At 39.8% G+C, this 57,671-nt stretch carries 36 protein-coding genes and 1 pseudogene (1 of these 37 running past the window's edge); 11 read left to right on the forward strand and 26 right to left on the reverse strand.

Annotated features, from left to right (window positions below; all coding sequences use genetic code 11):
• Positions 1-43: 43 nt before the first annotated feature.
• The 6 genes from DSM106972_RS44990 to DSM106972_RS45015 all read right to left on the reverse strand — a co-directional run bounded on the left by DSM106972_RS44990 (position 44) and on the right by DSM106972_RS45015 (position 6,676).
• Complete coding sequence (locus DSM106972_RS44990) at positions 44-1,552, reverse strand: RAMP superfamily CRISPR-associated protein (protein ID WP_127086807.1); 1,509 nt, start codon at positions 1,550-1,552, stop codon at positions 44-46.
• Positions 1,553-1,554: 2 nt separating this feature from the next.
• A complete protein-coding gene (locus DSM106972_RS44995; protein WP_127086808.1) occupies positions 1,555-2,244 on the reverse strand; it encodes an RAMP superfamily CRISPR-associated protein in 690 nt (229 codons plus the stop codon).
• Positions 2,244-3,872, reverse strand: coding sequence for a Cas10/Cmr2 second palm domain-containing protein (locus tag DSM106972_RS45000; RefSeq protein WP_233787054.1), 1,629 nt, complete (start codon positions 3,870-3,872; stop codon positions 2,244-2,246). The genes DSM106972_RS44995 and DSM106972_RS45000 overlap by 1 nt, the downstream gene beginning before the upstream one ends.
• 8 nt (positions 3,873-3,880) lie before the next feature.
• Positions 3,881-5,173: a Card1-like endonuclease domain-containing protein gene (locus DSM106972_RS45005; RefSeq protein ID WP_127086809.1), complete on the reverse strand. Its 1,293-nt coding sequence runs from the start codon at positions 5,171-5,173 to the stop codon at positions 3,881-3,883.
• Positions 5,174-5,408: 235 nt separating this feature from the next.
• Positions 5,409-6,326: a CRISPR-associated protein Csx3 gene (locus tag DSM106972_RS45010; protein ID WP_127086810.1), complete on the reverse strand. Its 918-nt coding sequence runs from the start codon at positions 6,324-6,326 to the stop codon at positions 5,409-5,411.
• Between the two features lie 44 nt (positions 6,327-6,370).
• Positions 6,371-6,676: a CRISPR-associated protein Csx3 gene (locus DSM106972_RS45015; RefSeq protein WP_127086811.1), complete on the reverse strand. Its 306-nt coding sequence runs from the start codon at positions 6,674-6,676 to the stop codon at positions 6,371-6,373.
• Between the two features lie 100 nt (positions 6,677-6,776).
• Between DSM106972_RS45015 and DSM106972_RS45020 the strand changes: the two genes are divergently transcribed.
• Positions 6,777-8,231, forward strand: a complete 1,455-nt coding sequence (locus DSM106972_RS45020) for a TIGR03985 family CRISPR-associated protein (RefSeq protein WP_325052278.1) — start codon at positions 6,777-6,779, stop codon at positions 8,229-8,231.
• Between the two features lie 340 nt (positions 8,232-8,571).
• Here the strand turns inward: DSM106972_RS45020 and DSM106972_RS45025 are convergent, their stop codons facing one another.
• The 3 genes and pseudogenes from DSM106972_RS45025 to aspS all read right to left on the reverse strand — a co-directional run bounded on the left by DSM106972_RS45025 (position 8,572) and on the right by aspS (position 11,381).
• Entirely contained in the window at positions 8,572-8,907 is a 336-nt protein-coding gene (locus DSM106972_RS45025; RefSeq protein ID WP_127086813.1) for a XisI protein, read from the reverse strand.
• Positions 8,895-9,312 (reverse strand): annotated as a pseudogene (locus DSM106972_RS45030) (element excision factor XisH family protein). The gene DSM106972_RS45025 and the pseudogene DSM106972_RS45030 overlap by 13 nt, the downstream one beginning before the upstream one ends.
• A gap of 281 nt (positions 9,313-9,593) precedes the next feature.
• Positions 9,594-11,381 (reverse strand): aspartate--tRNA ligase, encoded by a 1,788-nt coding sequence (aspS, locus tag DSM106972_RS45035; protein ID WP_127086814.1) that lies wholly within the window; start codon positions 11,379-11,381, stop codon positions 9,594-9,596.
• A 178-nt stretch (positions 11,382-11,559) separates the two neighbouring features.
• Here aspS and DSM106972_RS45040 point away from each other — a divergent pair, with 178 nt between their 5' ends.
• The 3 genes from DSM106972_RS45040 to DSM106972_RS45050 all read left to right on the forward strand — a co-directional run bounded on the left by DSM106972_RS45040 (position 11,560) and on the right by DSM106972_RS45050 (position 15,644).
• Entirely contained in the window at positions 11,560-12,312 is a 753-nt protein-coding gene (locus tag DSM106972_RS45040; RefSeq protein ID WP_127086815.1) for a hypothetical protein, read from the forward strand.
• A gap of 20 nt (positions 12,313-12,332) precedes the next feature.
• Positions 12,333-14,411: a S9 family peptidase gene (locus DSM106972_RS45045; RefSeq protein ID WP_127086816.1), complete on the forward strand. Its 2,079-nt coding sequence runs from the start codon at positions 12,333-12,335 to the stop codon at positions 14,409-14,411.
• A gap of 429 nt (positions 14,412-14,840) precedes the next feature.
• Entirely contained in the window at positions 14,841-15,644 is an 804-nt protein-coding gene (locus DSM106972_RS45050) for a hypothetical protein (protein WP_127086817.1), read from the forward strand.
• 36 nt (positions 15,645-15,680) lie between these two features.
• Here DSM106972_RS45050 and DSM106972_RS45055 read toward each other — a convergent pair whose 3' ends face one another.
• The 15 genes from DSM106972_RS45055 to DSM106972_RS45120 form a co-directional block, all read right to left on the reverse strand.
• Positions 15,681-16,580, reverse strand: coding sequence for a S66 peptidase family protein (locus DSM106972_RS45055; RefSeq protein WP_127086818.1), 900 nt, complete (start codon positions 16,578-16,580; stop codon positions 15,681-15,683).
• Positions 16,581-16,602: 22 nt separating this feature from the next.
• Positions 16,603-17,325 (reverse strand): peptidylprolyl isomerase, encoded by a 723-nt coding sequence (locus DSM106972_RS45060; protein WP_127086819.1) that lies wholly within the window; start codon positions 17,323-17,325, stop codon positions 16,603-16,605.
• Between the two features lie 575 nt (positions 17,326-17,900).
• On the reverse strand, positions 17,901-18,359 hold the full coding sequence (locus DSM106972_RS45065) for a HetP family heterocyst commitment protein (RefSeq protein WP_127086820.1): 459 nt from the start codon (positions 18,357-18,359) through the stop codon (positions 17,901-17,903).
• 93 nt (positions 18,360-18,452) lie between these two features.
• Complete coding sequence (locus DSM106972_RS45070) at positions 18,453-18,887, reverse strand: hypothetical protein (protein ID WP_127086821.1); 435 nt, start codon at positions 18,885-18,887, stop codon at positions 18,453-18,455.
• 935 nt (positions 18,888-19,822) lie between these two features.
• Entirely contained in the window at positions 19,823-22,873 is a 3,051-nt protein-coding gene (locus DSM106972_RS45075; protein WP_127086822.1) for a cysteine peptidase family C39 domain-containing protein, read from the reverse strand.
• Between the two features lie 683 nt (positions 22,874-23,556).
• On the reverse strand, positions 23,557-25,977 hold the full coding sequence (locus DSM106972_RS45080; protein WP_186538401.1) for a GH116 family glycosyl hydrolase: 2,421 nt from the start codon (positions 25,975-25,977) through the stop codon (positions 23,557-23,559).
• A 148-nt stretch (positions 25,978-26,125) separates the two neighbouring features.
• Entirely contained in the window at positions 26,126-26,752 is a 627-nt protein-coding gene (locus DSM106972_RS45085) for a Shedu immune nuclease family protein (protein ID WP_127086824.1), read from the reverse strand.
• A 22-nt stretch (positions 26,753-26,774) separates the two neighbouring features.
• The gene (locus tag DSM106972_RS45090; protein WP_127086825.1) at positions 26,775-27,161 is read right to left on the reverse strand and encodes a hypothetical protein; all 387 of its coding nucleotides are present in this window, start codon (positions 27,159-27,161) and stop codon (positions 26,775-26,777) included.
• A gap of 69 nt (positions 27,162-27,230) precedes the next feature.
• Positions 27,231-27,773 carry a GIY-YIG nuclease family protein gene (locus DSM106972_RS45095; RefSeq protein WP_127086826.1) on the reverse strand — a complete coding sequence of 181 codons (543 nt, stop codon included), beginning with the start codon at positions 27,771-27,773 and terminating at the stop codon, positions 27,231-27,233.
• A 91-nt stretch (positions 27,774-27,864) separates the two neighbouring features.
• Positions 27,865-28,014: a hypothetical protein gene (locus DSM106972_RS51855; RefSeq protein ID WP_158632983.1), complete on the reverse strand. Its 150-nt coding sequence runs from the start codon at positions 28,012-28,014 to the stop codon at positions 27,865-27,867.
• Between the two features lie 401 nt (positions 28,015-28,415).
• The gene (gene bcsA / locus DSM106972_RS45100; RefSeq protein WP_127086827.1) at positions 28,416-31,019 is read right to left on the reverse strand and encodes a UDP-forming cellulose synthase catalytic subunit; all 2,604 of its coding nucleotides are present in this window, start codon (positions 31,017-31,019) and stop codon (positions 28,416-28,418) included.
• Between the two features lie 128 nt (positions 31,020-31,147).
• Complete coding sequence (locus DSM106972_RS45105) at positions 31,148-33,568, reverse strand: cellulose biosynthesis cyclic di-GMP-binding regulatory protein BcsB (protein WP_127086828.1); 2,421 nt, start codon at positions 33,566-33,568, stop codon at positions 31,148-31,150.
• Between the two features lie 161 nt (positions 33,569-33,729).
• Entirely contained in the window at positions 33,730-34,989 is a 1,260-nt protein-coding gene (locus DSM106972_RS45110; protein ID WP_127086829.1) for a family 8 glycosyl hydrolase, read from the reverse strand.
• A 304-nt stretch (positions 34,990-35,293) separates the two neighbouring features.
• Entirely contained in the window at positions 35,294-37,648 is a 2,355-nt protein-coding gene (locus DSM106972_RS45115; protein ID WP_127086830.1) for a tetratricopeptide repeat protein, read from the reverse strand.
• Complete coding sequence (locus DSM106972_RS45120) at positions 37,648-39,666, reverse strand: porin (protein WP_127086846.1); 2,019 nt, start codon at positions 39,664-39,666, stop codon at positions 37,648-37,650. Before DSM106972_RS45120 ends, DSM106972_RS45115 begins: the two co-directional genes overlap by 1 nt.
• 288 nt (positions 39,667-39,954) lie before the next feature.
• Here DSM106972_RS45120 and DSM106972_RS45125 point away from each other — a divergent pair, with 288 nt between their 5' ends.
• Positions 39,955-40,740, forward strand: coding sequence for a hypothetical protein (locus DSM106972_RS45125; protein ID WP_127086831.1), 786 nt, complete (start codon positions 39,955-39,957; stop codon positions 40,738-40,740).
• A 69-nt stretch (positions 40,741-40,809) separates the two neighbouring features.
• Here the strand turns inward: DSM106972_RS45125 and DSM106972_RS45130 are convergent, their stop codons facing one another.
• A complete protein-coding gene (locus tag DSM106972_RS45130) occupies positions 40,810-41,685 on the reverse strand; it encodes a hypothetical protein (protein WP_127086832.1) in 876 nt (291 codons plus the stop codon).
• Positions 41,686-42,580: 895 nt separating this feature from the next.
• Here DSM106972_RS45130 and rpsT point away from each other — a divergent pair.
• The 5 genes from rpsT (at position 42,581) to DSM106972_RS45155 (ending at position 54,054) form a co-directional block, all read left to right on the forward strand.
• On the forward strand, positions 42,581-42,880 hold the full coding sequence (gene rpsT / locus DSM106972_RS45135; protein ID WP_073621396.1) for a 30S ribosomal protein S20: 300 nt from the start codon (positions 42,581-42,583) through the stop codon (positions 42,878-42,880).
• A gap of 80 nt (positions 42,881-42,960) precedes the next feature.
• Complete coding sequence (locus DSM106972_RS45140) at positions 42,961-43,746, forward strand: TatD family hydrolase (RefSeq protein WP_127086833.1); 786 nt, start codon at positions 42,961-42,963, stop codon at positions 43,744-43,746.
• Positions 43,747-44,427: 681 nt separating this feature from the next.
• Entirely contained in the window at positions 44,428-47,760 is a 3,333-nt protein-coding gene (gene rpoB, locus DSM106972_RS45145; RefSeq protein WP_073621393.1) for a DNA-directed RNA polymerase subunit beta, read from the forward strand.
• A gap of 213 nt (positions 47,761-47,973) precedes the next feature.
• On the forward strand, positions 47,974-49,851 hold the full coding sequence (locus tag DSM106972_RS45150; RefSeq protein ID WP_127086834.1) for a DNA-directed RNA polymerase subunit gamma: 1,878 nt from the start codon (positions 47,974-47,976) through the stop codon (positions 49,849-49,851).
• 153 nt (positions 49,852-50,004) lie between these two features.
• Positions 50,005-54,054, forward strand: a complete 4,050-nt coding sequence (locus DSM106972_RS45155; RefSeq protein ID WP_127086835.1) for a DNA-directed RNA polymerase subunit beta' — start codon at positions 50,005-50,007, stop codon at positions 54,052-54,054.
• A 98-nt stretch (positions 54,055-54,152) separates the two neighbouring features.
• Here DSM106972_RS45155 and DSM106972_RS45160 read toward each other — a convergent pair whose 3' ends face one another.
• Positions 54,153-55,766: a cellulase family glycosylhydrolase gene (locus tag DSM106972_RS45160; protein ID WP_127086836.1), complete on the reverse strand. Its 1,614-nt coding sequence runs from the start codon at positions 55,764-55,766 to the stop codon at positions 54,153-54,155.
• A 1,513-nt stretch (positions 55,767-57,279) separates the two neighbouring features.
• Here DSM106972_RS45160 and hisD point away from each other — a divergent pair.
• Positions 57,280-57,671: the beginning of a histidinol dehydrogenase gene (gene hisD, locus DSM106972_RS45165; protein ID WP_127086837.1), read on the forward strand. It continues 934 nt past the right edge of the window; 392 of the gene's 1,326 nt are visible here — the first part of the coding sequence; it begins with the start codon at positions 57,280-57,282; its stop codon lies off the right edge, out of view.

The following is a 57,671-nucleotide window of genomic DNA, read 5'->3' on the forward strand; positions in this document are numbered from 1 at the left end:
GCTGTGTTACCTCATGTAGATGCATTTCCGTATTTATATATCTTTACATAGTTTGGTTTATTGGCGCCGACTTACTTATAGAAACTTGTAAATGCTGCGAACCTATCCACGAACTTGGGTTATCCAACCATTCAGTAATCCTTCTCTTGAAAGAAACACCATCAAGTTTTGAATCTTCAAATTGACTATTTGCATTTCTAGGCAGTTTTTTCAACAACTCCAATATAGGACTCTTTGTTTTTTCAGCTAAAGACTGTTGAGCAACAATCATTAACCGAGAAAGTTGACTGTTAGTTAACCTACAAGGATTAAAATAAAGACTATCAATTTTTTCTAAAAGCAACCTATCTAGCTTCTGCGATAACAATCTTTCTGCCATTTTCACTGCAATCTTCTGGTCTTCGCTCTTTGCTTCCAGCTTTGCTTCTTCCAATTCAACATCATCATCAAGCAACTTAGCTCTGAAATATGGAAGTTCCTCCAACCAATTAATTGCTACTCTGCCAAAACCATCAACCCTTCTTTCCCCAATACCTCTATTTTCCAGATTCAGAATTTTCTCTGCTTTTAATTCTCCACTATAACTAAATACAAAAACACTACCTGCTGAAAAAGCTGGTACTTGGGGTAAAGGTAATCCCCATTTACGGTTAAAACCACCGACAAGAACGGTACTAGTATAACTATCCTGTAATTCTAAACCTACATCTAAATATTCTTGTAGAAGCTCAGTTACCAACTCAGCTTCTGGATTTACTATATAATGACCCCATTTATCCCGTAAAATTAAATCACTTAGCAGGGTAACACGAAGTAATTCTCTTTCTCCCCTACAAGAAGCATCAATTCCTAATTCACTCCAATCATCAAACTCTTGAACATTATTAATTTCTGTATATCCATAACCTGCACTTTGGGAACCACCTAACCAAACCTTGCTCTGTTCCAATAAAGGTTTAATTTTTTTGACATCATTTGGGTTATCGCAAATAATCGCAGCTTGAAAAGTTTGCCCAGATGATAATGCATCATAACGAAAAACGGCGCCGCTGCCATCAATACCTTTACCTTTTTTCCGATTCCGCATATTGTGGATATTAATATGGCGCCCTTCTTGGTACAATATAATATCCCTGTCATCATCAACAGTACAACAAAAACTCTCATCTAACGACTTATATGATAAATCCTCATCATGGCACCGATAACTAAAATCATAAACATTCATTTCTCCATATCTAGAGTACTTATCATCTTTTATCTTTAACCAAGATAAAGGTATAGGTAAAGTTCGCTTCTCCTGCTCACCACTATATAGATAAGCATTTAAATAACGACTTTCCCCACTAAAAAACAACCGCTTTACATCCGGTAAAGCTAAAATATCATCATTCTTACCTAACCCACACCCTTGCAGATAACGACTAATCAACAACCCCCTTATCACACTTCCGGGAATATAAGAAAAAGACACATCACTATTTGGGTTTCCTTGAAACGAAGTTACTAAAATAGGTTGCTTAGTATGTAGCAGAAAAGTAATAACCTTCATCTTTACACCCCCTGCTCAAAATCACGAAAATGCTTTTGCGTAACATCAACACCCTGAAAATTATGTAAAGTACAACAAACAAAACCACGTCCTCGGTTACGTCCACTACCAACCCGTCTTAAAGCCAAAGCTCCCAGCGCTAAAAGAGCTAGCATATCCTGAGTTGGTTTGTCCTCAAAAAAAAGCTCTGCAGTAAAACACAAATCTCGTACAATAACCCGACTCGTGCGTAAACTAGTTTTTACAGGAACACCACTTACCGTATCAATAGCAGTTTGACGACGAATAGTAGTTAGAGAAGAAAGAACATCAAACTCAGTTAACTTTTTCACATAACCACTATTATTCCTCTCTCGATACTCCTCCTGTTTCAACTGCAAACCAACAGCTTCTCGTAACTTCCCAGGTAAATAAGCATCACTAACATGCATTTTAGACGTAGTACCCAGCGTACTACCAGATACCCCAAACAAATTTTCCGCAGTAACTTGCCATCGCGAAGAACTTTCCCCAAGCACAGAAATCACATTATCACATTCCTCACTCAACAACCCTTTTAAAGTTCTTCCCCGCAAATAAGGAAAACCATTTACATCATGCTCAACTTCTTGGTCAACCAACCCTGCGACCCCATCACCACGTCCAAAAGTCGTATCACTCAGCAGTCGCATTTTAAATTTATAAATCTCCATTAACTCTTCTCACGTAAAGAAACATAAAACTCTAAAGCTTCAATTGCATCAAAATAACCACAAACTCTTTCACCCTCCCTATCAACCCAACCACATTTATAAAAATCATCATTTGTTGACTTTTCAAAACGTGGTAAATACTCTTCAGTTAAACCACAAACCTCTAAAAACTGCTTTGTTTTATCCTTACCTTGCCGTAAATGTTCCCGTAAAGCTATAACCTTATTACGACGACCAGCCCAATTATCATCCGTATTAAACTTATTTACAACTGTAGTAAAATCTTCCCAATTACGCCAATCATCATCAGAATACAAGTACATAGGTCGCATAGTCAAACAACCTTCAAAAACTTCATACTCACGCTGACGAATTTGGCTAATAGAACCAGATAATCCACTAGCTGCAATATGCCAATCCAAAGCAGAAAAATCCTTACATCCCAAACGTTCCTTTTCCTCACGCATAAAAATTTTAGCATTCCTGCACAGCGCTTCACTTAATTGATAAGCTCTTGCAAATGGGTAATGTGTTTTAACAATAGCAATACCCGCACAAGCAGTTAAATCTTTACCATCTGCAATTTTTTTAGATTCAAACTCTTTAAGATATAGAGCAGCAAGAGACAACCCCAAACGACCATCACAAACGAACGTAACATCATCACCTCCATAAACAAGGGGACGGAAAGGTAAAAACTTTTTCCCATCTCTTTGCGTAACAGAAAACTCTTCCTGTAAATCACCATTAGCTAATTTAACAACTTTCCTTGCAACATCTTTTAGAGCTTCAATACCAGCTTGGTTAACAGTTTTTGACAAATTACGCATAGCGGTAACGTAGTTACGGTCAGACTTACCCTTGCCATACTCCTTAAAACGGTTCCCCATACCATTTCCATCAGCATGAACAATAGCGATATAACTACTTTCTCCTTCCGACCGACCTAAATCATCAACATCATATGGAATTTCATAATCATGCTGTAAATCCTCCTGAAAAATCAAACTTTTAAGCTTTTCATTAGCAGGAGCTTTATTCTTAGAATCAACAACTCTCAGCTTCTCAACAATTTCTCTAGAAACAGGGTAACTAGCAGGAACACCAAAATTATCACTTACATCAACAGCAGACAATCCTGTAGAAACACAATTTGCGGTAACACTCAAACCAAGCAAAGGAGTCGAAGGATTATACGCGCGCTTCTTGCGTTCCAACTCCTTCATCAATCCATCAACGACATCTGCTAACCCCTTCCCCCATTTAAAATAATCACTATGAGCTACCACAATTCTCAATCCGGGAGCATCTCTTAAAACCTTCTCGCTTAAAGCTTTAGTAAACCTAACGGCGCCATCTTTCTGTTTAAATAGAACAACCGCATTACCACCACCAGTATATATCAACTCAGCATCAAGGTCATCCAACTCAATACATTTCTCTTCCGAACATTCATCATAAGTATATGCATTTGTACCAAACTCAGATTTAAGAATAGACTTTACCCAATCATTAGTCGTCTGTTCTACAATAAAAGAGGCGCCGATATTTTCGCGTAAACGATTACTGCCAAAAATATAAGATTGAATCCCCGTCGTATCAATTACAGTTGCAATATATTCATTCATAGTCAAACCTATAACACTGGGCTATTAATTTCAATCCATTGCTTCAACTTTTTCTTAAATTTATCAGTTTGAAGGTCTTTACTACCAAAAACAACAACTTTCTTATCCCTCAAAGTAACTGCTAAATCACGCTCAATACCATCAGGATAATTATTAAAACATACCAAAGCAACCCTTGCTTCATCACCACCTAACTGTCTAGCTCTTAAATGTGCTTCAAACAATTTTTGCTTACAAATTGGCTTAAAACCAGAAGTTGTACAAGATAAAGCAAACAACTGATAATCCCGCATAAAAGCAACATCAAACTCAAACCTATCGTACTTATCATTTCCACTAGCTGGGTCATCAATATGAAAAGACATAGCACACTCGTGAATAGCAGGGAACCCAGAAACAACACTCTTTACCATCTCCAAAACATAATGCTCTAACCAAATACCACTTAACCAAGCACAAGCATCAGAATATTGAGCAAAACCCTTATTTTTAAAACTTCCCAAATCCAAATTTCCTTTCTTATCCAAAACATCAAAATTATCTAAAATAACTTTAATCTTTTCCGGCGCCGAATTTAAGCTAACGATAGTATTAGCTTGGATTAAATTTTCACTCCAAAAATTATCTTTATCCTTCCTTCCATATTCCAATTTATCTCTACACCAATTCTGCCACTGTCCTGCTATACTTGACGCACCTTTTGAAGTATCTGATAAATAAGCATGAAGAAACTCTTCTGCAACATTATATAATATAGGGGTATAATTTGGTGGATTATGTTGCTTCCATCGTAAATTATGTAGACTAAACAGTTCTGCAAAGTTGACTTGAACATCAACAGGAATTGCACTAGGGGATTTACCCTCACGCTCAATCAACATTTGTAAATTGCGCGCATCCAAATAACTATACTGAGGATTGCAATCTTTTACAGCATCCAATACCGCGCGGTAAGCATTTACAGACATTGCCTTCGTCCCACCAGTGTAATTTATCCCCAAATTCAACTCATTTGAACTTTTTTTAAGACCTTCTACATATTTCCCAATTGTATCTCTAATATATTTAGAATCACCTTCTTTTTTATCTAGAGAAATAGTCTTAACCTTAATGGGTTTTAACTTATTCTCTAAAATACGTGCTTCACCAGACGTATTAGTACTATGTACCAGATAAACCGTTCCATTCTCTTTCAGTAAAACCTTCGCTGCAACATAGTTCGGTAAAGGATTTTCACCGACAAGGAGAAACAAATGGTCTACTTGATCTACATTGTTAGTGTTTGGTTCAGCTATACTCATAGGTTTAATATACTATTGTTTGTTTTTACTATACTTACTTTAGTCTTAAATTAATCTGATACATGCTAAATTAGTAATTTAACTTAAATTGACTCAATTAATAATCTAAACAGACATAAAGAGGTAGCTAAAAATACGAAAATTATGTTTACTATCATAAAAAAATCGGTTAATTCGAGTCCAAATAGGTTAAGTATTAGGCTAGAAGGCAATATTTATTTCTCTTCGTTTCCTATTACCCCCTACTCAACCCGACTAAAACGCGCGCTAAAGCTTTTACCATTTCCCGTCCCGAAACATCCTCACCTCTTTCAAGACAATGAACACTACCCGTTAAAACAGGCGCCTCTTCTTCAATAACATCCCGTTCACCATCTATATCACTATAAATTATTGCCACTACTTTTAACCCCAAGGACTCACAAAACTCTTGCCATTCAGGAATTTTTTCTTTCTCTCCAGATAAAATCACAGCATGGGTAGCTTCCCGCATAATAACGCGATTTTGTTCTGAGGTCTTTCCACCAACATCAATAATATTAAGAGGAGTATTGGCACTTCGCACCCAACCTGCTGCTAACTTGGCAAATTCGTCTGTAAATTTGGCTTTATATTCCTCTTTCAACTGCATTGCTAGCTCTGGGTCACGCTGTGCTGCTTCAGAAAACCAGGCGCCTTCACCATCAGGACAAGCGGTAATAACATAAGGATAAGGCGCCCCCTCAATGCCAATTACAGCTTGCTTCAAACCCTCGCGCAAACAAGATTTTCCTGACTTTCGAGGGCCACAAATCACAACTTTTGGGTTAATTTTATCTTTTTGTGGTTCATTAGTTTCAATGATTTCGCCTATTTTATATGCGGGAGTATGGGAAACTGCTGTAATAAAAGTTTTGTATCCTTTTCTGCCAATCTTTGGGTCAAAAATAGCTATGGCGCTGTAAAGTTCAGATACTTTATGCGCTATCAAATAACATACAGGCAAAGACGCAGGTCCATCAATCATTAGTAACTTTCCACCAGAAAGCTCACCCGATGCTATCATCTCATCTAAACGTGCGGCAGCATCCTTAACTATCTGGTCGCCGTGAGCAGGTTTTGCAAAGCCTACTTTCAGGATGTCACCTTCCAGGCTAATGTTATACGTACTCATAAAATCTGATAGTAGTTGTACTCGAAACCCCTATACAGCAAATATCAATCTATCATATCACCCAAATTATACTCAGGATTATGTGTAATACAAATTACGTACTTTCCTAATTTTGGGTCAAAACAACCAATGGCGCCGAAAAGGTGGCAAAGTCGATGTGCTAAAACAAACGCCACTGGAATTGATACCGAGCCGTTAATTTTGAGTAATTGCCCACCTCGCAGTTCACCAGACTTTACCATCTCCTCCAACCGCGCGGCAGCATCTTTAACGATTTGGTTATTTTGTGCTGGTTTACCAAAGTCAACCAGCAAGGTATCCTCATTTCGCTCAATGTTGTAAGTAACCATTGCCTTACCTCCTTGCATGGCTACATCATAAACTATACTTGGAAGACGCTACTTCCAGCATATTTTAACTTAGATTAATAGCAACAAAGGATTTAAGATTGTGGTTAATGAATTTCAAGATACCCCCAGTGTTGAACTGTTGCAGTGGTTAGCGCGCGGTTCATTAAAGCAAAATTTACTCCGCGCGATTCGTTTATGGGTGTGGTTATATACCATTTACGGAGATAAAACAGTGAAGCTTGATTTACCCAACGGATGGAGTTACAGTGATTGGCGCCCTCTATTTTTTAGCGAAACTCATCCTCAAGGAGAACAAATTCCAACAGTACATGATGCAAACTGCGCTTGTGCGAAAACTGTGAGAGAGTGGTTATTTACCTCAGCAACGGGAATTGCCCCAGATGCATGGATAAAAGCAATAAAATCACATTACTGTCATCAGCAAAAACAAAACAACAAAAAACACGGTGATAAGTCGAGCGAATTAGAAAACGCCGAAACAGAATTACTAATTTTTGATTCTCAAGATAAAAAAAACAAGAAAACTTTAGAACAAATCTTGGACTTGCGTTTATTTGCGGTTACTCGTCGTACCCTTCAAAGAGACTTAGAAATTTTAGCCGAACTAGGTTGGCTAAGATATGAAAACCAAAAATACTATAACGTTACGAAATTTCCATCACGTCCTGTAAACAGTTGTGAAAATATACCTCTAAAAAGCGACTACGAATTAAATTTCATGCACGCTGATTTAGCTTGTATTGCAGAAAATCTTTCAAATCAAATTAATGGTGTGCAACGCTTCTTCCTGCAACTCGATTACGTAACTTCTAACAAAAAGACAGATTTAGTCGATAACTGGCATAATGAATTGAAAGAGTTATGGAAGCGAACTCCAGTACCTCCTATCAAAATCACATATGACAGTGCAAGAGTAGGAGGTAATGTTGACTGTGTTGTATTTCCAGTTTGCATTTACTATATGCAAAGGACTGTTTATTTATGCGCTTGTGGCGACAGTCCTGATAGAACAAGCGATTGGTATAATTTTCGTATTGACCGTATTCAAAATATTACTCCGTTAACATGGAATTATCCACATATTCCTAACTACTTACAACAACGTTACAAAAAAGCATCCTTGCCAACTCCAGATGAAATTGCTATTGCAATAGACCAAACAGCTTGGGGATTTGATTTTTACTTAAAATCACGATTAATGATACTAAGATTTGACGACGATTACGATAACCGTTATATTCGCAATACCAATCGTCACGAAACTTTTAAACGCATAAATTACGAAAAAGCAAAAAATCTTATCGTTAAAGAAACCATAGAACCAGACCACCGAAAAATACTACTTAACGTATTACAAAATCGCTCACCACAAGACGCTTATTACCAAGCCAACTATCGCCATAAAGATAATGGTATCATGATGCGCTTACGAGCATGGCGCCCAAGATGTGAAGTCTTATTACCTTTTGATTTACGTCAAAGCATCGCAAAAGACGCCGCAGAAGAGTTAAAGCTCTATCAAGACAAGTTTTAAATTTAATTTATATTTATTTGTAATAGAAGACGAGAAAGACGGCGAATCTGACTCGTAACCTCTTAACATACTAGTACACCAAGGCAAAAGTCAAAAGTCAAAAGTCAAAAGTCAAAAGTCAAAAGTCAAAAGTCAAAAAAATAACACTTATACTGTAAGCTTTTTACCCATTTCAAATGGTAGGTTTATTTCCGCCATCGCGTACTAGTACCTTGATCAGCTTGTAATGGCTATTTTTGTGCTTCCGCTTTTGGGAGGATTGCTATAATTTCACAGTATTAATATTAATACAGAGTTTACGTTGCATAAAAACAAATAAGTAGTGTATTTAATTCAAACATTACGCTACGCCATAGCCAGTATATGGGCGTTTATATGGTGGATGTAATCCTAATACAATATCCTGCTTCGGTACTCCCATCTCTACTAGTTCTTCGGCAATATCTAACTCTGTCATATTGCGCTGTATCCAAATTTTACCGTCTTTAATATCTATATGGATAAAACAGCTATATATACGCTTTAGTTCTTCCCAACCAACATCTAGCAACTGATAATGGTCGTGTTCCGTGTCAAAAACTAATTGACACTCAATATTAGGATTATTCGTATATAATCCTGCTCGCTCTATTAAGAGCTTACGAATACACTGACGATAATGTTCTATTCTTTCCATTCAACAATTTCCTCCTTGTCTGGGTTATAAACAACAAGTTTAAGTTGGTAAGTTTTTACAGCTTCTTGAACAAAGCGCTGCTGAAAAAATGTGGTAAACGTCTCAAAAGGAACTGCTAAATAAATAGTTCTATCAGGTTCAGTCATTTGTAAACCAAGGCGGTAGTTTAAAAATTGACCCAAAGTCCACATGAAAATCAGTAATTGCCGAAGTTCTCAAAAAACTTTTGATTTCAACCGCTATTTTTCGCTCAGATTTTTCTGCTGCTAAAATCCTTTCTGCTGCCAAATCAATGTCAAGCTGAACTTCTTCTATCTTTATTATGAGTGGATCGGCTGTAATTATCCACTGTTGTTTTATTAAGGCTTGTCTTACAGCATCATGAAATCGGTCTTTGGCAGGCATTTGTTTTTATAAGCTTTATTATTTTTAACATTTTATACACAGCTAGGCGCCTCTAAATAAGCTCTCTGTAAAAACATAATTAATCCCTACGGAAAACTCCCTGGTTTATGTGCCTCTACTCTGTGCCCTCTGTGTCTCTGTGGTAAATAGTAGATTTATTACAAGAGTGAGATGGGCTTTCATCTTACTTCTGTCTTAATTATTTATTTAGAGGCAGGCAGGGATGCCTGCTCCACAAGAGGTAATTATTAGCCCCCCTTATTAAAGGGGGTTGGGGGGATCTATTGTTTAGGTTTATTAGTAGATGCTACATGCAACTCCTTAAGCTGCTTGCTATCTACACCGCTAGGCGCCTCTGTTAAAACACACCTTGCTTGCTGAGTCTTCGGAAAAGCAATAACATCGCGTATAGACTCTTCGCCAGCAAGTAACATCACCACTCGGTCTAAACCAAACGCGATACCACCATGCGGAGGCGTACCATATTCAAATGCTTCTAATAAGAAACCAAATTTACCCTGCGCTTCTTCGGGTGAAAGTCCTATGGCTTCAAATACTTGCTCTTGAATGTCGCGTTGGTATATACGTAAACTACCACCACCGATTTCAAAGCCATTTAACACTAAGTCGTAAGCTTGCGCGCGCGCGGTCTTCAAGTCGTTAATATCATCAGGGTGCGGCGCCGTAAATGGGTGGTGTAATGCTTCGAGTCGTTTCTCATCAGCATTCCACTCAAACATCGGAAAGTCAACAACCCATAACAAATTAATTTTCTCAGGGTCGATTAAATTAAATTCTCTAGCGACAAATTGGCGCAATCTATCTAAGGTCTTATTTACAGTTGGGGCATCTGCTGCAGCAAATAGTAGTAAATGACCTGGTTTGGCGCCTGTACGAGTTAGAATTTCTTGTTTTTGTTCTTCTGTGAGGTTGTCTTTGATGGCGCCAATTGTATCAATTTCACCGTTATCGCGTACACGAATATACGCTAAACCCTTGGCGCCTGCTTCACTTGCTTCTCTAAATATATCGCCACCTGGTTTGATACGAACATTAGAAATTGCATCGTTACCGTTGGGGATGGGCAATATTTTAACTATGCCACCGTTTTTGATGGCTTCGTTAAAGACTTTGAAGCCACTGTCTTTCAAAATATCAGAAACGTTAACAAGTTCTAACTCATACCGAGTATCGGGTTTATCACTGCCATACTTATCCATTGCCGACTCATAAGTAATTTGAGGGAAGGGATGTTGTAATTCAATACCTTTTACGGTTTTAAAGATGTGACCAACAAGCTTTTCGTTCAACTCAATAATTTCGGGTTGCGACATGAAACTCATTTCCATGTCTAATTGAGTAAATTCCGGTTGCCTATCCGCACGTAAGTCCTCGTCACGGAAACAACGCGCAATTTGATAATATCTATCACACCCCGACACCATTAAAATTTGTTTGAACAACTGTGGTGACTGTGGCAGTGCAAACCATTCTCCGGCATTTACACGACTTGGTAAAATATAATCACGGGCGCCTTCTGGTGTCGAACGAGTTAAAATTGGGGTTTCCACCTCAATAAACCCTTCATAGTCTTCTAAATAGCGACGCATTGCTTTAACAACTTGATGGCGCAATTTTATATTGTTCGCCATTCTCTCGCGTCGCAAGTCTAAATATCTATACCTCAACCGCACTTCTTCCCGCACTGGGTCAGTATCCGCACTCGATACTTGAAACGGTAATTGTTTACGAACGCCGTTAAGAAGTGTTATTTTGTCGGCGTAAATCTCCACTTCTCCTGTCGGAATACGCTCGTTTAATGATTCGTCAGGACGTTTCGTGACTCTACCGACTATTTCTACTACGTACTCACTACGGAGAGCATTCGCGGCATCATATGAATCTGGGGTGCGCTGCGGGTCGCTGACTATCTGTACGATGCCATCGCGGTCGCGTAAATCTAAAAATATTACTCCTCCGTGGTCACGGCGCCTATCTATCCATCCATACAGGGTGACAGTTTTTCCAATATGTTCGGAACGGAGTTCGCCGCAATAATGAGTTCGCATAGGTTACTTTTCTTAATTTCTTTTACTAGAGAATGATTCGTTGACTTAAAGCTAATACATTATCTAGCATCACCTGTAATTGTAGTAATTCCCGCTCAATAAAAATCAAAAATTTCATTTGTCAAGATTTTATGCTTAAATTTGTCAGCGATTACACTAAATGCTTACTTAAATTTTTATGCAAACTGACCCCAATAACCCACCACTGCCCGACTTAACCCCACCTGACACTCACTCACAACAACAATTTTTGATACCACGCGACAGGCACCGTAAATTTTTCTGGACGTATGTACTCATGACCATAGTTGGGTGGGTTGTCGGTGGGATTGCTAGCATCGCTATTGAAAGAGTTATAAACGAACAATTTATAGTTAAAGCGACTCCCGAAGTTCAAACACTTTGGTTCACCTGGGGAACTTATGTTAGCTTAACTGTCTTTGCCCTTATATTTGGCGCCGACCAAGCACTTGTAGTACGCCGTTACATTTCTGGATGGTGGTGGTTACTAGCTACAAGCTTTGGCTGGTTAACTGCTATAAAAGTTTCTAACGTCTGGCGAGAGTACATCGAAACATTCGGAGCCTCTCTAAACCGTGAGTTAACACCCGAAGAAATTATTATTCTAACTATAGCCTCTACTGTTGCCTTCATTTTCTCCGCAATCTGGATAAGTTTTTTCCAATGGGTAGTACTGCGACGCTACACCAAACAATCTTGGTGGTGGAACTTTATTAACTCATTGGCATTTGCGCTTATCAGTTTTTTGGTATGGTTACTATCTCTAGCTCAAGATTCTATTCCAGAGGTTTACCGCGATTTAGTATTGTATTTGTGCGAACAAGGACTCACAGCACTAATTATTGGAATTATTCCCGCAATTGGTTTTTGTCGTCTTAAAGCACGTGGAATACAAGCTGTCAAGGAATAAACGTTATTAGGAAGCTTATAATGCACGATAATATGACGCAAAATCAATCGACTCCACCTGTTGCTCAAAAACAGCCATATGTTCTAGAGTTACATGGCGACCGTCGCATCGACAACTATTTTTGGATGCGTGATATCGAGAACCCTCAAGTCACTGCTTACCTCGAAGCTGAAAATACATACACTGAAGAGGCAATGAAGTCAACTACTGATTTACAGCAGCAGTTATATGACGAAATTCTTTCTCGCATTAAAGAAACTGATTTATCTGTACCAGTTCGTAAGGATAATTATTATTACTATTCACGTACCGAAGAAGGTAAAGCATACGCTATTCACTGTCGCAAACAAGGGAGCTTAGAGGCGCCTGAACAAATTCTACTCGATGAAAACGAACTTGCAGAAGGGCAAGAGTATTTTAACGTCGGAGTTTTTCAAATTAGTCCTAATCACGAAATACTTGCGTATGCTGTTGACAACAATGGTTCTGAAAGATACACAATTTATTTCTTAGATTTAAAAACGTTCAAGTTATATCCAGAGACTATATCCGATACATATTATTCCTTTGCGTGGGCAAATGATAATCAAACAGTTTTTTATACAAAAGTTGATGAAGCAAATCGTCCTTTTAAACTTTTTCGTCACCAATTGGGAAAACCACAAGAAGAAGACGTTTTAATTTACCATGAGCCTGATGATTCCTACTTCTTATCTGTAGGTAAAACTCGTAGCGAAGCTTACATTGTGATGAGTTTGGGCAGTCAAGTTACCTCCGAAGCTCATTTCCTCGATGCCAATAACCCCTTAAAAGGCGCCTTTCAAATAGTAAATCCGCGCGTTCAAGGTGTAGAATACGAAATCGAACATCATGGTGATTACTTTTACATCGTTACCAATGATAAGGCAATCAACTTTAAATTAATGAAAGCTCCGGTTGCTTCACCATCACAGCAAAACTGGGAAACGGTAATACCCCATCGTGAAGATATTATGCTGTCGGGTGTCAGCTTATTTGCTAAACACTTGGTCATTTATGAGCGCGTAAATGGCTTACCATGTGCAACCGTTCAAAACTTAGAAACGAATAAATCCCAAAATATCACTTTTCCCGAACCGACATACGGATTCTTTGAAGGCAGCAATCCAGAATTCAACACCAATATTCTACGCTTTACTTACACCTCATTAATTACACCTCCATCTGTATTTGACTATGACATGGAGACAAACGCGCGGGAATTGAAAAAAGAAACTGAAGTTTTGGGTGGATACGATAAAACTCAATACGAAAGCGAAATGCTTATAGCTACCGCATCTGATGGCGCCAAAATTCCTATATCTATCATTTACAAAAAAAATACAGCTAAAAAAGGTACAGTTAAAAATGGGCAAAATCCATTATTCTTAACAGGGTATGGTTCCTATGGCTATCCATATCCAGCAACATTTTCATCAAGCCGCTTACCTTTATTAGAGCGTGGCTTTGTTTTTGCAATTGCTCACATTCGTGGTGGTGGAGAATTTGGACGTAAATGGTACGAAAGCGGTAAGTTCCTAAACAAGAAAAATACCTTTACTGACTTTATCACCTGCGCTGAATATTTAATCGAGCAAAAATGGACATCCGAGCAACACCTCGCTATTTCTGGTGGTAGTGCAGGTGGACTACTAATGGGCGCCGTCATTAACATGCGTCCCGACTTGTTTAAAGTAGTCGTTGCTGATGTACCCTTTGTAGACGTAGTAACAACAATAGCCGACACATCACTACCTTTATCAGCTATCGAATGGGATGAATGGGGCAACCCTAACGAAAAAGTTTACTACGATTACATGAAATCTTACTCTCCTTACGACAACGTAGAAGCAAAAAACTATCCCCACCTACTTGTCACAGCAGGTTTAAACGACCCGCGCGTTAAATATTGGGAACCTGCAAAATGGACGGCAAAACTTCGAGAACTCAAAACCGACAAAAATATTCTACTGCTAAAAACAAATATGGGCGCCGGACATGGTGGCGCCTCTGGACGCTATGAAAGCCTAAAAGAGCTAGCGTTTGAATATGCTTTTGTTCTCACTTGGCTAAAAAACTAGAAACCCTTGTTCTTACGTTACATGTAACGTCTCTACATGTAACGTCTTTACTTGCCAATATTGAAACATTCGTTGCAATGGCGCCTAAATTTGCCTTGCCATCAAATCACAACAATTTTGTATTTCATAATACTGTTTTTTTACATATACTGTGGATATTGCTGAAATTAAATCATATTTCGCTCTGTGCTTTAAGGTTCGTTACGTGAATATCTTGCCCAATGCATAAAAATTTATATGTTAATCACAAATAATTGCAAAGTTACAAAAAATTAACTGTAACAAAAGCATTCTAAGAAATTGCCGACAGGCGTTAAAGTATTAAATAGCTAAGTTGGAACCTTATAGTGATTAAAAAACTCTAAATAACTAAATTGTTTAAATAAAAAACAATAATGAAAATTGATTCACATATTTGGAACTATACATATGTTTATATTTAATACATACTCATTACCGCCAGACTCGAATACAACACATACACTAGTTTTAGTCAATATAGAAAAATCTTCATCTGTAAAAGTACAAAATATTACACAGAAACCAGCGACTAATAGAATATCGCAGAGTCGAGAAATAATTGATGACGCGCAGCTACAATCGTTGAAGAGACAGCTTTTTAATCAAGTTAACGCATCTTGGGCACAAAGAAAAACACTTAGTTACGATTTAGTATATAAAGTGGCAATGGGCACTAATGGAGAAATAATTGCTTACGAAGCAGTAAATCAAATTGCACGTAATCAAATTGGCAAAACTCCTTTACCCAAATTAGTTTACGGTCCAAAGGACTCTGTTTCACAGACAAAGCAACCCTTTGGAAGTTTCCGTGTTGTGTTTCGTAAATCAGGAGTACTAGAAATTAGTCCTTGGAGAGGGTTTCGCACGACTCCTGATGTTATAGGTGATAAAATTACCAATCCTAGACAGCTAAGAAGACTACAACGACAACTAACAAGTACGTTACGTCAAAATTGGGAAGGTAAAACAACGGCAAAGCAAGATTTAAAGTATCGTGTCGCTGTAAACAAAAATGGTGTAGTCGCTGACTACGAACCAATTAACCAAGTTGCATACGACCATTTCCGCGAAACACCCTTACCCATGATATTCCAAGAACTTCACGGTTCCAACATCGCTGCTCCCAAAGATAAAGAACCCCTAGCGCATTTTCGCGTCGTCTTCAAACGTGACGGTTCATTACAAATTACACCCTGGCGAAAATTACGTTAAATGTAGAGACGCGAGGAACATCGCGTCTGTACGGAGTTAGGAGTTAATTATTAAAACCCCATTATCCCCATCTAATGTTGCATTGGCGCCTACAGGCAATGCAGCATTACAACCATCATGTCCAAAAGGAAGTTCAGAAACAACGGGAATACCCAAATCTCCCAAACGCTCTTTCAATACCTCCTCAACTTTAAAACTTGGTATATTTACAGGTGCCTCACATTGACTAAACCTGCCAATAGCAATACCGCGTACTTTTTTTAAGGCGCCACTCATTCGCCATTGTGTTAACATTCTATCGATACGATACGGAGCCTCTCCTACATCTTCAATTGCCAAAATCACATTATCAAATTCCGGTTGATAAGAAGTCCCAAGAAGATGAGTTGCAACCGTTAAATTTGCTGGTAATAATACACCACTTACCACACCAGAACCCCAACCATTACCCTTAATAGCATCAATACTACGACCTTCCACCCAATCAAATAACCGTTGTTTTGACCATTCGGGTTCCTTTTCAAGCGTTGTTAATACAGGTGCATGAACTCCAGAAATTCCTACCTTATATAAACTCCACAGTAATGCTGTAATATCAGAGAACCCAATCAACCACTTGGGATTTGTAACAGGCGCCCAATTCCAATTTTCTAAAAGACGAGTACAGCCAAAACCACCCCTAGCACATAATATCGCTTTACACTCCGGGTCTAACCAAGCATCTTCAAGATGATGGCGCCTTTGATTATCTAACCCAGCTAAATAACCCCATCGGTCATTAATGTCAGAAATAATATCAACACGATAACCACGACTTCGCCATACCTCGACACCTTGCACAAATGGTTCTAAAGAACGCAAAGTACCACTGGGAGCAATTACTCGTAGTAAGTCTCCTGGTTGTAATGGTGGTGGAGTAACAATTTGGGACTGCATGAATAGTTCAATTAATCTAATTTCAAATATATTGTTGAGCTTCTGAGTTTAACCATTGCTTAAACATATGATTTAGTAACTCTTTATACCGTACCTCCGTTAACTCGGCTGGTATAAGTTCTTCAACCCAAAGCAAATGATAGCATCGTTCTATTTTTATCGGACCAATCAATTGCTGAGGCGATGTATTAAAAACAACATTTGCAATCTCCGGCTCGATTTCCCAACGATAAACTTGCCCTTCATACCCACACTGGCGCCTGCGGTTTAAGTCGATGTCATAATTATGTGCAGCCGTGTAAAAGCTAATTTCTCTTTCCTCAATTTGATAATAAAGTTCTTGAGCGAGCTTATCGTCTGTTACTACTAAACGGTATAAAATAATCTGCTCAAACTCCGCACGGTTCTGTACAAAAAACTTTTCGACTTCCTTGCCAAACATCTCTTGCGCTAACTTGTGTGCTAGCAGTCGGTTCCGAATACCAACTTCCCAGTCGTGAGGAGTAATCATATTGTTGGTTAACCAAGCTACGGTATCCGCAGCTTTTTCTAACCGCAGTTCCCGACGCTGCTCTGTAGCTTCTTTTTCTATCTCTAAACTACTAACGCTTATTCCCCGCTGTTGTGCAACAAAAGCGATTACTCTTTGATACAAAATATTTTGGCGCGTTTCTTTTAAGCTCATTTCCTGTTTGAGATAGTCTACTATTTCTTCTGCCTCAACATTTGTCTTAAAATCGCTCATTGTATTATTTGTATCTTACTAGCTTTCAGGGTATATTATTTAGCTGCATATTGAGTAGCCTTTGCTACTAATTTTTATTCAAACTTTAAAAATCATAACGCTTAATAAAAAATTGGAAGCTACAAAGTATAGCTTCCATGATTTGTGATGAAATAATCCTAATTGGGAGGATTCGGATTATTTAGATGTTGAAACAGATAGAACAATCAAACTCGCGTATCGTTACATATTCTTACTCATGACTTTATATGGTATGAAGTAAGAAATAGCCACCAACTGTAACAATACCACTATCAACATAAATTAACGTACCTAGTTTGTTTGCCGTTCATCATCTCCTTATTCATAATATATTAATGTAGTAAAATTTCACCCTTCATAACCCGTCATAACTCGTTTTCTGCTATATATCTAATGTATAAAATATTTTTGCATGTTATTTGCCATTTTGGCAGATTATTACAAAGAAACTGTAAATTGATGTTCGGTATGTTTAAGTAGTGTATGAAGTATTACATGGGTAAGGATGTTGAAATGTTGTAGGGCGGGCAGGGATGCCCACCCCACAAGAGGGTTTAGTTGAATTCACACATTTTTAGGCAACTATTTTGTTTGTCTGGCTGTAACTGTGATTCGTTGGAAAGGTTTTCGTGCATTTGCGCTGATAACCATTTGTCTAAATTACCTCCTCTAATTTCTCTTTTTTGCTTGCCCACTACTTCCATGTATGCCAAGTCTTTAATTTTGCTTAGACAACTTGATGGAATGCTGTTGTGAGAAGACTTCTCAGATGCTGGCGCCGCACCATTATTATCTTTCTGGCTGTTTGCCTTTTCTTGCGAGTTGTCTTTGAGCAGTCGGTTGTAAGTCCGATAAGGGATATAATGCAGAGGGTTATACCCAGCAAAGCGCAACATTAATACACAAGCCCAAGAATATTTGCCAGCTAAAATTGCTTCAACTACTTGGTCAAACTGTTCAGGGTGAACAGGCTTCTTAAAATTGCTACTTATACCAGGATTATCTTGACTCATGGTTTCACTCATTAAATAAAATAAAATGGAATCGAAGTAAAAGACTCTATTGAATATCAACGACTAACAATCTTAAGAGATACTTACCATTAGTTATTCCTCAAAAAACATATCGACTACTCGATAAGTGTGGACAAATCTAACGTGTGTAGGCTGCTTGGTTTGATACTTGATATCCGCCTCAGTGCTTTGAAATTGTTTTGGTATAATTTTGATAGCAGTTTGATAATTTACTGAATTTACTGTTTTAAACGCTTTTTCTCTGCCAATTGATGGCGCCAATTCAAAATGCAAGCTAGCTTCTTCAACTCTGGTATTCATTGCCCAAATCAAGCTCATTGCTAAAAAAGCAATGCCGCTTAAAACTACTAGGTAAGGAACAACCAAGGGTTGCCGATTCAATATCGTCTGCAAAGATACCGAATTCACCCTATCTTCCATAAATGATGTACTTACCTCCTTAGTTGGTACAAAGGAAGTAAGCTCGTTTGAGGTTTTGACTGCATTTGACCTGATGATTCTTTTCATTAGTTGACCTATGTCGAAATCTAACTGTTTATCATCGATACTGTTCGCTTGAAGCCATGCTCAAGGTGACAGTATTTGCTGACTGTTGGTAGATGCAGTTTTATCCTCTCAATTATTGGCGCCATCAACTTATTGATTTAACTAACTTGAGATAAATAGTATTACTCACTACGTTTTCCCCATTGATTAAGTATTTGTACATATGCCACTGACTCCACACAGGAAAATGTTTAGCTTTAGCTTGAAATAACAACATTCGTACTTACACTATTTTTTTCTGTGGATGTCATCTGCCAATCTGGCACCTTCTTTGTCAAATTTACTCAATCATTTTTCAAATTCACTTAAGTGATGTGCAACTTCACGTTTTGTCCCCTTGTTATTAATTGTTGAGGGGTCGCACCCCCCACTGTGACTAGGTTTTATTTTTTTGTTCTAGCGAATTGCCCCCAGAAAATTGTAGCACTAACTGAGGTTTGTGAACCAACGATGAAGAAATAATTTGTAGGTAATACTGACAAAATTGGTGGTGGTGCAACTGCATATCAATAATTTTTTTACAGTTTGTTAAGGAAGTAAGTTTTTTTGTTAAAGTTATTGCTACATAAGCATTTAGCTCGAACATATCAATGCTAATTTCTAGTGAACTAATTATAATTTTTGTATTAAAGTAGGTTTTCACCCGGATGACTTTTTTAGCAGTACTGGTTTCAATATAGTAACTAAGGGTTGTAAATCATAAGACGTAGCAACCCAGGAAGTGGTAAAAACACTCAATATATGGTTTCTAACAAGCTGATTGTTGTAATTACAGAATATTTAAATGATGCGATACGTAAAAATTTTAGGTAATCTAGCATTAAAAATAATCTCCTAACTAGTATTCGATAATTATTTGCAATTACTTGAGGATAAATAATTAATTAAAGTTAGGTTCACCGCGCTACTAAGTGTGAATACAACTGGCTTTTTGCGAATAATTCGTGATGTCTGCCAATTTCAACAATGATACCTCTATCCAGCACTAAAATACGGTCAGTGGCGGAAAGGTGACTCAAACGGTGACTAACGATAAATGTTGTACAACCAAGGGCGCCACGTGAAAGGTTCTGAAGAAGTAAGTTTTCGGTTCCCACATCAAGTGCGCTCGTTGGTTCATCTAAAATCAACATTCTCGGTTTGCGAATCAAAGCCCGAGCTATGGCAATTAAATAATGCTGCTTTTTAGAGAGTGTTTTTGATGGGGCGCCAATCAAAGTGTCGTAGCCAGAGGGTAGTGACTCAATAAAATCGTGGGCGCCAGCAGTTCGAGCCGCATTTTTGACTTCTTCAAACGTAAATGGGCTGAATAAGGTTATATTTTCCAAAACAGTTCCTGAAAATATAAATATAGAAGCTGGCACAACTCCTAACTGCGTCAAGAATGTTTGAGATGACACCGTGCAAATATCATGTCCATCAATCAAAATCCTGCCAGAATCTGGTTTATATAAGCCACACAGCAAATTTAACAGCGTTGTTTTACCTGCACCACTGGCGCCAACAATACCAACTGTTTGCCCAGGTTTAATCACAAACGAGATGTTTTGCAGTGCGTTACGCTCCTCACCTTGATAGTGAAAGCTAACATTCTCAAAACGAACTTCACCTTGAATCGGCGGCAACTCTAACTCTTCATCCCTGATTTCAGGAGAGGAAAGCAAAACATCGTTGAGTCGTTCGATAGAAACAACCACAGAATGAATATCGTTTTTCAACTCAACTAACGCCAAAATCGGATTGACAATGCTACTAACGAGCATAGTAAAAGCTATAAACTTACCGAACGATAGCTGGTCATGTATCATCAAGCTCGCTGCGTACCATAAAACTAAAGTACTACTAGCGTGATTTATCAAATTATTAGTAAGTTGTAAGTTATTTGAGAGTCTTTGATAGCGGAGTCGTGTTTTGATAGTGTTTACGAACCGTTCTTCCCAGTGCCAACGCATCCATCTAGAGGCGCCGAAGCTTTTGATTGTAGTAATACCCGTTATCATTTCATTTACAGTATGATTCTGCACTGCTGTATCAATAGCGAGTTCTCGCGATATGCGTTTTAATTTCTGACTTGTATTTATTGTGAACACAGCAACTGGTACAGTTAACGCAAGAACAAGTAGAGCTAGGCGTGAATTGTAGTAAGCGATTAATCCTAAACATAAAAATGCACATAGCGCATCTAGAGTGATACCAAACGCACGACGAGTCAAAAATGTTTGAATTTTGTGGTTTTCCTCAACACGACTGATAATGTCTCCTGCCTGTCGCTGTTCAAAAAACTGCAATGGTAATTCCAAAACATGGCAGATAAAATCGCTCATCAAGCTAATATCCATATGATTTGAGAAATAGTCGAGTAGGTATTGACGTGCTGTTTTGATACAGAAGCGCCAAATACCAAAGACCAAAAAGCCCAAAGCAAAAATATTTAGTGCTACAGACATGCGTGCAGGTATTACCCTATCGATAACAATCTGAGCTATTACTGGCATAACTAGCCCAAAAACTTGCATAACTAATGATGCAATCACAATTTGTAGAACTAAAGATTGGTACTTCCACAGTGACTGCCCAAAATAAGCAAGTGATGTTTTCTCGTCCAGTAGTTGTTGTAATCGTTCGGTTGGTTCCAGCATTAAAGCATAACCAGTCCAGTTAGATTCAAATTCTGATATAGGTAACTTTAGCTTGCCGACTGCTGGGTCAGAGATGACTACATAATTAGAACGAACTCCCCAAACAACAACATAATGATTACCTTGCCAGTGGGCAATCCACGGAGAATGGCGCCAAGCAAGAGCGGTCAAATTAGCTTGTACTGCTACTGAAGAATAACCTAGATTGACTGCTGCATCAGCTAAAGATGAAAGCGTGGCGCCAATACGATTTGTTTGGGACGAACGACGTAATGTATTTAAACTAACTTTTTTACCCCAGTATTTACATATCATCGCCAAACACGCGGCGCCGCAATCTGATGAACTTTGCTGTGCAATAAACGGATATTTTTTGTTGTATCTTTGTTTGTTGTATTTCTGACTCTGTTGACAAGTATTATTATTTAATTCAAAGGTAGTTGCTGTTTGGATACTGTTTGATTCAACTTGATTTAACTCAGCTTGATGTAACTCAACTTGATGATTTTCTTCGTGAAAGTTCTGTGATGGTAGAAACAGTTTGACCAGTTCCCAATTTTCAACAGGTAGATGACATACAACTAAATCAGTTTCTGCTTTGAATGCAGGTGATGCAATATCCGGATAACCCCAGCTATAACCAACTTGAGCATCTTGCTGCTCAGTGCGACCAGACATTAACCAATAACGTCCCAAGGAAGCAGGAGTCGCTGACGGTAATAATTCACCTGTGTTAACTGTACGAAGCGCAAAGTACGGTGATATATGCTGCAAAGTTTGACTTGTTAAAGAGCGCAAAGAAGTGCAGGTTTTCCAGAAAATCATCTTTTGCCGCGTTTCAACAGTATCAAGAAGATATGATTCAAAATTTTCAGCACGTTGTAACCAAATTTTTAAATTAGCTTTTGCCAACTCCGCTATAGCAACATTGGAAGCAGCAACAGCACGATACGATAATAAATTCGGGTAAAATAACCCATCTGCACCAAAACTTTCTCCAACATCAAGCAACTGCGCTGATACATTACGTGCAGACTCTTGTTCATACCCCAATAACCTTACACGTCCCCTGCAAACCAAATAAAGGGTGTCTTTTGGATTTTCATAGTCCATCAACTCATCACCCAGCGAAAACTCTTTCACCCTCCAAGCTTCATAAAACTCCGCTGTAAAACTGAGACTCGTATCCGTTGCAACTAACCTAAATAATCGGTTAATAGTTGCTTCAGGAGTGGGAGCAAGCACATTATCAACATGTAGATGATTTAAATGCTCTCCCTGAACTCGTAACAACGGAGAGAAGTTCATGGGGATTCTATTTAAGTACGCTTATGAAATTAGAAACAAGCTGTCAATATCAAGCAATAAACTTTCTGCTAAGTTGACTTTCAATATCAAGCAATTTATTTTTAGACATCCGAAGTAAAATCCTTTACTACCGTTCGTTCAACAGGTTAAAATGTGCTTTTAGTTACAACATTAACACCTTATATTTGTTTACTAGACTGTGTTGTGGAATTACATCAAACATAGGGTTGTACTGAAACCACATCTTCGACATACTACTTGAGCTACTAAAGTACCTAATTAATTTGTAATACATTTTTATAATGTTTTGACTTATTTCTTTAAAAAACTTCTTGTGCTTTATCAAAATTTCACTAAAAACTAAATTGATTTTCATTCTTACCTACATCAGTGCTATGTATATTTAAGAACTAATTATGATGCTTTTAAAGTTGCTAAAACAAGGATTTTATGATTAAATTACAGACTGTAATGTAAAAAATGTTGACACTTATGGTATTATTCTCTGTTTGAATAAAATTTTTTACAAGCATTTTGTTACTGAGAAACATTTGAAGATTTGTAATGAAGGTAGCAATGTGAGTTTAGCCAAGTATCTTGCTTTTTCAAAGATATTTGACTAATAAACTCACACTACTTTTCTACCAACCTAGTCATCAATCCGGAGAGGGATGTCAAAAATGTCATGAAATGCTGATAGATTGATTCATGGTTAGATAAATTCCCCAAATAGCCATTGCCCGTAAATAAACGCAGGCACGGAAAGTCCCAGAGGCAGTAATCGCTTCGGGAGTACGGAATTGCAGACCATTAGAGTAAACTTGTTGAACAACGGCTTCGGTTAGTTTAAAAGCTTCGTCTTTCATGCCCATTTGCACCAAAAAGGCAGCTAAACCAAAATTAATACCCGTCCAAACTTCTAGTGGGTGTGTTGCTTTGGGGTTTTCGGGGGAACCATCTGCTTTTAACCCATTTGCGGCGCCAAATTTACCGTCATTAAACTTGAGAAAGCAAGCTTCGTAAACTGTTTTTAGGGCAGAGTGAGCGCATTCAATCGGAACAATATCAGGTAATCCTAACAATCTGGCGTAAAATTGACCACATAGTTGGTCAGCCATTACAACATCGGAACCACTACCGCTATCAAGACGATAATACTGTCCATTCCAAAGTTTTGCTTGGTAAACAGGCAACGATTGTTCTAACCAAGATTGAAACGTATTGATACTCTCATCAAGTTCTGGGGTATCGAGTGCTGCGTCCGCTATTTTCAAAATTGTCCCCATAGAAATTGCCGCTTGCAACGCTGATAACCATAAACCACCGCAGTAAGCGCTAACTCCTTGTAAACGCCAATCATCAAAAGTTTGGTCAGGCGCCCCAGAGTTTTCAGGAATACCGTCATTATCCAAATCAAACCCTTTAAGATAATGAAGGGTACAAACTACAGAGTCCCAACATTCTTCCAAGAACTTAAAATCACTACCACCCGTCAGAATAAAATCACGATACACCTGTAGTACAAAATCACTACCTAAATCTTTCCACAAATTACAATCTTGGTAAGCAGTGTAATTAGTTTTTTCCCAAACATGTTCATTCGGCGCCCCTAAATCGTGAGGAGTGGCATTTTTAGCTTTGCGAATAGCTAATGGACTTTCGGCACCAATAACATAGTAATACCCAATCACGCGGGTGCGGTCATCACTGTTAGGAATAGCGCGTGCAAAAGCACGTATTACAGCTTTTTCCAATTCTGGGAACAGCATCAACAGTCCAAATGAACCATAAAGACGCACATCCAAACTTTCATACCAGCGATAATCTAAACATTCCAACACTGCAAACTGCCCGTAACGGTCAATATCAGTAGCGGCACTCCACAGCGTTCCACCAGCCGTCAAATCATAAAGTTCGTTAAACAAAGCCATTTTAAACCAGTCGGGTAAATCCTGACGGTCAAGAATTGGTTGTTGCCATGCTTCTATTTGGCGCCACCATTGTTGATATTCATCTAATGCAGTAGATGCAATAGCCCAAGCACTCTTACCACTACGTCCAAAAAAGTCAGTGTAGCGACGATAATATTTAACACCCTCGGCAAATTCAGTAACAGGAAAATTCCAAGCCAATGTAAATGGAATTTCTAATGTTTGCCCAGGTTGTAATGTTATTCTTACAGCTAACGCGGTGCCGACTTGTTCAGTGTGGTCGGCGGGTGTTGCATCTAATATATTAGGTAACGAACCATCACTTGCAAAGCTGTTCCATACATCCTCACCTGTACCAACAGGATTAAAACGAGTATGATAAAACACCTCAACACCTGGTTGCTTACTAGTAGCAATACACCACTCACCTTCGCCTTCTTCGGTTGGTGTAACAATTCCAGAACGAGCTAAAACGCAGCCAATTTTATCAGTATTTTCAACTATAAAATTATAATTATCTTTACTCTCATTCAAACGTGGCTGATATTCGTATACTGGACTACCATCATCGCGAAGTACAATTTCTGGTGATTTTGAAGCATTAGTAAACCAGCCCACCATATTTTGCCAGGTAAGCATAATGCTGATAGTAACAGGCGCCTCCGTTCGATTAGTCGCTTTCCAAACAAATACAGCTACAGGATAACTACTCTCTTTATAATTATTTGCCCAAATTGGTGAAAACTGCGTGCAACTTAATTGTACTTTCGTTTGATGTTCGTATACAAACCAACTACGGGGATATAAAGCGTGATAAGTACCATTCGTATCTGACGGGTACCACTTCCAACTTTTGAGACTACCATCTTGCGGCGCCTCAGTGGACAAAGCATAAGCGGTCTTTGTATTTTCAGCATCTTCAAAAACACTAAATTGACAAGCGGGGATATTTTGAAAAACATGCTCCCCACCATCGATATGCCAAAAATTAAAATCACCACGCGAAGAACGTCCAATGCAACCGGCGCCGAAACCACCCAAAGGCATACCATGCCAAGGGCCATCATCTATATTACTTGCATAGCGAACAGTATAAGGCTGACTCCAACCCAAACCAATGGGACGATTCCAGGCACAAGCAGGGATTCCATTCTTAAATTGTGTCATTACCATTGCAGCGTTAATATTACGCTCTTGAAATTAACTCATCAACTCTATATTCCTCAAGTCATTACTAGAACAGTTAACTTGAAAAAACGCATCCCAGTTGTAAACCAATAGTAGTACGGGCATCAGTGCCCACCTTTTACCATTACCATCATTACGGTGCCAAATAATACTTATTTAAACGAAATAACAAATCATTATACAACTCATCAAATGTAAAACAGTATACATGTTTAGAATTTACAACCAAATTTTGTTGGCGCCAAGCGAGTCTCTTTTTCTCTTTCACTTCTAGATATTCTGTCCTACCAATAAATAGTAATCCAATATAATCAATATTTCTGCTATCAAACCGACTTTCAAAATCATCCGTTTTCTCTAAGTCGTCTAGTTTCCAAAACCAATCAACTACTTGACTGAATCCTTTCTCGAATCGTGGCGACCAATCCGGAGAATATTTGCCTGTCTTTTTAACAAAAACACTGTTAGGTCTTGCATCTTCAAATTCAATAAAGCAGTAAGATTTTGTCACAGAATCACCAACAACTAAGTCTGCCGTAAAATCTCCAAAGATGTCATATTCAAATGCCAGACGGTCATACCTGCTAATTTTTATATTATAAGAAGCAAGAAATGCGGATAAATGAACTCTATCCCGAAAGAAAGGTAAAATATCCTCTTTCTCTGATAAAGATTTTTTGCTTTGTAGCAGTGCTTGAAATTCTGCAAGTTGAGAACGGCAGATTGACAAATCAAAATCAATATTTATAAAATTTTTCATTAAATTGAATTAAGCTATCAAACTATTTGCTGGCACGCGAAAACATTTTGAGTGTATCTTGAGTTACCAGGTCTAAAACCTCTATTTCATCTTTTGCAGTAACTTGTATAATTGCTCTAATATTAGAGTCAATTTTTAAAAGATATAAAGGCTCTTCAGTTTTCAATTTGACAATATTATCCCCTAAACCATTATTTACACCTGATACTGTTAATTTGTCCAAGACTTGCCAGAAACTATTTAATTCTTCCGTTGTAAGAGTATCTAATGCTACTTGTGAACGCTTATGCATTGTTATTTTATACATATATTTTTTAATTAAACTAACATATTCTAATATTTTAGCGCTTGAAACAGATCTAATAAATTTAGATTTAAAATTCTTTACTTCTTGAAAAATTAATTTCATATTATCAAGTTAAAATTTTCCAGTAACTTCCCATCAAAATAACAGCAAGTTACTGCTGGTATTCTGGTACTATTTTAAATCTAATAAACCTTCTTCCTTCAACTTTGGGTTAAATCGAATCTGAGCTTGTAAACCGCGTGCTTCTAAAACTTTTAAAATCTCTGCCTCTACCCGACGAGCGACATTCTTAATAATTTTAATTTGCGCCATCTCATCATTATTGGGACTGTTATAATTAACTTTCTCCTCCTCAGTCATCAAATTTTTAACATTTACAGGCTGAGTCCAAACATCTTTACTCTCACTATTACCAGCAGGAACGGCGCCATTTTCTTCAATCCAAGCTTTTTCAATATTTTCCAAAGTCGCACGACTAGGACGTTCAATCGTTTGAACCTTAACCCAATAGCATTTATCAGGCAATCGAACCAAATGCTGCCTTAGACTTAAATAAACATCGCGCGAATATCCAATAAATTGTAAATTTTTATCGGTATCAAAAATTGCATACACACCTATTTTACCTTGAAACTGTTCAGGCAATTGACCGTTCTCGTCAATATAAGGAATGTATTCCAGAGCAGCTAAAGCAGCATAACTTTCTGTTGTCATAACAAAGTATAAATTTTATCTTAATTACGTTTCTACACTTACAATAAACGTCTATTGTACAGCAGAAGCGTACTTAAGAGAAATTGTGAAGCTATGACGACATTATTTCAACGACACGGCGCCGCTCTATTAGAGTTAAAGAAAACCAAGCTTGCTGTTCAAACTCGCCATATAAATTTAAGACTTCGTTGATTTCATTAGACGACGTAGCAGACCGATATGCTTCAATTAGCAAATTCACAGGATTTTTTTCTAACCCCAGACTTAAAAACAATAAAAGACCGAGTTAACCAGCACGACTTAGAAATTCAGTTTCTGAAGCAAGAACTCCTGGGGGAGTTATCCGCCTGAGAGAGGAAAACAAATCTCTCAGGCAGTGGCAAAACCGTGTTCTAAACACAGTTCAAGAAAATACCCAGCAATAATAAATGTAATTGCAGAATTCTTATACAACTCTTGTGGAATGGGCATCCTTGCCCGTCCCTCCAATCCAACCTGCCTATTTAAATGTATATTTTCTAACACACAAATGCATAACCGATAAACAACAGGTCATGCAAACAAAGTACAAATAAACAAATCCCGGCATCAAAGAGAAACCGGGACAACAAGAATATTGTTATTTTTATTACAGTACTAGTACTAAAGCGCTTGTAACAGTTGTTTAATTTTGGTAGATTGACGCTCTCTAAACTTCTCAGGGAAATTCATTTCAATTGCAAGACCATTACCAGTTTCAATTACCGAGGTAATTTCTGCAACAAAACGATTAGGAGAAGCAGGCGCCGCTTCTTGACTCAATAATAAACCAACGAGTGGTTTACTTTTTTGCATTGATTGCAAATCTTGCTGCGTCAGTGTTTTATCAGAAGAAACAGCACGCTTACTATTTAACTCTAAACGTAAACCTGTAACCCCAATTTCTGTAGCCACACCTGGGAAGAAATGACCGTCCCAATAAATTTGACCGTGCGCTTGCACTTGCTTGCGAACTTTTTTAGTTTGTGTTGATTTCATGTCACGTAGCGAACGAGTCAAACTAGTAGCTAAGAAACCAAGCGAAGCAAAAGGTTGGTCTGCGTACTCACGGTTTTGAGAGTACCACTCGCGAACATCTGAATAAATAACCAAAGTCAAAGCGTCTCTTTGGTCATCAGTAATATTTATAAAGTCAATTGCGAGATGAGTTTCTGTGTCGTTTACTGGTGATAGACGTATAACCCTTGCGGTAAGTGTTGCGCGTGCGGTAAAGTCACCATGAACTTCAATTTGAACTTCATCAGGCAAATTAGGCCAAGATTCAAGCTTAACTAGTGCCCCAGTTTCAGAAATATTTATCGTTTCACCCATCAAGGTTTGATTATCGACGGAAATCATTACAGCTAAACGACGCTGTAATCTATGGGCTGTACGGATTTGCGGTTGTTCAAAACCTACTAGCAAAGCACTCGATAGCAAAATTATATTAAACCCTGACCATATTGTGTTCACCATTACAGCTTGCCAGTCTTCAGGACGTAGCAACAACCAATATGGAACGGCAAGTAATGAGCAAACAACTAAAGCGGTAACTACAACTAAACCGCGCATTGACTCCCAGTCAAAAGTTCGTTTGCTAATATTAACGCCTTTATCAGTCACGTTAAACGAACCCATTTTCGGATTAATCAGCGCTAGCAGTGTTACCCATCCAGCTTGGAACGACATCACAAACTCAAATATTTCGTTCCAGAAGGAAAAACGGACGTGCTTATAAATAATATGGTTGGTAAACAGCGATAGCAGAATGTGTGGAACTGCGTAAGCTAGAGTTTCAATACCAAGACCCTGCACGGAGTTGATACCAAACAGCAAAAACAAAGTCGGCGCCACAGCATATACTAGTCGCGGATATCCATACAAAAAGTGTGATGTTGCACTTAAGTAACAAATTCGTTGTCCTAGAGATAGCTTATGTTTGAAATTTAACAACGGGTTTTCGAGACGAAGAATTTGCGCCATCCCCCGTGCCCAACGAACCTGCTGACCAACATAAGCGTTGAAGGTGTCAGGCGCCAAACCAGCCACCATAATTTTGTCGTAATAAACCGACTTATAACCACGTCCGTGTAAACGTAATGCAGTGTGACAATCTTCGGTTACTGTTTCTACTGCAATTCCTCCAACTTCAAGAGCATGGTCTTTACGAATTATCGCTGCCGAACCACAGAAAAATGCTGCGTTCCAAAAATCGTTTCCTTTCTGTAACACCTTATAAAATAATTCGTTACCAACAGGAATTCGACCACTGGTAACTAAATTTCTCTCAAAGGGGTCAGGGTTATAAAACCAGTGCGGTGTTTGTACAAACGAAACTTTAGGGTCGTAAAAGAAACCAACCGTATGCAGCAAAAATTGACGGGATGGGATGTGGTCGCAGTCAAGAATCATTACCAAATCGCCATGTGTTTTCCGGAACGCAGTATTAATGTTTCCTGCTTTGGCATGTTCGTTATTATCGCGCGTCATGTGAATGCAGCCAAGTTCTTCGCACATCTGTCGAAGTTGTTCACGGCGCCCACGAAACTTTTCACGACGCGGGTCATCCTCTTTATAACGTTCAGGACGACCGTCATCGAGAACATAAACCGTTTTCTTTCCAGGTGCATATTCACAAGCTTGTGCAGCTAGCGCAGTTTTGCGAACAAGGTCAACGTCCTCGTTATAGGTAGGAATATAAATATCTACCGAATACCATTCTTCTTCGGGAATAGCATTAAGACTGATTGGTTGACGTTCTTTAATTTTCAATGTTTGAAAATACGCCAAAACCAATGTCAAAATAGCGTATAGCTCGGCGGCAAACAGTAATCCACAAGCAATACCATTTACCCAAGTATCAAAGTTAAGAGTATAGCTAACGCGATAATATAAATATCGCATTGTTGTTACTATACTTAACCACACCATGAATAAGTGATAGTACTGGCTAATATCTATCGATGATTCTTGTTCTTCTGCACGAACAATTATTTGACCCAGCACTACTAAAAAGACTGAAATTACACCTTGCTGCCAAACTTCTAACGGCGTAATAATCAGTGGAATTGATATTACTAAAGATAGTAGTACTAACCACTTAAACTGCTTAATTCCTACTTTTTCAAGCGCACGGTCAAAAAATCTCGGCGCAATCTCAGCGATAAATTTAGTAAGAAAATTATGCGCTTTTGGTGTTGGAGGTGTTCTAAATGAGGAAGAAGACATTTTTATTTTTGATTCAAGATTTTTGATTTTTGATTATTGTATGGGCAGGTTTACGAAAGTTTTAATTCAATTTTAGGTTATTCGTTAACCTGCCCTTACTAGTAGGGTGGGCAGTGCCCACCTTACTACTACCCTTTTTCCTCTGTGTTTAAACGCTTCAGATATAACTGAACAATTCCAAACAGCAAGAGCGATGAACCCAAAATTCCAACAATCAATAGCAACCAATTATCTTGAATTAATCGTGATATTTTGCTGAGTGGAGATGTATCTTCAACGCGGCTAACACTGGGAGAATCTTCAAAGAAAGCAAGTTGAAAAGCGTCTGGGTCATATGGTGCAGGGTCTTTTTTGTCACTACTAATTAGTACTGTATCCTGCTTAAGTTGGAAGAACCAAGGGTCTTGATTAAGAACTTGTCTCACTCGCTCTAACCCTGTTTCTGTTTGAGCAGTCAAAGCCAAAACAACTCGCTGATTATTCCAAGGAGAAATAACCTGCTTAATCATTCCTTGCGTGTCTTGCGGAGTTACTACACTTGCTTGCGCTGTACCCCTGGTAAACTGCTGACTCAAATTAAATCCAGATGTTTTCAACGCATCTGGAAGCGGGAATTTCTCACGTGTACCAATCGCAACTAAATTATCTTCTTTGCGAACTGTTTCCGGTATATTTTCTTGTGTATAAACGTCAAGTTTAACTGAATCAGATTTGCTTAATCTTCCTAGACGTTCGCTAAATTCCAACATCGTCAGCATATCTGTAGCAGATGGATTTTGCGGCATGACGATAGCTGTTTTAGATAAATCTTGAGGCGCCGCAAATGGATAACCAAATTTGAGTAAGTTTAAATCTGGTAGCTGAACGGAAGTTTCGCGTTTCAAATCAAAGCTTGTATCCTCATGAACAGTACCTGTTAGCTGCTGGTCTGAAGGAAACTGACATTTTTGTTTATCAAATGCTTCACGCGCATTCATCCGGAAAAAGACTTGTAGCTTTGAATCAGGTTTTACAAGGTTTGCAGGTAAATCGACTTTTAATGATTTTCTAGATTCTCCTGACTCGTTTGTTAAGCGCGCACCACCAATAAAGTTACCGTCTAAAAAAACCTGAACCGCAGAAGTACGTGGGTTAACTTGTGGACCATAGCTATATACCAAATTCATTGAGCTACCACGAACAAACCTGTCATCAGGTAAAGCGCGGAAGTCAATATCTACTGCTGGCGCCCCTGCACCTTGTACAGTTACATCTTTAAACCGCTCGTTATTAACTGCGGTTCTAAGGTCGCCAAGTTTAAATGAATTTGTTTCTGGCAAATGACGCGGCCATTGACGGGCGCCTGGAGTTGTTGTTTCTTTAATTTGGTCAACATAAACTACTTGACCTGTGCCCATTTTTCTTAAATCGGGCTGTGATAAAAATCTGGAAGCTTTTTCAACAGCTTTGGCACTATTACCCGTAACGATAAGAACTGGCGCCCCACCTTCTTTTTTAGAGCTAGCTAAAATCAGCACTCCTCGTTCATTGGGCACTGGATTATTACTACTATCCAGAACTTGCCCACCTGCAATTTTTAATGGTAAATCTTTTAGCTCTGCTAACGCGGGTTGTTCGCTAGGAGTTCCAATAATAACTAAGCGCTCGCCATCTTTAACAGATGCAACGCTAGACACCATGCTAGTTTCAATCGGACGGAAATCAGCTAACCGTCCTAATGCAGCTTGGAAACGACCTGCGGCAGTTAACCATGATGCAGAAGCTTGACTTGGTTGTAAGTAAGCAATCTTATTTGTTTCTAATCCTAAATCATCAAAGATGGGAAACGGATAGCGGCTAAAGTTAAGCGCTAACGGCTGTCTTTGGTATTTGAAAGTAATCTTAGAGTCGGGTAGAATTTCTGTCCACAAATCAGGACTGTTTGGGTCACTACATTCTGGCGAATTATTTTGCTGACCTACTACTGTTAGCTCGTTATACTCTTGAAGTATGTTTGGTGGAATATTTACTAGCAACTGCCCGACTTGAGACTGCTTGCGGTTAAGTGGTGTACTACCAACACTTCTACCATTAACAAGCACTGTTAAATTCGAGCGACTAGCATAAAGCGATGGTGAATGCTGAAAACGAATTAACGCTTGTACTGTTCCTGTACCGCTATCAATTTTCCAGCCACGAGGACGGGTAAAACCTAAACGAGCTTCGGAGTAAATACCGCGTAACCGCATTCTGTTACCAACAATTGGACTGCGATTAAACTCCAGATTGTAGGTGGCTAAACCTTTTGCATTTGCTGTGGTAGATGCATTTGCTGTGGTAGATGCATCTGCTGCATCAGTTGTTTCTTCGCTCTTTACACTATCGGTCTTTTTGGGAGTTTGAGTTGTCGGTGTAGCTTGTGCGAGTATTAGTTCTTGCTCTGCCACACCATTAACGTCTTCGCTATTTGTTGCACGTGCGCTTGGCAGTGCATTGGGGAATAGCAGCAAGCAGAAAGTGACAACAAACGCTTTCTTACTGATTTGGGAAAGAAGAAACAACTGTTTCATGAGACATTACACAATAAAAGGATAACTAGGATATTGGTGATAATTAAGCCTGTCTTGTCTTCGTTATAATTACCAAAAAGAATTTGTTCTTTTTATAACCTATAATTGACTCTCCAATCTTGATGCTTTATTAAAGACATTAAGAAGAAGGTATATATCACTTAGCGCAACAATTGCTTCGGTAGTACCGAAGGACTGACTAAGCCTAACCAAGCAAGGTTTTGAGTATAATATGATGAATAGTCATCCCATATACCTTCTCTATATCTAGGTAACAATTTTTTCGCCAATATTTCTTGCCCAAGTTCTGGTTCAATAATTGCCCAAGCAGAAAACAGCATTGCATACTGCGATGTCGCTTCGTAATCAACTAGTTTGTTACCCTGTAAATCAACGCGCGCGGGCAGTTTGCTTTGTGTACGCCACATTTTCTTTAAATGTTGCGTTGAGTTCTTTAAATACTGTTTTGCCTGACTCGAATTAAACCAGGCAGCATCTAAACCTACTCGCCACCAAACCCTATAAGCATCAAAGCTATATAAAGTTTGGATTGGGCTATCAGAGGGCAACGCTTGATATTGACCTGTTTTGATATCTAAAGATACCCAGTCGCTAGGCAAACCAACTTTTGAAACCTGGGTAGATTTTTCAAGTATTTGATAGCTAGTTTCAACCAATCCCAACCAATCGTGTTCACGGTCAACGGTAGCGAAGATACGAAATGCATACGGCGCCAAGTACGAAGGGTTCAGATGCAGTGTTGAAGGATTTGGAACAAAAGCAGCGTATGGGCCTGGTAATAAATACGGTTTATTTAGAGGACCAGGAGCTACAGATAGGCGCCACAAATCTTTGAGTTTTGTACGTGCCAATTCTAAATATTCAGGACGATTCCAACGACGCGCTGCAAAAATTAAAGCGGTAATCGCATCAATATCACCATCACTAGCAAAATTGTTATCGATAGAACCCCAACTTCCATCAGCGCGCTTGCCCCATTTCCAAGCCCACAAACTATCAGTTTTTTGTCCTTTATCTTGTCGCTGGAGATTATTCTCACCCCATTTCAGAGTTAAAGCGAAAGTCTCAGCATCATCAATCAATACTGCTCGTAACATGGCATATGCTTGACCTTCACTAGTAGAACGGTCGCTGGCTTCGTAATCAATTACCCGTCCATCACTTTGAATAAATCGACGGCGATAGACATCCCAGCTTTGCGCCAATAATTCCCGATTAGGAGTAGATGGGGGCAAAGCAGCCAGAAAGGTTGAAGCACTACCATCAACAGATGGTTGGGTAGAACTTAATGATGTATCTACTGATTTGTCTGTAGACTGTTTAACAAACGAATAACCTGAGAAACAACCATAAAGACCAATCGGTATAACAATTGCCAATAATAAGGGAAGTTGCCGCATCCTAAGAACCATTGGATTTGAAAAACATTGGCCAAAGTCGAAACTTAAAACAAGAAGTAAAGGGCAAAAGGATAAAAGGATAAAAGGAAATTTTTTATTTAAAATTTATCCTTGTGCTTATTATTCCCGAATTATCTTTGACTATTAACTTAGGGCTGCAAGTTTCCTTTTTCAATAGGACTTACGCACAGAAACCTGGTTTCTACCCAAAATCGTCGTTTTTATTACAAATTATCGACCAAAAAACCAGGTTTCTAGGATTTTTGCGTAAGTCGTGTTCAAGTTTTGGCGCCACTATTAATTACTATTTGCCTCCCCGTCTCAAATAATCTTCCCAAGGTGGCTGAAATCCACGACGTTGTAAGAATTCCTCTTGGACTTGCTGCATTCGTTGTGACAACTCAGGGTCGGGAGAACCTTGACGCATTTTCTCGACCTGTAAATTTTCCATTTGCGCGAGCGCGCTCAACGGTTTGTCTAAAATTGCTGTCAAATCGGCAGCAGCACGACGTGCATCTAAATCTTCGGGCTTTTCTTCTATGATTTTTGAGTAAATACCTTCTGCTGTCGCAAATCGCTGTTGCTCAAATCGAATACCACCCAGTGCTGATAGAGCAGCAAGATTATCTGGCTGTTGCGCTAATACACTTTCATAAATTTTGCCTGCTTGATTCAAGTCACCTGCTGCTCTTGCTAGCTGGGCTTGTAATTCAAAAGTACTGGCATTTTGAGGCAATCTTGCTATTAACTGTCTGACACGAGCGCGTGCTTGTGCTGGACTGCGGTCAGAAATAGCTTCAATTACCCGCAATTGCATGGCAATATTATTAGGGTCTATTTCAGCTAAGTAGTTATAAAGCGCTTCGCGTTCAGGATAAAGCGGTAATATTTCCACCAAGCTATATAACTCAGGTGGTGTATTCGTTGCTGGCTGTGTTGATAACCAATTTTCTAAAACGCCTTTAGCTTCAGCTTCAGATATGCGACGAGCTTGATAAGCTATAGCTGCTCGTCCTAACAGCATTTCTTGGCTTTGCGGATTACGACTTATTAATTCGTCATATACAACCAACGCTTCGTCGAAACGTTTTTGCTGCCGCAAAATTCCAGCAAATCCTCGTAATCCAGCATCGTAAATGTCGGTACGGTCAGGTTTACTCTTCAGTAAAGCTTGGTAACGTCTCAGACTTGCATCTAAACTACCTTCGCGACGCTCGATTTCTGCTGCTAATAGCTGGTGTGCTAAATCTCTAGTGCCTGCGGGAGTCGCTGTATAAGAAGCTAAAGCTTGTCTGGCGCCTGCTGTATCACCGAGTTGCAAGTACATTTGTGCAATTCGGAAATATAACATTGGCACATCACTACGACTAGCCGCCAAACTTTGATATACAGGTAAAAACTCTGAATCTGGTGTGCTAATTTCTGCTAAGGCAACAGCTAATTGTTGTTGCTGTACAGAGTCAGAAGGTAGTGGTTGCAGTGCTGAACTTAAGCGTTGTCGTAAATCATCACGAGAAATAAAGCCAAGCTTATTTTCTAACGCGAGTTGCCGCACTAACAAACTTCTATCATTTGGTTGCTGTGAGACTAACTGACGATAAAGTTGAACTGCTACTTGCTCACCATTGGGCAAACCACTAAATACATCCGCAACTTCACGTACAAGTGATGTTGATGGGTTCGGAGTTGCAGACAGAGCTTGACGGTAAAGCGTTGCAACTTGCTGTGAAATAGCCGGATTATTCGAGCGTCTGCGAATATCATTAAGCGCGCGAGCTAAGGGCAATACCGCATCAGGTCTACCTTGCAACGGTTGTAGTGTTGCCACAGCTTGGTTTGGTTGTTGGTTCGCAAGGTACGCAACAGCCAATTCTTTGCGCGTTTCAATTCCTGTTCGGTCAAGACCAGAAGAACGCTGTAGTTGTGCTTCTAAAACCTGGACAGCAGCAGCAGCGTTACCACTTTCACGCAGCGCTTTTCCGTAGGCAACAGCTGCATCACCAACAATTGGTTTACCTGTGCTGCGATAACGGTTAAATAATTCCACAGCTTTAGCAGAGGCGCCGTTGTAAGTGTATGCTTGTGCTGCGTTTATTATCGTTTCTGGTGCTGGATTGTTTGCCAGCACAATTTCAAAGTCAGCAACTGCTTCAGCCTGTCTACCTTGATAAAAGTAAAGAATAGCCCGTAAATTACGCGCTTCTAAGTCATTCGCATTTTGCTGTAATACTCTAGAAAGTGCTTGAATACCTCCTTGTTGCCACTGTGGTTTATAAGTACCAAATAATCCAATTGTTTTTAAGGCCAATTGGTTATTTGGGTCTTGTGCTAATACTCGTTGATAAGCATTCCACGCATCATCAATTTTACCTGCTCGTTTATAACCAATAGCTAGTCCCAGCTTGGCTTGTAACGATTGTGGATTGCTTTTTAAAGCTTGTTGAAAAGCTTTAATCGCATCATTCACCCAACCTTTTTTGAGAAGGTTAAACCCTCGTTGCTCTGCTGAACTGCCCCTTTGAGCAACAGCAGGAGCAATCAGACCTATAGGTGATGCGGCAACAATACTAAAAACGAATAAGTACAAAGGAAAAAAGGAAAGGGTTTTAATTGCCGCTTGTACCCAAAAGGAACTTTTACCTTTTTGCTCAATACTCATTACCGTCCTCTCCCCCTTGGGGTTATATCAAAATCAGATTTCACCCTGACACCAAGGACAGTTTCCTCGAAACTATCGCGTCCCTGCACCGTAAAGCCAAGTCTTAAATTAGATAAAAATGGAAAATCGTAGTACATTTCTAGTACGTCAGGACGGTCTCCACGGCGAAGTGAGTCACTTGTTAGAGCTTGCCCGTAAGCTATTCCCAGTCGGTCATCTGGGGTAAATAAATCTAACAAACTGGCGCCCAAAACGTAAGTATCTGCACTCCTATTGGCATCGCGGTTTTCGTAGCGACCGTAGCGACCGAATAATCCCAATTTAAGATTGGGAATAAAAACTTCGGCGTTTAAACCGTATGCTTCTTCACGGTCATCACGAAGTATTCCAAACTGCCCCGAACCTCTAGCAATGCTGAATATTTCTGGGAAAGAGTCACGGTTGCCTCCATCTCGGTCGGTAGCATAAGTACCACGAATAATCGCGTTACCATACCGAACACCGACTTCTCCAGCAAACCCATCTAAAGTAAAATTACTTAGGCTATTGGAAGAAGAAAATACAGCAGCTTTTGCATCTATATTATCTGTAACGCTCCAGTTTACAAGTAAACTAGGACGCGAAGCAATACCTGTTGCTGCTAAAGCTGGGTTAGTTTGAAACACTGGATTGAAAAACTGACTGGCGCCATCTTTAGCAAAGCTATTACGGTCAAAGTACGAAGTTAAATCTAACTGACCAACAACAAAGCGCAAATTAGGTAAACCCGAAAGCGAAGTAGCAAAATATAATTCGTTAATGTTCAAACCTTCGTTACGCGAGTCAGTAAAAGTACTACCATTACTAACCAAGTCAAGCGTTGCGCCAAATAAAACATTTGGAGTCAGTGGATAAATTCCTGCGACTCGTGCCCGTGCCGATGTTTCTTTTTGGGTAACGTATACACCTTCTACTCTCAACGTAGGTTCCGTCAACGCAGTACTGTTTAGTAAAGGCCCCGCTTCTGTTGATGGTCGTGTTGTTCTTTCTGGTCGAGCCTGACTTTGCAGTCGCTCTTGTCTTATTGCCTCACTTTGTGTTGGAAAAGTTCCACCTTGCGAATTCAAAATCTGGTTAAATGTGGGGGCAACCGATGTAGCCATAGATTGGTTCGGGTCACCAACAGGAGCATTAAGAATTTGCTCGTATGAGAGTGGTGCGCTTTGAGTCGGCGCCTGTCCAACACCTGGTTGAGCATTAAGAATTTGCTCGAATGTTAGAGGAGCGTTGCTATTAACAAAAGATTGATTTACAACTTTTTGACCATTAAGTAATTGATTGAAAGTTGGTGCTGTGCCAGTTAAATTAGCCTGGTTCGCTCTAGATGTGGTCGAACTATTTAATAGCTGGTTAAAAGTTGGAGTTGTGTTAGTAACTAAGTTTGTGCCGAACTGTGATGATTGACTTTCACCAACCAGTGGAGGTAAAGGAGCAACTGCACCGTTACTGGGCTGCGAATTTAATAATTGATTAAATGTCGGTCCCGTCCCAGGCGCCATTCCAGGTGCTGTAAACTCTTGGGTATTTGTATTACCCGATTGACTATTGAACTGCCCTAAATTTTGCGATACCAATGAACTACTTTGTTGTAGTCCTATTGAATCTGAACTATCTCCACCAATAGCTGAAAACTGCTGTGTCTTCAAAGGCGTAACTGGTGTGGGATTCTTAGAACGTCGAGAAACGCTTTGGCGTGTATTCTTACTTTCCTGAATAAACGAGTTTTCTAACTGACCAAGTGATTGAGTTGCCTCATTTGAAAGCACCAAATTATTGACATTTGCAAAACCTGTGCTATTGGGCAATACAGCACTTGTTTGCTCACCAGGTGGTGGTGGAACAGACTGTGGCGTCTGAGACTTTGTAGGAGGTGACTTTGGTACCGACAACAAGTCCCCAGCAGATTGAGGATTGACTTGAGCTTTAATGGGTTGACTCGTCGCAAACACCCAGAGAAAAGAGGTGGAAGCAGCGCACATCAACAGGTAAAGCTTGTATGTCGGTCTTGTGGAAGTAAATTTATGACGATCAAATACAGTGGGCAACATGTCGCCTATTTTTATGATTTGTAAATTTTGTGGTTGGTAGATGTCGCCACTTTAGCAAATAATGTGAGTATATTCGAGGACAGTGTACATATTTTGTCGAGGATAATCAATTACATCAAGAACACATAAATCTTTTTATTTAATACCACTTTTTCGACAAAAATCGGGCAAAATAAAGGCAATACATCCATGAAATTGCACTATCTAAGTAAATTTTCTATGTACAATCCTTATTTAGCTCTAAATCGCTATCGTTTCCGAAAATACACCACCAAAGCTCTACTAACACTAACTTCTTTGGTATTACTTGTTACAAACTACGGATGTACACAAAAAGCACAAAACGAAGTTAAGTTAGAAATAAAAAACGTACAAGCAGCAGGTGGTAACGGTGTATATACAATTACAGGTGAAACAAACTTACCTGAATCGAGTCAAGTTGCAATTACTGCGGTTCGTTACCTCAGTTCTAGCGAACCACAAACTGTAGGTGCAGATTTGGATGCCGACCGTTCCATCCTTGACCGCAAGATAGTGGAAGTGAAACAGGGCAAATGGGAAGCAAATTTAAATATTTGGCAAGTCGCACCAGACGGCAGCTACAAGGAAATTTGGCAGAAGAATCAACAATTCTCAAAACAAACTCCAGAAAGCGATGTAACGTTTACAGCTACCTTTGACCCACAAAGTCAAGCTCCAAGAATTCAAAACCAAGAAAATCAAACATCAATCGAGTCAGCACCACAAGTTCAATTGCTTGAAGGTAAGTCATTGCGCTTTACCAATCAAGGAGAAAGATACGTTCAAGCCAGCTTATCTCAAGAAATTCCATTACCGGCACTCAAAACTGTACCACCACAGCAACTCGCAGAAGATATTAATGATGGTTGGGGAAATAGATATATTATTCAACCATTAGCTACTGCTTCTACATTCACTCCACCGACTATAGGCAAATCGAGGCAAACTAATGCCCCTCTCTCAGCAAGAGAATTTTTACGCTAACCAACAATTAAAAAACATTGGGCAAGTTGTTTACCAACTCGCCCAAATTTAATAATCTTTCTATTGAATTTATTGAAACCGTGTCTCGCTTGAATTTGGCGCCTCGTAATAAACTTGAAATTTATTTGGAGTTGTTTGAACGCTTGCCCCTTGAGGTATTTGCTGCATACTGTTCTGCATAGCTCGCATCTGCTCCATCATTTCTCGAAGTTGTTGCTGTATCGCTTCAAAGCTTCCTTCAGAAGTTAGGGGTTGAATGTGGCTATCATTTACAGATGCTTTATCCGCAACTTGATTTGGCTTATCGTAATTTAAGAAAGCTTGAGCCGATGCCGCAGACGCAAACGATGATGCCACGCTTGTAACAGTTGTAGGTTGAGAAGGCATCACCCTCGCTGCGACTTTTGGAGTTGCCATTGGTTTTGGCGCCATAGTTGGCACGGAACTTGGAGAGTATTGCTGATACTTTTGGGCTGAAGTTTGTGCAATAACTGGCTCTTGTACAACAGGTTGATTCACAACTGCGGGTAAAGCTTTAAGCGCAGGTTGGTCGAAAGGCACTTCATCATCTAAAAAGCTAGCCAGTCCAGATACTTGTAACCTTGACTCGGAAAGCTTCAATTCTTTGAGTAGTTTGTCTTTCTGTTGCAAATCGTCTTCTAGGGTAGTCAACTGATGTTGAAACAGTGATGATTTACGAGCAGAAGTTCGCCACCCACCTATTGCTGCAACCCCAATCCCAACTCCAAAACTTAAAGCCGTTACAAATACTACATATGGAGGAGCAATATCTCTGATTCTGCCATCAAAAACAGGTTCCTCTTCATATCTAATGCCAACTGGCTTGTCACCCATCATAGCTAGAGGCAGGCTCATTGCAGAAAACACCCCTGCTGCGGCAATGACTGGTGGTAAAATAAATTTTCCTAATGCTGAGAGGCTCATGTCTTATTTATGTTTCAGTTACTTGTCAAAGTTAATATACATCTGCGCTAGCGCAGTAACAGCAATCACCCTGTAAAAAATATATCAGGCTATATCAAATTTTTACCGCGCACTAAGTGTATACGATTACTGCTTTAGTATCCAATTTAGTCTGTATATCAAAGATTTTCAATATATTGCTGATGAAGAGACGTATACCTTAATTAAATTTTTGATGAATTTTACTTTATAGACAATGTATCAATTGTGTGCTTGTACTGTTGGCGGTTTTTATGTAATATTACTGTATTTGAACCGAGCTTATTAGTTATAGTTAAAACATATATTTGGCTAAACGATATTCAAAATCTTGCAAGCTCGATTATTTCTGATGACTTTAAATCAAAATTAATACAAAGCAAACAATATAAACATAAGTAATTTCATGGTCTATTAATAGTATATTTATTTTGATAAAATTACACAAATTGCCAGAATTATGAACTAAATAGAAGCTAAACTTGCGTATTGTTACTATCATTATTGTTAATTTTTGATTAATAAGGCTTTTAACAAATATCTGCTAATTAGTGCTTTTGTATTGCCATTCGTTAGCTCTGTACTGACGACAAAGCGCAAAAAAATTAGGACTACGTACAGAAACCTGGTTTCTAAGATTTTTGCGTAAGTCCTGAAAATATTAAATAGTTATAATCGTAAAAAAAGATAGAAGATTTAATTTTTGTTGAAATAGTTAAATCAACTAAATAGCTATATAGTAATATTTGAAAGTCAAGCAGGTATTGGTCGAGAAAAATTTTTTCTTGAAATCTTTACATTGTCAAGAAGAATGCTATATTAGTAAATCTAGTAGTGTGTGTACATTTTATAGATATTAATTTTTTGGAAGTTACCAGTGGCGAATAATAAGTCAGCTCTCAAACGTGCCAAAATCGCAGAACGCAACCGGATGCGTAATAAGTCGTATAAGTCGGCGGTTAAAACCCTGATGAAAAAGTACTTCGTGGCATTAGATGCTTATGCTGCAAGCCCGACTGAAGAGTCAAAAACAGAAGTAATGGCTCGCATGTCTGAGGCTTATAGCAAAATCGATAAATCGGTTAAACGCGGTGTGCTTCACTCAAATAACGGCGCCCGGAAAAAGTCTCGACTCGCAAAGCGTCTCAAGTCCGTAACCCAAGTAGCAACCGCTTAAGTAGCGCATAACCTTATATTCGGGGCGCCGTTAAGACGCGGAAGCTAATTGAGGGGCCAGGTAATTCATGAACGTTAAAAATGCAACTGATTGATACCCATGTACACCTCAATTTTGAGGTTTTTCAAGAAGATTTTGCTTCTGTACGCTCACGATGGCAAGAAGCTGGTGTGGTACATTTAGTCCACTCATGCGTCGAGCCATCAGAGTTTTCCAGTATTCAAGCCATTGCAGCGCGCGTGCCTGAACTGAGCTTTGCAGTCGGTTTGCATCCTCTTGATGCTTCTAAATGGACGATGGAAACCCAGTCCGTAATAAGTTCTTTAGCGTCGTCAGATTCGAGAGTTGTGGCAATTGGTGAAATGGGGCTAGATTTTTATAAGGCAGATAATTACGAGCAACAATTACTCGTATTTGAAGCGCAGTTAGAAATCGCAACTGATTTAAATAAACCAGTAATCATTCACTGTCGTGATGCGGCTTCACAACTCAAAGAAGTTCTTCAACGTTGGAAAAATCTTAAGGGTGAGCGACTACGAGGTGTAATGCATTGCTGGGGTGGTACACCCGAAGAAACTCAATGGTTTATGGACTTGGGGTTTTACATCAGCTTTAGTGGTACCGTCACGTTCAAAAATGCCAAAGAAATTCAAGCCAGCTGTAAAATTGTTAGTCCAGAAAGACTTTTAATTGAGACAGACTGTCCCTTCTTGGCGCCACATCCGAAACGTGGAACAAGACGCAATGAACCATCATATGTCCGTTATGTAGCTGAACAAGTTGCTACACTGCGAGGTGAACCACTTGAAACAATAGCGACTCAGACTACCCAAAATGCTTGCCAACTTTTTGGATTAGCACTATAAAGTCAATTTATACTATATAATTAGTCTGACTTCACAAGTAATTAAGATGGGGGATAAAATGTGCTAAAATTATTTCCTCCAAAAACTGATGGTTTGCGTCATAATGGGAAGTGTGGCAAATCGAGCCTGTATACTGCCTGTCTACATAAATATTTACAATCTCGTAAACCCGCAGCACCTTCGCGCCAGCACAAAGGACTGGTAGTCTATATAGACTATTATCTGCTTACTCAAGGTCATCCCGAGTCTTGATTAAAAATTGTCAACTTTACACAGTACGATAAGTTAACTATATAAAAATCTTATTTCCTACAAGTCATAAATATTTAGACAGTTGTAGCAGACACGGCGCCTATCCAGCCAATTTAAACATTACCAACTTGGTTCGATAGTGCCTACTATCACTAAGACCGCGCTTTTGGAGGGGAAGTGAGCAAAGTAAAAATACACAATCAGCGCTCTCATCTTAAAGTAATTGCGCTAATAGCGAATTCTTGGCAAATATACCAGAGAGTGAGGGTAATTACCCTTGCTAAAATTACCATGAACAAATTAGACAACCGCTTCATAAATTTAGTGGAGCTATTTTAGCAGCATGGCAAACTTGTAAATGCTGGTATACAGTTCGCTTTTGTTGTATTAATTCTTCAGTTTACTCATATTGATGATAAAGGTAGAGGCATGACTAACGACTCAATAATGGAACCCGCCTTTCTATTACCCGACTTAATTGCTATTCAGCGTTCTAGTTTTCGCTGGTTTTTGGAAGAAGGGTTAATAGAAGAACTAAATTCCTTTAGTCCCATCACTGATTATACGGGTAAGCTCGAGCTACACTTCTTGGGTCAAAACTACAAAATGAAGGAACCCAAGTACAGCGTTGAGGAAGCGAAGAGACGCGATAGTACTTACGCTGTACAGATGTACGTGCCAACTCGCTTAATTAATAAAGAAACGGGGGAAATCAAAGAGCAAGACGTATTTATTGGTGATTTGCCTTTGATGACAGACCGAGGCACGTTTATTATCAATGGTGCTGAACGGGTTATCGTCAATCAAATTGTTCGTTCTCCTGGCGTTTACTATAAATCAGAAATCGATAAAAACGGGCGCCGTACTTATTCAGCTTCGTTGATACCAAACCGAGGAGCTTGGCTGAAATTTGAAACTGACCGTAACGATTTGGTATGGGTACGTATCGATAAAACTCGTAAATTGAGCGCTCAAGTGCTTTTGAAAGCGCTTGGCTTATCAGACAACGAAATTTTCGATGCTTTACGTCACCCTGAGTATTTTCAAAAAACAATTGAAAAAGAAGGACAGTTTTCCGAAGAAGAAGCGTTAATGGAACTGTACCGTAAGCTCAGACCAGGTGAACCTCCAACGGTATTGGGAGGACAACAACTGCTCGACTCGCGGTTCTTCGATCCTAAACGCTATGACTTAGGAAGAGTAGGTAGATATAAGCTCAATAAAAAACTGCGTCTTTCGGTTCCCGAACCAACGCGCGTTTTGACTCCTACCGACATATTAGCAGCAGTCGATTACCTGATCAACCTTGAATTTGATATTGGTAACACTGACGACATTGACCATTTAGGTAATCGTCGAGTCCGAAGCGTAGGAGAATTATTACAAAACCAGGTTCGAGTTGGACTCAACCGTTTAGAGCGGATAATTCGCGAACGGATGACAGTCTCTGATGCAGAAGTATTAACTCCTGCTTCGTTAGTTAACCCAAAACCATTGGTTGCTGCCATCAAAGAATTCTTTGGTTCTTCGCAGTTGTCGCAATTCATGGACCAAACTAATCCTTTAGCAGAATTAACCCACAAACGGCGCCTTTCTGCACTTGGTCCTGGTGGTTTAACTCGTGAGCGTGCAGGGTTTGCGGTTCGTGATATTCACCCCTCACACTACGGACGAATTTGCCCGATTGAAACACCAGAAGGTCCAAACGCGGGTTTGATAGGTTCACTCGCAACCCACGCGCGCGTCAATCAATATGGCTTTTTAGAAACACCTTACCGTCAAGTTGAAAACGCCAAAGTTCGGTTAGACTTGCCCGTTGTTTACATGACCGCAGACGAAGAAGATGATTTGCGGGTAGCAGCAGGTGACGCGATGACCGACGAAAACGGTTATTTAAAAGGACAAGTTCCTATCCGTTACCGTCAGGAATTTTCGACCACAACCCCAGAACAAGTAGACTGTGTAGCTGTATCACCCGTACAGATAGTCTCAGTTGCTACAAGTATGATTCCATTCTTGGAGCATGATGACGCGAACCGAGCGCTGATGGGTTCCAACATGCAACGTCAAGCGGTGCCACTGTTAAAACCAGAACGCCCATTAGTCGGTACAGGTTTAGAAGCACAAGGCGCCCGTGACTCTGGGATGGTAATAGTATCACGTACAGATGGTGATGTATCATACGTAGATGCTACGGAGATTCGTGTTCGTCCAAGAATCAAGAATGCTGACGGCGAAATTTCCACAAAAGCATCAGATACGAGAGAAATAAAATATTACCTTTCCAAATACCAGCGCTCAAACCAAGATACCTGTTTGAATCAGAAACCCTTGGTGCGGATGGGTGAAAAAGTAGTAGCTGGGCAAGTACTCGCTGATGGTTCTTCTACCGAAGGTGGAGAATTAGCACTCGGACAAAATATTGTCGTCGCGTACATGCCTTGGGAAGGTTACAACTACGAAGACGCGATTTTAATTAGCGAACGATTAGTACAAGACGACATATACACCTCAATCCACATTGAAAAATATGAAATTGAGGCACGCCAAACCAAACTAGGTCCCGAAGAAATTACGCGAGAAATTCCCAACGTTGGGGAAGACGCATTACGTCAACTCGATGAACAAGGCATCATTCGTATCGGCGCCTGGGTAGAATCTGGAGATATTCTCGTAGGTAAGGTAACACCCAAAGGTGAATCTGACCAACCACCCGAAGAAAAATTATTACGAGCAATATTTGGTGAAAAAGCTCGTGATGTTCGTGATAACTCGCTGCGTGTACCAAACGGTGAAAAAGGACGGGTCGTTGATGTCCGCCTATTTACTCGCGAACAAGGCGATGAATTGCCTCCAGGTGCTAACATGGTAGTACGTGTGTATGTAGCACAAAAACGTAAAATCCAAGTTGGCGATAAAATGGCAGGGCGCCACGGAAATAAAGGAATTATTTCCAAGATATGTCCTCTAGAAGATATGCCCTACTTGGCAGATGGCAGCACAGTTGATATCGTGCTAAATCCTTTAGGTGTACCTTCGCGGATGAACGTAGGACAGGTATTTGAGTGTTTACTAGGTTGGGCAGGGCACAACTTAGGAGTACGCTTCAAAATTACCCCATTCGATGAAATGTACGGAGAAGAATCTTCGCGAGCCATCGTCCACGGCAAATTACAAGAAGCGCGTGACGAAACAGGAAAAGATTGGGTATATAACCCGGATGAACCAGGAAAAATCATGGTTTACGACGGACGTACAGGCGAACCATTTGACCGTCCAATAACAGTGGGTGTTGCCTATATGCTCAAGCTCGTACACTTAGTAGACGATAAAATCCACGCCCGCTCAACAGGCCCCTACTCACTTGTTACGCAACAACCCTTGGGTGGTAAAGCACAACAAGGTGGACAGCGTTTCGGAGAAATGGAAGTATGGGCACTCGAAGCATTCGGCGCCGCGTATACCTTACAAGAATTGCTAACCGTCAAATCTGACGACATGCAAGGACGTAACGAAGCTTTGAACGCGATAGTCAAAGGCAAAGCTATTCCTCGACCTGGTACGCCTGAATCATTCAAGGTACTAATGCGCGAGTTGCAATCACTTGGCTTAGATATTGCGGTTCACAAAGTGGAAACCCAAACCGATGGAAGCTCACTCGACGTTGAAGTCGATTTGATGGCAGATGTTGGTAATCGTCGTACACCACCACGACCCACCTATGAGTCTCTATCTTCTCGCGACGCAGACGAAGAAGAGTAATGAGTGCGCTCGTGCGCTCGTAATGAGTACTGAGTGATGAGTGATAAGTGATGAGTGATAAGTAGAAAGAAGTTTTAACTCATAACTCCTAACTCCACTCAGCACGCAGCACTCAGTACGAGCGCACTTAAAAATTGAATACTCCTCACATCACGGTGAATAGCTGTGTATTTAAACAACTTGTTAAGTTTAATTCCGTCCTAAGAGATAAAAATGAGACCAGGTCAAAACAATCAGTTCGATTACGTTAAAATCGGCTTGGCTTCACCCGAACGAATTCGCGTATGGGGTGAAAGAACGTTACCCAACGGTCAGGTAGTCGGAGAAGTTACCAAACCGGAAACGATTAATTATCGTACTTTGAAACCAGAGATGGATGGGCTTTTTTGCGAGCGCATCTTTGGTCCAGCAAAGGATTGGGAATGTCACTGTGGTAAATACAAGCGCGTCCGTCACCGTGGTATAGTTTGCGAACGCTGCGGTGTGGAAGTTACTGAGTCGCGAGTCCGGCGCCATCGCATGGGATATATCAAGTTGGCTGCACCAGTAGCTCACGTTTGGTATTTAAAAGGTATTCCTTCTTATATATCCATCCTGCTTGATATGCCGTTGCGGGATGTAGAACAAATAGTATATTTCAACTCTTACGTTGTATTAAATCAAGGTAATGCGGAAACGCTAACCTACAAGCAACTTCTTAGTGAAGACCAGTGGTTAGAAATTGAAGACCAAATCTACGCCGAAGATTCTCAACTTGTTGGTGTTGAAGTAGGTATTGGCGCCGAAGCTTTATTAAGATTGCTTGCCGATATTAACTTAGAACAAGAAGCAGAAAACCTTCGCGAAGAAATTAACACAGCCAAAGGTCAAAAACGTGCCAAGTTAATTAAGCGTCTGCGGGTTATTGATAACTTTATCGCGACTGGAAGCAAACCTGAGTGGATGGTAATGACGGTTATTCCCGTAATTCCACCAGATTTACGTCCAATGGTGCAACTCGATGGTGGACGATTTGCCACCAGCGACTTAAACGATTTGTACCGTCGCGTAATTAACCGTAATAACCGACTAGCACGTTTACAAGAAATTCTGGCGCCAGAAATCATCGTCCGTAACGAAAAACGGATGTTACAAGAAGCAGTAGACGCGCTCATCGATAACGGTCGTCGTGGACGCACCGTAGTCGGCGCCAATAATCGTCCATTAAAGTCATTATCTGACATTATCGAAGGAAAACAAGGACGATTCCGTCAAAACTTACTTGGTAAACGGGTTGACTACTCAGGTCGTTCGGTAATCGTAGTTGGACCAAAATTACACATTCACCAATGTGGGTTGCCACGAGAAATGGCAATTGAATTGTTCCAACCGTTTGTTATTAACCGCTTAATTCGCAGCGGTATGGTTAATAACATCAAAGCAGCCAAAAAACTAATTTCACGTAACGACCCGCAAGTTTGGGATGTTCTTGAAGAAGTAATCGAAGGACACCCAGTAATGCTAAACCGGGCGCCAACGTTACACCGTTTAGGTATTCAAGCCTTTGAACCAATATTAGTAGAAGGTCGGGCAATTCAATTACACCCCCTCGTATGTCCAGCATTTAACGCTGACTTCGACGGTGACCAAATGGCGGTACACGTCCCACTTTCTTTAGAATCGCAGGCAGAAGCACGCTTGTTAATGCTAGCTTCAAATAACATTTTGTCACCTGCTACAGGTAGACCAATTATTACCCCTAGCCAAGACATGGTCTTGGGAGCATATTACTTAACTGCAGAAAATCCTGGTGCAACAAAAGGTGCTGGTAAATATTTTGCCTCACTAGATGACGTAATCATGGCATTCGAGTCAGCGCAAGTCGATATCCACGCTTATATATATGTCAGATTCGATGGAGAAGTAGAATCGGACGAAGCAGATACAGTGCCTATCGAAGAAAACAAGAACTCAGACGGAACTGTTACAAAAATGTACAAATACCGCCGTGTTCGTGAAGATGATAAAGGAAATGTACTTTCTCAATATGTACGCACTACGCCAGGTCGCGTTATTTACAATAAAGCAATTCAAGAAGCACTAGCAAGTTAGTAGAGACGCGATTAATCCCTTCGGGAAATCCTCCGGATAACGCGTCTCTACCAAGTGCTGAGTGCTGAGTATAAGAAGTACTCAGAACTCAGCACTTCAATACTCAGCACTTCAAAACTCAGCACTCAAAACTCAGCACTTTTAACTTATATTATGGCTAACGAGAATTATGTTTTTCGTAATCGTGTAGTTGATAAAGGTCAACTACGTAATTTAATTTCTTGGTCTTTTATTAATTACGGAACAGCGCGTACAGCAGTAATGGCAGATAAACTCAAAGCTTTGGGTTTTCGCTATGCGACAAAAGCAGGGGTCTCCATCAGTGTTGATGATTTGATGGTTCCTCCAACCAAGCGTAGTTTACTTGAAGCTGCTGAAGAAGAAATTAGCGCTACAACAGAACGCTACACTCGTGGTGAAATCACAGAAGTTGAACGTTTCCAAAAGGTAATTGATACTTGGAACGGTACAAGTGAAGCACTTAAAGACGAAGTTGTTCGCTACTTTAAGAGTACCAACCCTCTTAACTCTGTATATATGATGGCGTTCTCTGGCGCCCGTGGTAATATTTCCCAGGTACGGCAATTAGTTGGGATGCGGGGTTTGATGGCAAATCCGCAAGGGGAAATTATTGACTTACCAATTAAAACTAACTTCCGTGAAGGGTTAACTGTTACTGAGTATATTATTTCTTCTTACGGTGCCCGTAAAGGGTTAGTTGATACAGCGTTACGTACAGCGGACTCTGGTTATCTTACCCGTCGTTTGGTGGACGTATCTCAAGACGTAATTATTCGGGAAATAGATTGCGGTACAGACCGTGGTATTCCAATTACTGCTATGACCGAAGGTGATAAAACCTTAATACCTTTGGCAACTCGTTTGATGGGACGAGTAATTGGTGAACAAGTTCGTCATCCCAAAACTAAAGAAATTATTGCCGAACGTAATACACCCGTTACCGAGGAATTAGGTAAACGTATTGAAAAGTCTGGTGTGCAATGGGTAGTAGTACGTTCTCCTCTGACTTGCGAAGCTGCGCGAAGTGTTTGTCAACATTGTTACGGATGGAGTTTGGCACACGCCAAAATGGTAGACTTGGGCGAAGCAGTGGGAATCATTGCCGCGCAAAGTATCGGTGAACCTGGTACCCAGTTAACCATGCGTACTTTCCACACAGGTGGTGTATTCACTGGTGAGGTTGCTAAACAAGTTCGCTCTGAACACGAAGGCGCCGTTAAGTTTACCAAAAAATTACGAACACGTCCTTACCGAACTCGTCACGGTGAAGATGCTTTGTATGTAGAAACCAACGGTAACATCACAATTGAAGATAGCGCGGGCACCGTTACCGAAGTTGCTATTACCCAAGGAAGTACACTTTACGTCAACAGTGGTCAAAAAGTTAAAGTCGGGCAACTCGTTGCAGAAGTTTTATTACCTGGACGTGGACGTGGTAACACCGAAAAAGCAGTAAAAGACGTAGCTACCGACCTTGCAGGTGAAGTTAAATTTTCTGAAGTTGTCGCAGAACAAAAAACCGACCGTCAAGGCAACACAACTACCACTGCATCTAGGGGTGGTTTGATATGGATTTTGTCGGGTGACGTATATAACTTACCACCAGGCGCCGAACTAGTTGTAAATAACGGTTCGAGTATAGAAACAAACGGGGTACTCGCAGAAACCCAACTTACAACAGTTCATGGTGGTGTAGTACGTTTGCCTTCGATTGAACCAGGTAAAAATACTAGAGAAATCGAAATCATTACCGCTTCGGTAGTTCTCGACTCGGCAACCGTAACTAAAGAAAGTACTCAAGGTCGCAATAACTATTTGGTAACAACTGGAAATAACCAAGTATTTAACCTACGTGCAACTCCGGGTACAAAAGTGCAAAACGGTCAAGTCGTCGCAGAACTTATTGACGACCGCTACCGTACCACCACAGGTGGTTTACTCAAGTTCGCAGGTGTGGAAGTCCAGAAAAAGGGCAAAGCCAAACTTGGTTACGAAGTCACCGTTGGCGGTAGCCTATTATGGATACCCGAAGAAACACACGAAGTTAACAAAGATATTTCATTGTTACTTGTCGAAGATGGTCAATTTGTCAACGCTGGCGATGAAATTGTTAAAGACATCTTCTGTCAAAATAGCGGTGTTATCGAAGTCACCCAGAAAAACGACATTCTCCGCGAAGTCGTAGTAAAACCAGGTGAACTACTAATGGCCGATGACCCAGAAGCAGTAATGGGACGCGATGGAACATTTGTACAGCCTGGTGAAGAGTTGATGGGGCAAGTCGCCACAGAACTACGATATATCGAGTACGTCGAATCACCCGAAGGTCCGGCATTAATATCACGTCCTGTTGTGGAATTTGCTGTACCTAGCGAGCCAGATGTGCCATCAACAACATCTGTAAGTCAACACACGGGACGTTCGATTCAACTACGAGCTGTACAACGCCTTCCATACAAAGACTCAGAGCGCGTTAAGTCAGTAGAAGGTGTAGAACTTCTACGTACACAGTTAGTATTAGAAATCGACGATTCCGTAGGAGACCAAGACCACAATGCTTCACCATTGGCAGCGGACATCGAATTAGTACCAGATAGTGAAGACTCTGATATTCAACGTTTACAATTAGTAATCCTCGAATCACTCGTAATTCGTCGCGATATTTCCGCAGATGCAACTCAAGGATCGACACAAACTAATCTTGAAGTCGAAGATGGACAAACCATTGCTCCTAATGCTGTAGTTGCTCGCACCCAAATTCTATGTAAAGAAGGTGGTGTTGTGCGCGGTGTCCAAAAAGGCGCCGAAGCTGTTCGTCGTTGTTTAGTCTTACGTAACAACGATGTTCTAAACTTAACCGCAACTGGGGCGCCTCTCGTAAATAAAGGCGACTTAATAGTTGAAGGTTCTGCCATTGCACCAGGAGTATTTGCTCCTGAATCTGGACAAGTAATAAGCGTATCTTCTGGTACAGATAACGGGGGAGCAAACTCAGAAGCCGCGTTAGCGACTTCTGGTTCAACCATCAAAATACGTATCGGGCGCCCTTATCGCGTTAGTCCTGGTGCAGTACTCCAAGTCGAAGATGGTGGCTTAGTACAACGGGGTGATAACTTAGTACTACTCGTGTTTGAACGTGCCAAAACTGGGGACATTATCCAAGGTCTACCTAGAATTGAGGAATTGCTCGAAGCGCGCAAACCGAAAGAAGCTTGTATATTGGCAAAACGCAGTGGCGAAGTCAAAGTCGTTTATGGCGATGGCGATGAAGCAATTGGACTTAAAGTTATTGAGTCAAACGGCGTTGTTACAGATTACAATCTTGGCCCCGGACAAAACTTAATAATCTCCGATGGTCAACAGGTTTCGGCTGGGCAACAACTAACCGATGGTCTTGCTAACCCCCACGAAATCTTGGAACTGTTCTTCAACCTTGGTCATGAAGACGGTATTTATGCCTGTGCTAGCGTTGCTCTACAAAAAGTTCAAAACTTCCTCGTTGACCAAGTGCAATCAGTATACCAATCTCAAGGTATTGATATTGCCGACAAACACATCGAAGTTATCGTTCGTCAGATGACTTCTAAAGTGCGCGTCGATGATGGTGGTGATACGACAATGCTACCTGGTGAGTTGGTTGAGTTGCGCCAAATCGAGCAGGTTAACGAAGCAATGGCAATTACAGGTGGCGCCCGTGCCCAGTACACACCAATGCTGTTAGGTATTACTAAAGCATCTTTGAATACCGATAGCTTTATTTCTGCCGCATCATTCCAAGAAACAACACGGGTATTAACGGAAGCTGCAATCGAAGGGAAATCTGACTGGTTGCGCGGTTTGAAAGAAAACGTAATTATTGGACGTTTGATTCCCGCAGGTACAGGTTTCAATACTTACGAGGAGCCTGGTATCGTTGATGACTACTCAACTGATATGGGTACTGGTGTTTTAGATGAGGTCGAAGACTCTCTCGACATGGTTCTTGATGACCGTACCGCACGTAACTATAACTTAGATGCTCCAGGTCTTGTTGATGGTAGCTACGGTGGCTCAACTCGTCGTAATAACTCCATTCTTGATGATGAAGACTTCATGGTGTCAGAAGTTAGCGACCTTGCTGACGAGGACGACTACGAAGAAGATGAACCTGATGATGCAGAAGAAGATGATTTTGAAGAATAAAGACAATTTGTCTTTCTCTTTCAAAATATCTTTGTAGAACCCCCTAATTATAGAGACCGTAAATTTACGGTCTCTATTGTGTATATATGTATACTGGTTTAGGATGCGATTGTGACTTTGACGTTTCGCGGTAGATAATCGGCGCCACCACTATTTAATTTATTGGCACAAAAACCAAGATCACGAACTTGATTTGGCTCAATTACCCGTCCCCAGTCTAATGGCGTAACTATGTACTCACTGCCTTTCTGTTTGAAGGTGCCATTCCAAGAGTTGTTAATAGCAGCTTTATCCATATTGAATGTGAGTTGCCAATTTTGAACCTTTGTTGAGTTAGAATTTCCTACTTTAAAAGTCACACAAAATCCTGATTGCCAATCAGAGTCTGTTGTTGTTGTTACTTGAAGCTGCCCAGAGGAAGAAGATAAACGAGAAGCAGATGTAGGTGATGATACAGGCGCCAAAAGTAGTTGTTTTGTTGGCCCATTTGTTGTACGTGCAACTGGTACTGGTGGCTTATACTTAACTGGCAATATCCTCGAAAGCATTACTTGCTTAGGAGCGTCGATTGTTTGCCAATCTGAGAGCAAAATTCCAGCAGTATCGGAACTATTAGGATTCCAACTCCAGTAGGCGTAACTTAAATTTTTATCGCGGATAAAATCAACTAGTTTATTTTGCCAAATACCCTCAATTGAACTTTTATCTACTTGTTTACCACCAAATTCACCAATCCAAATTGGTGCTATTTTTTGACGCTCAATGTAATAAAAACCTGTTTCCCACCGCTGAAGCATATTTTTGGGAAAGCTTTTATCGGAAAAATAAGGCTTATTAAACACACCTGGCCCGTATTCGTGTGGCGAATAAACTATTTTGTTGCGTTTTTTTAACCGCACTCTAAAACGTCTGACACCTTCTAAGTTACCTCCCCACCAATGGTTAGTTAACTTTTGTCCTGGTACGTTTAACTCTACTCCCTCAACAATAATTAACCAGTTGGGATTTATCCTCAAAATCGCATTCCCTGCGCGCTCGGCAGCTAGGCGCCAGTCTGTACTTAGGTCATTTGTACCCCAACTTGCTCGACCATGTGGTTCGTTTTTCAAGTCGGCGCCAATGATATTAGCTTGATTTTTGTAGCGTTGCGCTAATAGGCGCCAGGTGTCAATCCAGTCAGCTTCGGTAAAACCATCGCCATACCACAGTTCCGGAATACGTTTGGTATTAAGACGGTGACTATCAAGAACAATCATTAACCCTTGACGTTCGGCTTCTTTAACAACAATATCCATCACTTCAAGGGGTGTTTTACCCTCAAGTTCTTTATTACTGCCTATTGTGTAATTAACAGCAGAAATACTATCACTCCGTAGTGCTTCGACTGAATAGGGTAAGCGAATGGTGTTATAACCTAAACTTTTAATCTGAGAAAGCATTTCTTTATAGTCACGTGACCATAATCCATGCGGTACATGAGTTTCAGTTTCCATCCCAAACCAGTTTACACCTTGGAGTAAAACAGTCTTTCCTTTCGCGTCAATAATTCTTGTTCCATTTGTAGATAGTGGAAACTCAACATTCATCGCAGCAATAGCAGTATTGCCCATCGTGCTGTTAGGTAATTGACTCAATAACCCACTCAACAACACAACTAATGCAACAGTAAATACAAAAAATCGTTGGTAAAACTGAATTCTTCGCCTTTTCATATTGGGGGGTATATAGCATTGTATGTGTACCAAGATTTCCTTTGCCACTTGGATATTTTCCTGTCACAAAGTTTGCGCTCTACCAATCAGCTATACATATGATTCCCATCATATGCACAGCGCCATTGTTCGTCCACCCTACCAACTAATTTTAGTTAGCACTCTTAATATTAGTCGAACAATATTTATATAATTACTTTACATATACTTCACATTGTCTTTACCTAAGTCAATTTTTATTGTGTTAAAAGCAAATACAGTAATCAAATTTTAAAAAATTATTTTACTTGCCAATTGATTTAAACTGAGATTTAAAATCAGGTACGTTGTAAGCATTATTTCTTGCTAAAATTGAAGTCTTTTTTCATTTTATAAATTTTATCTACTCTATTTTCATGATGTTTGTTATTATAACTATTCATTGATTTACTATTATGTTAAATATATATTTATAGGGATAATGTATAAATACCATAATTTTAACTATGTACTTTTTGAGTTATATCAATACTGCTCGGTTAAAAATCTAATCCCCCAAACCTTCGCGACTTCGGGGGCTTTAAGTTTTCTTTTCCCCGCGAAGAGAGCGGGGGGCTAGGGGGATAAATTCGGGTATACAAACTTTAATCGAGTTATATTGTGAGCTATATATATCTCGATGGCTGCTTTATTAAAAATGTTCCCAACTATTATGAAATAGTTTAACTACTTAATCATATATATGTTTGTTTGCTACTTTCATAACAAATTATTTAAATCTATTAACGTTTTTTGATTCAATGCTAAATTCAATTATACAAGTATTTATACTTAATTGAGTAAAATGGTTATGACAAAAGCTAAAGAAACGTACAGATAATAGAATTTACAGTAATGACGATAAAACAAAATAATTCCATGAAAGGGAGTTAGACAAAAACGGCATGATTGACGATTTATGGGCATCTTCGTTTGCGGTGCCCCGTTAAGCTCTGTAATTATTAAGTTGTAAAATTAAATGTGTGATATAAATTAAAATAGGTTACAATTAAATACTCAAGCATTAAGTCACTGTTTTTGACTTTGACCTGAAACGCAGGCGTGCTATTTATCGAGCATAGTAGTCAGGTAAAGGAGGGTGGTTGGAACGTTCTATAATTATTAAGTAACACAGTCAAGCATCCGCGCGTTTTGGCTCAAGACCAAAGACTAGCAATAAAGTCATAAAAACAAGCATTTTTGTTATCATTTACTTATCCCCAATTACCCATGCGGCTTAAGCTTATTCTAACTATGTAATTTGTACGAGTATTATGGGTGATATCTATCGGTATCATACCATTGACTACTAGCCAACCGAAAATCAAATAATGATAACTATGTGCGGCAAGTCAACTTGCACTTGTAGTGTCAAAAAAAAATCCAGGTTAAGCTAGAAAAGAAAGTTTGAGTTAAGCTTCCACTCTCCAGTGGTTTTAAGTAAAACTCATTCTCACACCGGGTATATTCTTAAAGTTGGCATTGTCCTTACTCCATGCTGCGAATCATCACTCAGCAGGCAGACGTTCGAGCAGAACTACAACGCATCTGCGATCGCACTCACTCAGAACAAGTTGTTCATAAAGAAGCAACAGTACGCGAAGTGTTGCAAGCAGTCCAACGCCAAGGCGATAAAGCTGTATTGCATTACACTGCGGAATTTGACAATCAAGTTTTAAAAGCACCAGAACTGCGCGTTTCTGCCTCAGAAATCGACGCAGCTTACGAAGCGGTGTCAAAAGAACTACTTGAATCAATTCGGCTCGCGTGTCGGCAAATCGAGGCATTTCATCGTCAGCGTGTCCCTAAAAGCTGGGTACACTTTGGTGATGATGATATTGTTCTTGGCAAGCGTTACACTCCTGTAGACCGTGCAGGGCTATATGT

Source organism: Dulcicalothrix desertica PCC 7102 (genome assembly GCF_003991905.1).
Classification (GTDB): domain Bacteria; phylum Cyanobacteriota; class Cyanobacteriia; order Cyanobacteriales; family Nostocaceae; genus Dulcicalothrix; species Dulcicalothrix desertica.

What these genes read in the sequence shown, in the direction of transcription:
- DSM106972_RS44990 (WP_127086807.1), bottom strand. Translation starts at nt 1,552, where the DNA reads ATGAAGGTTATTACTTTTCTGCTACATACTAAGCAACCTATTTTAGTA.
- DSM106972_RS44995 (WP_127086808.1), bottom strand. Translation starts at nt 2,244, where the DNA reads ATGGAGATTTATAAATTTAAAATGCGACTGCTGAGTGATACGACTTTT.
- DSM106972_RS45000 (WP_233787054.1), bottom strand. Translation starts at nt 3,872, where the DNA reads ATGAATGAATATATTGCAACTGTAATTGATACGACGGGGATTCAATCT.
- DSM106972_RS45005 (WP_127086809.1), bottom strand. Translation starts at nt 5,173, where the DNA reads ATGAGTATAGCTGAACCAAACACTAACAATGTAGATCAAGTAGACCAT.
- DSM106972_RS45010 (WP_127086810.1), bottom strand. Translation starts at nt 6,326, where the DNA reads ATGAGTACGTATAACATTAGCCTGGAAGGTGACATCCTGAAAGTAGGC.
- DSM106972_RS45015 (WP_127086811.1), bottom strand. Translation starts at nt 6,676, where the DNA reads ATGGTTACTTACAACATTGAGCGAAATGAGGATACCTTGCTGGTTGAC.
- DSM106972_RS45025 (WP_127086813.1), bottom strand. Translation starts at nt 8,907, where the DNA reads ATGGAAAGAATAGAACATTATCGTCAGTGTATTCGTAAGCTCTTAATA.
- aspS (WP_127086814.1), bottom strand. Translation starts at nt 11,381, where the DNA reads ATGCGAACTCATTATTGCGGCGAACTCCGTTCCGAACATATTGGAAAA.
- DSM106972_RS45040 (WP_127086815.1), top strand. Translation starts at nt 11,560, where the DNA reads ATGCAAACTGACCCCAATAACCCACCACTGCCCGACTTAACCCCACCT.
- DSM106972_RS45045 (WP_127086816.1), top strand. Translation starts at nt 12,333, where the DNA reads ATGCACGATAATATGACGCAAAATCAATCGACTCCACCTGTTGCTCAA.
- DSM106972_RS45050 (WP_127086817.1), top strand. Translation starts at nt 14,841, where the DNA reads ATGTTTATATTTAATACATACTCATTACCGCCAGACTCGAATACAACA.
- DSM106972_RS45055 (WP_127086818.1), bottom strand. Translation starts at nt 16,580, where the DNA reads ATGCAGTCCCAAATTGTTACTCCACCACCATTACAACCAGGAGACTTA.
- DSM106972_RS45060 (WP_127086819.1), bottom strand. Translation starts at nt 17,325, where the DNA reads ATGAGCGATTTTAAGACAAATGTTGAGGCAGAAGAAATAGTAGACTAT.
- DSM106972_RS45065 (WP_127086820.1), bottom strand. Translation starts at nt 18,359, where the DNA reads ATGAGTCAAGATAATCCTGGTATAAGTAGCAATTTTAAGAAGCCTGTT.
- DSM106972_RS45070 (WP_127086821.1), bottom strand. Translation starts at nt 18,887, where the DNA reads ATGAAAAGAATCATCAGGTCAAATGCAGTCAAAACCTCAAACGAGCTT.
- DSM106972_RS45075 (WP_127086822.1), bottom strand. Translation starts at nt 22,873, where the DNA reads ATGAACTTCTCTCCGTTGTTACGAGTTCAGGGAGAGCATTTAAATCAT.
- DSM106972_RS45080 (WP_186538401.1), bottom strand. Translation starts at nt 25,977, where the DNA reads ATGGTAATGACACAATTTAAGAATGGAATCCCTGCTTGTGCCTGGAAT.
- DSM106972_RS45085 (WP_127086824.1), bottom strand. Translation starts at nt 26,752, where the DNA reads ATGAAAAATTTTATAAATATTGATTTTGATTTGTCAATCTGCCGTTCT.
- DSM106972_RS45090 (WP_127086825.1), bottom strand. Translation starts at nt 27,161, where the DNA reads ATGAAATTAATTTTTCAAGAAGTAAAGAATTTTAAATCTAAATTTATT.
- DSM106972_RS45095 (WP_127086826.1), bottom strand. Translation starts at nt 27,773, where the DNA reads ATGACAACAGAAAGTTATGCTGCTTTAGCTGCTCTGGAATACATTCCT.
- bcsA (WP_127086827.1), bottom strand. Translation starts at nt 31,019, where the DNA reads ATGTCTTCTTCCTCATTTAGAACACCTCCAACACCAAAAGCGCATAAT.
- DSM106972_RS45105 (WP_127086828.1), bottom strand. Translation starts at nt 33,568, where the DNA reads ATGAAACAGTTGTTTCTTCTTTCCCAAATCAGTAAGAAAGCGTTTGTT.
- DSM106972_RS45110 (WP_127086829.1), bottom strand. Translation starts at nt 34,989, where the DNA reads ATGCGGCAACTTCCCTTATTATTGGCAATTGTTATACCGATTGGTCTT.
- DSM106972_RS45115 (WP_127086830.1), bottom strand. Translation starts at nt 37,648, where the DNA reads ATGAGTATTGAGCAAAAAGGTAAAAGTTCCTTTTGGGTACAAGCGGCA.
- DSM106972_RS45120 (WP_127086846.1), bottom strand. Translation starts at nt 39,666, where the DNA reads ATGTGCGCTGCTTCCACCTCTTTTCTCTGGGTGTTTGCGACGAGTCAA.
- DSM106972_RS45125 (WP_127086831.1), top strand. Translation starts at nt 39,955, where the DNA reads ATGTACAATCCTTATTTAGCTCTAAATCGCTATCGTTTCCGAAAATAC.
- DSM106972_RS45130 (WP_127086832.1), bottom strand. Translation starts at nt 41,685, where the DNA reads ATGAGCCTCTCAGCATTAGGAAAATTTATTTTACCACCAGTCATTGCC.
- DSM106972_RS45140 (WP_127086833.1), top strand. Translation starts at nt 42,961, where the DNA reads ATGCAACTGATTGATACCCATGTACACCTCAATTTTGAGGTTTTTCAA.
- rpoB (WP_073621393.1), top strand. Translation starts at nt 44,428, where the DNA reads ATGACTAACGACTCAATAATGGAACCCGCCTTTCTATTACCCGACTTA.
- DSM106972_RS45150 (WP_127086834.1), top strand. Translation starts at nt 47,974, where the DNA reads ATGAGACCAGGTCAAAACAATCAGTTCGATTACGTTAAAATCGGCTTG.
- DSM106972_RS45155 (WP_127086835.1), top strand. Translation starts at nt 50,005, where the DNA reads ATGGCTAACGAGAATTATGTTTTTCGTAATCGTGTAGTTGATAAAGGT.
- DSM106972_RS45160 (WP_127086836.1), bottom strand. Translation starts at nt 55,766, where the DNA reads ATGAAAAGGCGAAGAATTCAGTTTTACCAACGATTTTTTGTATTTACT.